This is a genomic window from Lentzea sp., assembly GCF_035525475.1.
In the GTDB taxonomy this organism is placed as follows: Bacteria; Actinomycetota; Actinomycetes; order Mycobacteriales; family Pseudonocardiaceae; genus Lentzea.
Window position 1 is genome coordinate 1 of sequence record NZ_DATLEC010000052.1, and the last position, 54376, is coordinate 54376.

Genomic DNA, 54376 nt, shown 5'->3' on the forward strand with positions numbered 1-54376 from the left:
CCGGCCAGTGGCAGGATGCGCTGGTGCGCGTGCTGATGCCCCTGCCCGACCAAGACTTCGACGTCACCGAGGTGGCGGTGCCGTGGCGCCTGCTGACCGACGCCGGCCACGAGGTCGTCTTCGCGACCGAACGCGGCGGCCACCCGGCCCAGGCGGACCCTCTGCTGCTCACCGGTGTCCTCTTCGGACAGCTCGGCGCGGAGGACGAACCGAAGCGGTTCTACCGGCAGCTCATCGAGTCGGCGGCGTACCGCACGCCGATCGCCTGGGGCGCTGTCGACCCCACCGGCTACGACGGCCTGGTCCTGCCCGGTGGACACGCGCCGGGAATGCGGCAGTACCTGGGATCGGCGACCCTTCAGGGCAAGGTCGCGGCCTTCTGGGCGCTGGACCGCCCGGTGGGCGCCATCTGCCACGGACCGCTCGTCCTCGCGCGTGCGAACGTGCTGGCGGGGCGCCGCACCACGTGCCTGCCGAAGTACATGGAGCGCTCGGCCTTCTACCTCACCGCGTGGCGCCGCGGCCGTTACTACCGCACCTATCCGGACTACGTGCAGGACGAGGTGGTCGCGGCCGGGGCGACGTTCGAACGCGGGCCGGTCGAGCTGTCCCGCCGTGGCACCGCGGACGACGACACACCGGCGTTCGTGGTGATCGACGGCAACTACGTGTCAGGGCGCTGGCCCGGCGACGCGTACCTGTTCGCCAGGACGTTCGCGGGCCTCCTCGGCTGATCAGATCGACATCGTCGCCTCACATCGCACCGCCTGGCCAGGAGCGGCGGCGGCACCCGCCAGCTCCTTGACCCCGTCCAGCAGGATCCGGCACGACAACTGCTGGTCGCCCTTGGGCGTGGCGGTGACGGAGGCCTTCTCGCCGGCGTTGATCACGACCTCGTGAGTCCACGGCAGCGGAGCGGACACCGAGACCGGCCGCGGGGTCTCCTTGCGGTCCCGGTCAGGCGACTCGGTGTAGGTCAGGTCCACGGCCGTCTCGGCGGGCTGGGCGGACACCTCGTACGTGATGGCCCACGCCTTGCCGATCAACGTCGTCCAGCCCCCGAAGTGGTTCACCAGGGCGACGGTTCCGCCTCCCACCACGGCCAGCACGGCGAGGACCACGAGCATCGTCTTCACGGGATCACGCGCCCCGGCCGAGGTACTTCTTGATGCAGTGCACGACGCCCTGCCGGCTCGCGAAGGCGTTGAAGTCCGCGAGCCGGTGGACGGTGAACCCCATGTCCGTCCACAGCCGCTCCATCTCGTCGTCGATCACGGCGAGGTCGGCGTTCTCGCCGTGGCCGAAGGTCGGCAGGTAGACGTTCCTGCCCACCTCCGAGCTGTTCTCCACGAGGCAGTTGTTCCAGGTGATGTGGTGCCACGGTCGCACGTTGACCGTCGAGTCCGGCTGAGCGCCCGCGGACGCCAGTTCACCGACCACCTCGCGCAGCTCGGCGCCGTCCGGCGTTTCGGAGTACGCCCGCAGGTCTGTGAAGGTGAGTTGCCGGGAGAGGTGCGGCCGGTGCGCCAGGGGGTTGCGCACGACGTCGAACCCGCGCGTCTCGAACGAGGCCGCGATCTCGTCGTAGGCGTTCTGGAGGGCGAACGGCGAGGTGGTGCCGAGTGCGGCGTCCGCGAGCCGGGGGCTGCCGACCAGCACGCGGAACCGTCCGCCGACCTGTCCCACGAGCGTCACGAACATGTCGATGTGGAAGATCGGCTGGACGTCGCCGACGCCTCCGCCCGGGATGTCCAGGTAGTACTCGCCGTTCGTCGCGGTCGCGTAGTAGCTCTTGAGGCCCAGCGGCCGTTTCGTGCCCACCAGGACCAGTTCGCGGTCGCTGTCGACGTGCCTGCGGAACAGCTCGCGCACGAAGTCCACGGGGGTCTGGCCGGGCGGAACGGAGACGGGCAGCTCGCCGCTGCCGACGAGTTCGAGGGTGTCGAGGAAGTAGTCGGTGCCGAGGAGCCAGAAGTCGTCGCCGATCAGGCAGTTGCCGCCCTGGAACACCAGCGGCGCCTGGGTCGCCCGCACCGGGCCGAACTCCTCGACGGCGTCCGCGATCAGCGAGTCGCCTGACCGGGGGAACGACCACGGCTCCAGCAGGTACGTCCCCTCCTCGCCCTGGTCCACGAGTGCGAGGTAGCCGTCCTCCGCCCAGTCGGTGAAGTCGACGTAGTCGGGCATCGGCACGAACCGCGCGCTGTGGCCTGCTGCGGTGAACCACCCCTCGACGGTCTCGCGGTCGCTCTCGTGGTGCACCACGACGAACTCGGTGCCCGGCCGCATCGCGCCGATCACCGAGCGGTAGCCGGCCGCGAGCTCCGGGGTGTGCACGCCGTAGGACGGGAAGGCGAGCAGCAGCCGGTCGATCGAGCCCGACCACGACGAGACCAGGCTGGGGCGGGCGATGCCGGGCGTGACGCGCAGCTGGTTCAGCGTGCCGACGCGGGACGGGCCCAGCGCGGGGAACCGGTCTCGGTCGGTGCGCCGGTGGTGCGGCGCGTCGGGGACGAGGAACCGGAAGGCGGCGTCGCCGTGCAGGGCCATGCACCGATCATGGCACCACTCGCGCCGGACCGGTCCTACTTCAGCAACAGCCGGACGGTCAGCTCCAGGCGGTTCGCGACGTCCGTGGCCGTGGCGCGCCGGGTGACCCACGCGACCAGGTTGGACAGCCACACGTCGCCGATCACCCGGGCGATGGCCTTCTGCTCGTCGGTCGGCGGCTCGGAGCTCATCGCCTTGGTGAACATGCTCTCCATCAACAGCGACACGCGGTCGATCTCGGCGCCGGCGGACGCGTCGGCGAAGGTGAACGCGCGCGTCATCGCCTCGGTGAGGTGCGGGTTGCGTTGCAGGCCGCGGGTGATGCGGCCGAGCACGAACAGCACGCGCTCGTAGGGGCTGTCGCCGGGGACCGTGGTGCGGTCCATCTTCTCCTGGGCGCGCTCCAGCTCCACGGCGAGGCTCGACACGAGCAGGTGGACCTTCGACGGGAAGTAGCGGTACAGCGTGCCCAGCGCGACGTCCGCCCTGTCCGCCACGGCGCGCATCTGGACGGCGTCGAACCCGCCCTTGGACGCCAGCGCGATGGTCGCGTCGACGATCCGCTTGCGCCGCTCGCGCTGCGCGGCGGAGCTGAGCTCCTCGCCCGCCATGAGCGCGTCCGTGCGCGACTTCGAAGGTGACACGGAGATGATCCTCCTGGAACGTGTTGCAGCTGCCTTCCCATAGTACTCGATCGGTTTCTCGTGCATGATCTGTTGCTGGAAATAGAACACGTTCTATAAACTTCTTCATGTATCTGGAGGAGGCAGCGTGCCGATCGCCACGACCGGGGAACAGCGAGCGTTGCGGGACAGCGTGGACGCGGCCAGGGGCGGGTGGGCCGATCTCGTCCGGGTCGGGTTCTTCGAGGTGACGCGGGAGGGCGGCACGGTCGCCGATCTCGCGGTGATGCTGGAGAGGGCGGCCGAGAACCTCGTGCCGGGGCCGTTGCTCCCCACGGCGCTGGTCTCGGTGCTGGTCCCCGGTTTCGACGGGGTGGCGGGGTTCGGGTTCTCGCCGCGGCACGTGGTCGGTGCCGCCGAGGCCACGCACGTGCTGGTGGACGCGGACGGCTGGAGGCTCGCGCCGGTCGGTGAAGTCACCGAGCTGGAGTCCGTCGACCTGTCGCGGTCGCTGGGATCGGTGGCCGTCGGCGCGGGGCGGGAGGTGGACGACCCGACCGACCTCGCGATCACTCTGATGGCCGCCGAGGCGAGCGGCGTGGCCACGTGGTGCCTGAACACCGCTGTGGAGTACGCGAAACAGCGGCAGCAGTTCGGGCGCGTCATCGGGTCGTTCCAGGCCGTCAAGCACCTCTGCGTGGAGATGCTGTGCCGCGCGGAACAGGCCGGTTCGGTCGCGTGGGACGCGGCGCGGTCGTTCGGCGAGGACGAACACCCGCTGGCCGCCGCGGTCGCCGCCGCTGTCGGGTTCGACGCGGCGGTCCGCAACGCCGAGGACTGCATCCAGGTGCTCGGCGGCATCGGCTTCACCTGGGAGCACGACGCGCACCGCTACCTGCGCCGGGCGTTGGCGTTGCAGCAGCTCGCGGGCGGGGTGGCGCACTGGCGGCGGAGGGTGGCGGAACTGGCTCTTGCCGGGGCGCGCCGGTCGCTGGACGTCCGGCTGGAGTCCGATCCGGAGGTCAGGGCGTTCGCCGGTGAGATCGCCGGTCTCGACCCCGCCGCCCAACGGGAACGGCTGGCGGACAGCGGTTTCCTGGTGCCGCACTGGCCGGAGCCGTACGGGCGGGGTGTCGATCCGAAGCGGCAGATGGTGATCGACAGCGAGTTCGCGCGCGCCGGCGTGCGCAGGCCGGACCTGGTCATCGGCGGCTGGGCGGGACCGACGATCCTGCGGCACGGGACCGCGGAGCAGCAGGAACGGTTCCTGCGGCCGACGTTGCGCGGCGAGCTGACCTGGTGCCAGCTGTTCAGTGAACCGGAGGCGGGCTCGGACCTGGCGTCGTTGCGCACCAGGGCCGTCAGGGTCGACGGCGGCTGGCGGCTCACCGGGCAGAAGGTGTGGACGTCGCTCGCGCACCAGGCGGACTGGGCGATCTGCCTGGCCCGCACGGACACGAGCGTCCCGAAGCACAAGGGGATCACGTACTTCCTGGTCGACATGCGGTCCGCGGGCGTCGACGTGCGGCCGTTGCGGGAGATCACCGGTGACGCGCGGTTCAACGAGGTCTTCCTCGACGACGTGTTCGTGCCCGACGACTGCGTGGTCGGCGAGGTGAACGACGGCTGGCGGCTCGCGCGCACCACCCTGGCCAACGAACGCGTCGCGATGGGATCCGCGCTGGGTGAGCCGCTGGAACGGGTTCTGGAGTCGTCGGCCGCGGCTGACCACGCGGAACGGCTGGGCGCGCTGGTCGCCCGGGGACTCGCCGTGTCGGTGCTGGACCTGCGGGCGAGCCTGCGGGTGCTCGACGGGCAGGAGCCGGGCGCGGAGTCGAGCGTGCGCAAGCTCGTCGGCGTGCGGCAGCGCCAGGACGTCGCGGAGTTCGCCGTCGAGCTGCTCGGTCCGGACGCCGCCGTGAACAACGACCTGGTCCACGAGTTCCTGCTGACCCGGTGCCTGAGCATCGCGGGCGGGACGACGCAGGTGCTGATGAACCTCGCAGGAGAACGCGTTCTCGGTCTACCGAGGGAGTCCTGATGGATTTCGAGCTCGACGACACCCAGCGGGAGATCGCCGCGCTGGCGGCCGACGTGCTGGGCAGGGAGGGCGACGCCCCCTGGAAGGCGCTGGGGGAGGCGGGGTTGCTGGCCCTGGCCGTCCCCGAACGGCTCGGGGGCGACGGGCTCGGCGTGCTGGAGACGGCCGTCCTGCTCACCGAGGTAGGTCGGCGGGCGGTGGACGTGCCGGCGCTCGCGACTCTCGCGCTGGGCGTGCTGCCGATCGTCCAGTACGGCACGGCGGAGCAGCAGGACGCGGTGCTGCCGCTGGTGACCGAGCAGCACGGGGTGCTGACGGCGGCGTTGAGCGAGCCGTCCGCCCCTCTGCCTGTCTCGCCGGGCACGATCTCGGGACCGGACGGGATCACCGGCGTGAAGATCAACGTGCCGCATGCCGCCGTCGCGCAACGGATCCTCGTCTCGGCGACGACCGCCGACGGGACAGGCGTCTTCGTCGTGGACCCCACGCAACCCGGTGTGTCCATTTCGGACGGATTGGTGCGTTTCGAAGGAGCACACGGCGAACCGTTGAACGACGGCGCGGCCGAGGCGATCCGCCGGTTCGCCCTGGCAGGGGCCTGTGCGGTGGCCGACGGAGTGCTCGCCGGAGCCCTCGAGCTGACGGTGGAGCACGTCGGCACGCGTCACCAGTTCGGCAAACCGCTGGCCACCTTCCAGGCCGCCGCGTTGCTGGTCGCGGACGTCTACATCGCCTCCCGCACGCTGCACCTGGCCGCGCTCACGGCCTGCTGGAGCCTCGACGACGACGACCTGGACACCGCCGCCTACTGGCTCGCCGCCGAAACCCTCCCGGCCGTCCACACGTGCCACCACCTGCACGGTGGGCTCGGCCTCGACATCACCTACCCGATGCACCGGTACTACGGCACGGCCAAGGAGCTGACGCGGTTCGTCGGCGGAGTGGAGCACCGCTTGGGAGCCATCGATGTTCATTGACCTCACCGCGGAGCAGCGCAAGCTGAGGGACGAGCTGCGCGAGTACTTCGCGAACGTGATGACCGCCGGCGAACGCGAGGCGATGCTCACCGAACGGCACGGCGAGACCTACCGCGACCTGGTCCGCAGGCTCGGGCGCGACGGACGGCTCGGCGCAGGCTGGCCGGAGGAGTACGGAGGGCTCGGGTTCGGGCCGGTCGAGCAGCAGATCTTCGTCAACGAGGCCGCGCGGGCGGACGTGCCGCTGCCGTACGTGACGCTGCAGACCGTCGGCCCGACGCTGCAGAGGTTCGGGACGCAGGAGCAGAAGGACTTCTTCCTGCCGAAGATCCTCCAGGGCGACCTCCACTTCGCCATCGGCTACACCGAGCCGGACGCGGGCACCGACCTGGCGGCGTTGCGCACCAAGGCGGTCCGGGAGGACGACCACTACGTCGTCAACGGCCAGAAGACGTTCACGACAGGTGGCCACGACGCGGACTACGTCTGGCTGGCCTGCCGCACGGGAGCGCCGGACTCGCGGCACAGGGGCATCACGATCCTGATCGTCGACACGAAGGACCCCGGCTACTCGTGGACGCCGATCATCACGTGCGACGGCGCGCACCACGTCAACGCCACCTACTACAACGACGTGCGGGTGCCCGAGTCCCGCAGGGTCGGCGAGGAGAACAGGGGCTGGCGGCTCATCACCACCCAGCTCAACCACGAGCGCGTGATGCTCGGCCCGTCCGGGCGGATCGCCGCACTGGTCGAACGCGTCCACGGCTGGGCCTCCGAACGACAGCTCCTCGACGAGCCGGACGTGCGCAGGGCGCTGGCAGAGGCACGGGCGGTGGTCCGGGTGAACGAGCTGCTCAACTGGCAGGTCGCGAGCGGTGAGCTGGAGGTCGCGGACGCCAGTGCCACCAAGGTGTTCGCCGCCGACCGGACCCAGCGCGTCGGCAGGCTGCTGGAGGAGCTCGCCGGACGTCACGGCGCTGACGCGGAACTGGTGCGGTGGCTCGACGTCCAGGCGCGGCGCAACCTCGTGCTGACCTTCGGCGGGGGAGTGCAGGAGATCCAGCGCGAGCTGATCGCGAACATCGGGCTCGGACTGCCGCGGGTGGTGCGATGATCGACATCGAGAAGGAGGCCGCGCGCATCGCCGAGCAGGGCGAGTCGGCGCCGCGGCTGGCACGCGACCCGGTCAACCTGCCGATGATCGGCAACTGGCTGGAGGCCCTCGGCGACGAGCACCCCGGCTACACCGAGGTCGCGCCGCCCGCGATGGTCCAGGTGTGGACGATGGCCGGACTGCGCGGCCAGCGAACCCCGGACGACCCGCTCGGGCAGATGATGGCCATCCTCGACGAGGCCGGGTACACCTCGGTCGTCGCCACCAACAGCGACCAGACCTACCACCGCTACCTCGGGGTCGGCGAGCACCTCTCGGTGACGACGAGCCTGGAGGACGTGACCGGTCCGAAGAGGACCGGACTGGGCGAGGGCTGGTTCGTCACGACCAGGAGCACCTGGTACGTCGGTGACGAACCGGTGGCGGAGATGCGGTTCCGCGTGCTGAAGTTCCGGCCCGCGGCGGAACCGGCTCCCGAAGCTCCGGCCGTGCGGGCGCCTCAGGCCATTCGCCCGGCGGTCAACCGCGACACCGAGTACTTCTGGGAGGGCACCCGGCAGGGCGAGCTGCGCGTCCAGCGCTGCGGCGGGTGCGGTCTGCTCCGCCACCCGCCGGGCCCGATGTGTCCCGAATGCGGTGCCACGAAACCGAAGTACCTCGTCTCGGACGGCAACGGCGTGGTCTACAGCTACGTCGTGCACCACCACCCGCAGGTGCCGGGCAAGCGGACGCCGTTCGTCATCGCCCTGGTCGAGCTGGACGAGGGCGTGCGGATGCTGGGCGAGCTGGACGGCGAACCGAGCATCGGGCTGCCGGTCGAGGTCGTGTTCACCCGGGTCGACGACGAGTTGACCATGCCGAGCTGGAGGCCCCGTGCGGATCGGTGATCCCCTGCCCGAGTGGCACGTCGAGGCCACGCCCACGTTCGTGATCAGCACCGCGCTGGCCACGCGCGACTTCCAGGACGTCCACCACGACCGCGATCTCGCGATCCAGCGCGGTTCGAAGGACATCTTCATCAACATCCTCACCACCACCGGGCTCGTGCAGCGGTACGTGACGGACTGGGCGGGACCGCGGGCGTTGGTGCGGCAGATCAACGTCCGGCTCGGCGCGCCCTGCTTCGCCTACGACACGCTGAAGTTCTTCGGCCAGGTCGTCGGACGCGACGAGCAGGACCTGACCATCGAGGTCGTCGGCAGGACGGCGCACGGCGACCACGTCACCGGAACCGTGAGGATCGAGGTGCCCGCGTGAACGCCGCGATCGCCGGAATCGGCGCCACCGACTTCTCCAAGGACTCCGGGCGCAGCGAGCTCCAGCTCGCCGCCGAGGCGGTGCGGGTGGCGCTCGACGACGCCGGACTCGGCCCGTCCGACGTGGACGGCCTGGTCAGCTTCACCATGGACACCAACGCCGAGATCGCGGTCGCGCGCGAGCTGGGCATCCCGGAGCTGACGTTCTTCAGCCGCGTCCACTACGGCGGCGGGGCGGCGTGCGCGACCGTGCAGCAGGCCGCGATGGCCGTCGAGACCGGCGCGGCGAAGGTGGTGGTCTGCTACCGGGCGTTCAACGAACGCTCCGGCCACCGGTTCGGCCAGGTGCAGACCGCGGCCGCGGCGAACGTCGACAACAGCTGGTCGTACCCGATGGGCCTGGGCACGCCGGCGGCGATGGTCGCGATGTTCGCCCGCCGCTACATGCACGAGTACGGCGCCACGAGTGAGGACTTCGGGCGGATCGCGGTGATCGACCGCAAGCACGCCGCCACGAACCCGCACGCGTGGTTCCACAACCGGCCGATCACCCTGGAGGACCACCAGGCGTCGCGCTGGATCGCCGAACCGCTGCGGTTGCTCGACTGCTGCCAGGAGAGCGACGGCGGGGTGGCGCTGGTGGTCACGTCGGCCGAACGAGCCCGCGACCTGCCCAACGAGCCCGCGCACATCAGGGCGGCCACCCAGGGCAGCGGCGCCGACCAGTTCACGATGACCAGCTACTACCGCGACGACCTGACCGGCCTGCCGGAGATGGGAGTGGTGGCACGGGGGCTGTGGGAGAGGTCGGGCATCGGTCCGTCCGATGTGGACGTCGCCGTGCTCTACGACCACTTCACGCCGTTCGTCCTGGTCCAGCTGGAGGAGCTCGGCTTCTGCGGCAAGGGCGAGGCCAAGGACTTCGTGGCGTCCGGCGCACTGGAGCTCGACGGCGCGCTCCCGCTCAACCCGCACGGCGGCCAGCTCGGCGAGGCCTACCTGCACGGCATGAACGGCATCGCCGAGGGCGTGCGCCAGGTGCGCGGCACCGCGGTGAACCAGGTCGCGGACGTCGAGCACGTCCTGGTCACCGCCGGCACCGGCGTCCCGACCAGCGGGTTAGTCCTCGGTCAGGGCTAGAACCGCGTCAGTGAGCACGGGACGGTCCCCGGCCGAGGTGAGCAGGACGAGCCGGGGACCGTCCCGCCACACCCGTGTGGTCAGGGTTTCGCCGGGGAACACCACACCCGCGAACTTCGCCCCGAACGACGACACCTGCTCCGGCCCGTCCAGCACCGCGTCGATCACGGCCTTGCACACCACCCCGTAGGTGCACAGCCCGTGCAGGATCGGCTGGTCAAAACCCGCGCGTGCGGCAAAAGCAGGATCAGCGTGCAACGGGTTCCGGTCGCCGCAAAGCCGGTACAGGTAGGCCTGCTGCGGCAAGGTCGGCGTGTCGATCACGAAGTCCGGGTCGCGCTCAGGGACCTCGACCTTGCCCGACGGCCCGCGGTCGCCGCCGAACCCGCCCTCACCACGGGCGAAGATGCTGGACCGCGTCGTGAACAGCGCGGTCCCGTCGGGAGTCACGGCCGTGGCCTCCTGGACGATGACCGCCGCCTTGCCCTTGTCCCACACGTCCGGGATCCGCGTCCGCAACACCGCCTCGCCCTCGGCGGGCAGGGGAGCGTGCACGGTGATCTCCTGCGTTCCGTGCAGCACCCGCGCGAGGTCGATGTCGACGCCGGGGAACGACACGGCGGGCGGCGCGGTCTCGTGGAACCGCGGCGCGACGACGCCGAACGTCGGCAGCACCCGCAGACCCCGTTCGTAGACATAACGGAGCTCCGTCGCGCCCAGCGCCAGGTGGTAGAGCAGCACGTCGGACTCGGTCCAGGAGAACTCGACCTCGGGAAGCTCCGCCCCGACGGCGACGGAAGGATCGATCGGCATCCAGCACCCCTCACTCGTAGGTGATCTTCACCGTGTCGGTGACCGGGACCGACTGGCACGCCAGCACGATGCCCTCCGCGATGTCCTCGGGGTCGAGCACGTCGTTGTCGAGCATCTTGACCTCGCCCTCGACCAGCCGGCACGCGCACGCGCTGCACGCACCCTCGCGGCACGAGTACGGCGCGTCGAGCCCCTTGTCCAGCAACAGGTCGAGCAGCTTCGTCCGCGCGGGCCACGGGAACCGGTGCCGCTCACCGTCCAGCTCGACCTCGACCACCGCGTCCGGCCTGTCGTCGGCCACCGGAACGACCTCGGCGAACGGATCACCGGACAGTGAGATGAACTTCTCTACATGCACCAACGGGACGTCGTGCAACGCCTTGCGCGCGGCCTCCATGAACGGCGCCGGCCCGCACACGAACGCCTCGTCGCATGAGCGGACGAACGCCCGCAGTCCGCCGAGGTGCGGCAACCCCTGCACCGACTCCAGCCAGTGCACGACGGTGAGCCGTTCCGGATGCCCGCGCACCAGCTCGTCCAGCTCGCGCGCGAAGATCACCGAGGCCTCGTCCCGGTTGGCGTAGAACAGGAACACCCGCCCGGAGCCACCGAGAAGCACGGCCCGGATGATCGACATGACCGGCGTGATCCCGCTGCCGGCCGCGAAGGCGAGCAGCGACCCGTCCAGCGACGAGGGCGTGAACACCCCGGCCGGCGCCAGCACGTCCAGTTCCATGCCGGCTCGCACCTCGGTGCACATCCACAGCGACCCGTAGCCGTCCGGCGTGCGCTTGACGGTGATCTTCAACGGCTCGCCCGGCGCGCTGGACAGCGAGTAGCAGCGCGCCACCTCGCCCGCCCGCACGGTCAGGAACTGACCCGGTCTCGGCGAGAAGTCCGCTCCCGACAGCACGAACGAGCGCGCGTCCGCGGTCTCCTCGATCACGGCGTCGACCCGCAGCCGGTGGACCTCAGCCATCGGCGACCTCCAGCGTCCCGTCGCGCACGGCCTTCTCGATGCTGTCGCGCAACCTCAGGCAGGTCGCCACGGTCGCCGACCGCGGCCCGCGGATCTCCGGGCAGTCGCGGGTGTCGGAGAGCCACTGCACGCTCGTGTGCTGCGGGCTGTTCTTCTTGACCAGCACCCGGTTCCCGCAGTCGCACCCGACCGGCACCATGCCGCCGCGCAGGAACTCGTCGCGCTCGCTCACGTGGCCGACTCCTGAGCTGCCGGTTCCCGCCTGGCGAGGTTCTCAGCGACCTCCTTCTCCCACACCTCGATCGCGCGGCTCGTGTCGACCTCGAACTCGAAGCGCCGCACCATGTCGTCGCTGACGTCCTCGACGTCGACGTAGAACTGCTCGTACCAGCGCCGCAGCTGGTAGACCGGCCCGTCCTCCTCGCACAGCAACGGGTTGTCGATGCGCGTCTTGTTCTGCCAGATCTCCACGTCCTGGAGGAACCCGACGCCGATGCCGCGCGCGAACTTGGCCGCGATCTTGTCGGCGTGCACGTCGTCGACACCGGGCAGCTTCTTCACGATCGCGCCCCACTGGAGCTTGAACGAGTTCGGCGAGATCGGGTAGTGGCAGTTGATCAGCACCGTCTCGATCTCGAGGCCCTTGTAGTCGTTCCACAGGTAGTCGATCATGTACGACGGCCCGTAGTACGCCGCCTCCGACCGCACTTCGACGTCACCGGTGTAGTTCGAGCCCATCTCGACGTCCGGCCGTCCGCGCGTCGTGAGGTACTGCGAGGCGACGTGGCCCTCCATCACGTTCTTGAAGTAGGTCGGGAACGCGAAGTGGATGTAGAAGAAGTGGGCCATGTCGACGACGTTGTCGATGATCTCGCGGCAGTTCGCGCCCTCGATGACCACCGAGTCCCACGTCCAGTTGCTCCACTCGTCGGAGAACGCGGCGTCGACGCGCGGGATCGTCACGTGCTCGGGCGGCGGGTTGCCCTGCGGGTCGTTCCACACGAAGAGCTGCTTGTTCTCCTCCAGCGTGATCCACGACCGGGTGCGCGCCCGCAGCGGGACCCGCTTGGCGTAGGGGATGTCGACGCACCTGCCGTTGCCCGCCCAGCGCCAGTCGTGGAACGGGCAGGCGATGGTGTTGCCCTTGACGGTGCCCTGGGTGAGGTCGCCGCCCATGTGCCGGCAGTACCCGTCGAGCACGTTGATCCTGCCGTCCTCCGAGGCGAAGACGACGAGCTTGGTGCCGAACGCCTCGATGGCGTGGGGCTTGCCGTCGCGGAAGCTGGAGGCGAGACCGAGGCAGTGCCAGCCGCGCGCGAACCGCGCTGGAGGTGCGCCGGTGTCGATCGTGCGTACGGCGTCCTGCGTCATGACGTTCCTCCAGAGATGTCGAGTCCGGCGAGGTACCCGAACGTCATCGCCGGTCCGAGGGTGGCGCCCGCGCCCGCGTAGGTGTGGCCCATGACGGACGCGCTGGTGTTGCCCGCCGCGTAGAGGCCCTCGATGACCGAGCCGTCCTCGCGCAGCACCCGCGCGCGGGTGTCGGTGCGCAGGCCGCCCTTGGTGCCGAGGTCACCGGGCACGATCCTGACCGCGTAGAACGGGCCGGTGGTCAGCGGTGCGAGGTTGGGGTTCGGGTGGTTGCGCGGGTCGCCGTAGTAGCGGTCGTACGCGCTGTCGCCGCGGTGGAAGTCGACGTCCTTCCCGTCCACGGTGAGGGTGTTGAACCGCCTGATGGTCTCCGTCAGCTCCGGCAGGTCGGCGTCCTGGGCGAGCTCCGCGAGGCTGGGGGCCGACAGCACGGCGTCCTTCCAGCGGCGGGGGAGCGGGCGGCGCGGCGGGATGCCGCAGAACGGGTAGCGGTCGCGGTAGGTGCTGTCGAACACGAGCCAGGTCGTGCCGGTCATCGCGTTGACCACGTCGATGTAGGGCGCGGCCTCGTTGACGAACCGGCGGCCGATCTCGTCCACGAGCACGCAACCGGGCAGGGACCGTTCCGCCAGCAGGAAGAACGGGCCGCGCGGCAGCGGGACGGACGGGCCCCACCAGGCCTCGTCCATCAGGCCGACGGCCGCGCCCGCCCTGACGCCGGCCTCGATGCCGTCACCGGTGTTGGCCTTCGCGCCGACCGTCCACTCCGTACCGATGTCCTGGTGCTGCTTGCGCATCCGCTCGTTGTTCTCGAACCCGCCGGACGCCAGGACGACGTGGTTCGCGAGGATCAGCTTGTCGCCGACGAGGACGCCCGCCACCCGGCCGTTCTCGTAGTGCAGGTCGGTCATCGCGGTGTTGAGCCTGATCTCGACGTTCAGGGCCTTGAGCCCGGCGCGCATGCCCGCCACCAGGGCCTGGCCCATGGTGAGGCGTCTGCCCGGCAGGAACCGGCGGGCGAAGACCCTGGCGGCGGTGAGCAGGCCGCGCGGGTGGCGGCTGATCAGCGTCAGCCAGCGGTAGTCGGTCTGGGTGATCACGATGCCCGCCGGGGTCGGCACGTACGGCGGTTCGAGGTCCTCGACCTCCTGGCCCAGCAGCTTCGCCTTGAACGGCAGCGGTTCGACCGAGCGGCCGCGCGGCTGGCCGCCGGGCGCCTCCGGGTAGTAGTCGGAGTAGTCGGGCACCCAGCGGAACCTCAGCGGCGTGTGGGCGCAGACGAACGCGAGCATCGCGGGTCCGGCGTCCAGGAACGCCTCGCGCAGGTCCTCCGGCACGTCGGCGGCGATGTGCGCCAGGTAGGCGCTGGCCTGCTCCGGCGAGTCGGGCACGCCGTTCGCGGCGACCACCGCGTTGTTCGGCACCCAGATGCCTCCGCCGGACCGCGCTGTCGACCCGCCGTAGTGCGCGGCCTTCTCGACGACGAGGGTCCGCAGGCCGTTCTGAGCGGTGCAGAGAGCGGCTGTCATGCCTGCCGCGCCACTGCCGACGACGATCACGTCGTACATCGCACCTCCCCGTGCTCGGACTAGAACAGGTTATAGTTCTGAGCCGGTGTGGCGCTATGGTGTAGGAGTTCCAGGCAAGTCGACTCACCAAGAACCTGTTTCTGGCCGAGGACGTGTTCCAGGAGGGTTGCGTGGAGGTCACCGCTGACGTGGTCGTCATCGGCTTCGGTGCCGCCGGCGCGTGCGCCGCCATCGAGGCCGCGACGGCCGGTGCGGCCGTGGTGGTCCTGGACCGCTTCGGCGGTGGCGGCGCGACCGCGTTGTCCGGCGGCGTCGTGTACGCGGGTGGCGGGACGCGGCAGCAGGTCGAGGCCGGGGTCACCGACTCGGTCGACGCGATGGAGGCCTACCTGCGGACCGAGGTCCGTGACGCGGTGTCCGAGGCGACGCTGCGCCGGTTCTGCGAGGACAGCGCGACGATGCTGGTCTGGCTGGAGGACCAGGGCGTGCCCTTCTCCTCTGCCGTCAGCCCGTTCAAGACCTCGTACCCGACCGACGACTACTACCTGTACCAGTCCGGCAGCGAGGACGCGTGGCCCGACCCGGCCCCGCGCGGGCACCGGACCAGGGCGAAAGGCACCTCGGGCAAGGTCTTCCACGCCCGGCTGGCGGAAGCGACCCGGCGTGCGGGCGCGCGGGTCATGCCGCAGACGCGGGCGGTCGAGCTCGTCCTGGAGGACGACCGGGTGGCGGGTGTGCGGTGCCGCACCCTGACCGGACTGCCGAAGGCGTTGCACGGGTTGCTGTCGAAGGCGGGCGCCAAGCCGTGGCTCTACTACCCGCCGCTCGGCAGGAGGCTCTTCGCTCTGGCCGCGAGGCTGGAACGCTTCAGCCGTCCGGTGACGGTGACCGCGCGGAAGGGCGTGATCATCGCCGCCGGTGGCTTCATCGCGGACCGCGCCCTGGTGCACGAGAACGCCCCGCTCCACCGCGGAGGGCTCGCACTGGGCACGCCCGGCGACGACGGGAGCGGGATCCGGCTCGGCGTCGCCGCCGGCGGGAAGACCGCGCGGATGGACAAGATCTCGGTGTGGCGGTTCGTCACGCCGCCCAGCGAGCTGCGACGCGGGGTTCTGGTCGACGCCGACGGGCAGCGGTTCGGTGACGCGACGCGCTACGGCGCGGCCATCGGGGACGAGATCGTCCGGCGCGGCGGCAAGGCCTGGCTGCTGGTCGGCGACGACGTCCTGCGCGTCGCACGAGCGCAGGTGAGGACGCAGACGGCGCCGTTCCAGCGGTGGCAGGTCCGCTACCTGCTGAACCGCGGCCTGGTCACGGCGCCGACGATCGAGGAGGTCGCGGCCAAGGCCGGGATCGGGACGCCCGAACCCGTGGGCGTGCCGCCCTATTCGTTGATCAACGTGTCGGTGCGCGCCGGTTTCGGCTACCCGTGCCCGATGCTCACGCTCGGCGGGCTCGTCGTCGACGAGGGCACCGGCCAGGTGCAGGGCGTTCCCGGCCTGTACGCGGCGGGCCGGTCGGCGGTCGGGGTGTGCTCGGAGTCCTACGTCAGCGGGCTCGCGCTCGCCGACTGCGTCTTCTCGGGCCGCCGGGCGGGCCACCACGTCGCCGCAGGGGAGGTCAGGTGCTGACGATCCAGTCCAGAGAAGCGGCCGCGGAGCTGTTGCGCGTGGCGGAACGCGACCGCGTGCCGATCAGACCGCTCGTCGAGCTGTACCCCGGAATCGACGTCGTCGACGCGTACGAGATCCAGCTGCTCAACGTCCGTCACCGCAACCGCGACGTGATCGGCCACAAGGTCGGCCTGTCGTCGTTGGCGATGCAGAAGATGATGGGCGTCGACGAACCCGACTACGGCCACCTGCTCGACGACATGCAGCTCCACGGAACCGCGGACGCGTCGGCGTACCTGTACCCGCGGGTCGAGGTGGAGATCGCGTTCCTGCTGGCACGCGACCTGCCCGGAGAGGGCTGCGCGGTCGAGGACGTGCTGGCCGCCACGGAGTTCGTCGCGCCGGCCATCGAGCTGATCGACAGCCGCATCGAGAACTGGCGGATCGGGCTGCAGGACACCATCGCGGACAACGCGTCGTCGGCCGGGTTCGTGCTGGGCCACGAGCGCGTCCGGCCGTCCGAACTGGACGTCGGCGCGGTGGCGGCGACGTTGCGGCGCAACGGCGAGGTGGTCGCTGAAGGACGTGGTGACGCGGTGCTGGGCGATCCGGCGATCGCCGTGGCGTGGCTCGCGGAGAAGGTCGCGGGCTTCGGCGTCCGGCTGCTGGCCGGCGACATCGTGCTGCCGGGGTCGTGCACGCGCGCCATCGACGCCCGGCCCGGGGACGAGTTCCACGCCGAGTTCGCCGGACTCGGTGTCGTCGACCTGAAATTCGAATGAGGTGACTGGGTGAAGGCGGCCATCGTCGGCTCCGGCAACATCGGCACCGACCTCCTCTACAAGCTCCGGCGCTCGTCCGTGCTGGAACCGCGCTGGATGGTGGGCATCGACCCGGCCAGCGAGGGGCTGCGGCGCGCGGCCTCGCTGGATCTCGAGGTCTCGGTCGAGGGCGTGGAGTGGTTGCTGCGCCAGGACGAGCTGCCGGACGTCGTGTTCGAGGCGACGTCCGCGGCGGTGCACAGGGCCAACGCCCCGCGCTACGCCGAGGCCGGCATCCGGGCGATCGACCTGACGCCGGCGGCGGTCGGCCCGTACGTCGTCCCGCCGGTGAACCTCGGCGAGCACGCGGACGCGCCCAACATCAACCTGATCACGTGCGGCGGCCAGGCCACGATCCCCATGGTCCACGCGGTGTCCCGGGTCGTCCCCGTGTCGTACGCGGAGATCGTCGCGAGCGTCGCGTCGGTATCGGCGGGACCGGGCACGCGCGCCAACATCGACGAGTTCACCCGCACGACCAGCCGCGGCATCGAGGCGATCGGCGGAGCGGAGCGCGGCAAGGCGATCATCGTCCTCAACCCCGCCGACCCGCCGATGATCATGCGCGACACCATCTTCTGCGCGATCCCCGAGGACGTCGACCCCGACCCGATCACCGACTCGATCGCCAGGATGGAGACGGAGATCCAGTCGTACGTGCCGGGGTTCCGGCTGCTGAGGGAACCGCAGTTCGACGCGGGCCGGGTGGCGATCTTCGTGGAGGTGGCCGGTGCCGGCGACTTCCTGCCCGAGTACGCGGGGAACCTCGACATCATGACGGCCGCCGCGACCAAGGTGGGGGAGGAGATCGCCCGTGCAGCAGCGCCTGAGGCTGACCGACACGTCTCTGCGTGACGGCTCGCACCACAAGCGGCACCAGTTCACGACCGAGGACGTGCGCTCGATCGTCGCGGCGCTCGACGGCGCCGGGGTACCGGTGATCGAGGTGACGCACGGGGACGGACTGGGCGGGTCGTCGTTCAACTACGGCTTCAGCCACACGCCCGAACAAGAGCTGATCAAGGTCGCGGTCGAGACGGCTCGGCAGGCCAGGATCGCGGTGCTGATGCTGCCCGGCGTCGGCGTGAAGGACGACATCCTGGTATCGCAGGACAACGGCGCCTCGATCGTCCGGATCGCCACGCACTGCACCGAAGCCGACGTGTCCGTTCAGCACTTCGCGTTGGCTCGCGAACGTGGTCTCGAAACCGTCGGCTTCCTGATGATGGCGCACTCGCAGCCACCGGAGGCGCTGGCGAAGCAGGCCCGCATCATGGCCGACGCCGGGTGCCAGTGCGTCTACGTCGTCGACTCGGCCGGAGCCCTTGTCCTGGAACAGGTTTCGGAACGGGTCGCGGCACTGGTCGCCGAGTTGGGAGACGACGCCCAGGTCGGCTTCCACGGGCACGAGAACCTCGGGCTGAGCGTCGCGAACTCCGTCGCCGCCGCACGCGCCGGGGCGAAGCAGATCGACGGCAGCGTGCGCGGGTTCGGTGCGGGCGCGGGCAACACGCCCCTGGAGGCGTTCGTCGGCGTGTGCGACAAGCTCGGGTTCTCCACCGGCGTCGACTTCTTCAAGATCGTGGACGCGGCCGAGGACGTCGTCAGGCCCGTCATGCCCGAGGAGTGCCTGCTCGACCGGATGGCGCTGATGATGGGGTACGCGGGCGTCTACTCCAGCTTCCTCAAACACGCCTACACGCAGGCCAAGCGCTACGGCGTGTCCGGCGCGCAGATCCTCGTCCGCGCGGGCGAGCGCAAGCTCGTCGGCGGCCAGGAGGACCAGCTGATCGACATCGCACTGGAGCTGAGCAGGGAGAAAGTCCGATGAGCGAGGAAATCCTCGGCAGGGTGCGGGAGCTGCTGCCCGTTCTGGCCGAACGCGCGGCCGAGGCGGAGGAGCTGCGCAAGGTGCCGCCGGAGTCGGTGAAGGCGTTGCAGGAGACCGGGTTCTTCCGGATGCTGCAACCGGTGCGGTACGGCGGCTTCGAGTCGCACCCGCTCGACTTCTACACCGCGGTCCGGCTGGTCGCGAGCGCGTGCGGGTCGACGGGCTGGGTCGCGTCGGTGCTGGGCGTGCACCCGTGGCACGTCGGGCTGTTCGACGTGAAGGCGCAGGACGAGGTCTTCGGTGAGGACCAGGACACCCGGATCTCGTCCTCCTACGCACCGACAGGCCGCGCGACCCCGGTCGAGGGCGGCTTCCGGTTCACCGGCAGGTGGAGCTTCTCGTCCGGCTGCGACCACGCCACGTGGGTGCTGCTCGGCGGCCTGGTGATGAACGACGAAGGCAAGCCCGTCGACTTCCGCACGTTCCTGCTGCCGATCGCCGACTACACGATCAACGACGTCTGGGACACGGTCGGCCTGCGCGGCACGGGCAGCAACGACATCGTGGTCGACGACGTGTTCGTGCCGGAGCACCGGACGCTGAGCATGGCGCACACGGCGCGGTGCAAGTGCCCCGGCCAGGAGGTCAACCCCGGCCCGTTGTTCCGCATGCCGTACGGGACGGTCCACCCGTACGCGATCACCGCGCCGATGATCGGCATGGCGACCGGCGCGTACGACCTGCACGTCGGCGCGACCCGTGAGCGCGTCCGTGCGGCCTACCTGGGCGAGAAGTCGGTCGACGACCCGTTCGCCCAGGTCCGGATCGCCTCGGCGGCCAACGACATCGACACGGCGTGGTGGCAGCTGGAGAAGGACATCAACGACGAGTGGGAACACGCCGTCGCCGGCACGAAGATCCCGATCGACCTGCGCCTGCGGGCGCGTCGCGACCAGGTGCTCGGCAGCGCGCGGGCGATCTCCGCGATCGACCGGCTGTTCGAGAGCGCGGGCGGCAAGGCCATCAACCAGGGTCTGCCGCTGCCCCGGTTCTGGCGCGACGCGCACGCCGCACGGGTGCACGCCGCCAACGACCCGGAGCGCGTGCTCGTGCTGTACGGCAAGAACGAGCTCGGCATCCAGGTCCGCGACGGGCTGTTCTGAGGGGAGTGCTGTGAAGGTTCGGTTGCACTACCACGAAGCGGGCACGGACAACGCCGAGACGCTCGTCCTGCTGCACGGCGGCGGGCCCGGCGCGTCGGCGCTCAGCAACTTCCGCGCCAACATCCCGGTGTTCGCCAAGTCGTTCCGCGTGCTCGCCGTCGACCTGCCCGGCTACGGCCAGTCCGACAAGCCCGCCGAGCACGACCAGTACTTCACGTTCGCCTCGCGCGCGTTGAAGGACCTGCTCGACGACCTGGGCGTGGAACAGGCGCACATCCTCGGCAACTCGCTCGGCGGCGGCACCGCGGTCCGGTTCGCGCTGGACCACGGCAAACGCGCCGGACGGCTCGTGCTGATGGGACCGGGCGGGTTGTCGCTCAACGTCTTCTCGCCCGACCCGACCGAAGGCGTGCGCAAGCTCAGCGCGTTCGCCAGGACGCCGACGCGGGAGAAGATCGAGGAGTTCCTGCGGATCATGGTCTTCGACCAGTCGCTGATCACCGACGAGCTGGTCGAAGAACGGTTCCAGGCCGCGTCGAAGCCGGAGTCGTTGCGCGCCATGGCGGCTTTGGGCAAGTCGTTCTCCGGCCCGGACTTCGAGCAGGGCATGCTCTGGCGCGAGGCCTACAAGCTGCGCCAGCGGGTGCTGCTCGTGTGGGGCCGCGAGGACCGGGTCAATCCGCTGGACGGCGCCCTGCTGGCGTTGAAGCTGATCCCGCGCGCCCAGCTGCACGTGTTCGGCGGATGCGGGCACTGGGCGCAGCTGGAGAAGTTCGACGAGTTCAACAGGCTGGCACTCGACTTCCTCGGGGAGGCGTGATGGGAATCCGGTCACTGGGCTACCTCAGGATCGAGGCCACCGACATGGCCCGGTGGCGCGAGTTCGGGCTGAAGGTCCTGGGCATGGTCGAGGGCAAGGGCTCGACCGAGGGCGCTCTGTACCTGCGGATGGACGACTTCCCGGCACGGCTGGTGATCGTGCCCGGCTCGCAGGACCGGCTGCGGGCATCCGGGTGGGAGGCCGCCACCGAGGCCGAGCTGGACGAGGTGGCCAAACGCCTGGCGTCGGCGGGCGTCGCGTACGTCGAGGGCACGGCCGAGGACCTGGCGGAACGGCGGGTGACCGGGCTGATCCGGTTCGACGACCCGTCCGGCAACACCCTGGAGGTCTTCCACGGCGCCGCCCTGGAGCACCGGCGGGTGGTGTCGCCGTACGGGCACCGGTTCGTGACGGAGGAGCAGGGCCTCGGGCACGTCGTGCTGTCCACTTCGGACGACGAGGCGGCGCTGCGCTTCTACCGCGATGTGCTGGGCTTCCGGCTGCGCGACTCGATGCGCCTGCCACCGCAGATGCTCGGCAGGCCGGCCGACGGACCGCCCGCGTGGCTGCGGTTCTTCGGCTGCAACCCGCGCCACCACAGCCTGGCGTTCCTGCCGATGCCGACGCCGAGCGGGATCGTGCACCTGATGGTCGAGGTCGAGAACACCGACGACGTCGGTCTGACGCTGGACAGGGCGCTGCGCAGGAAGGTGCCGATGTCGGCGACCCTGGGACGGCACGTGAACGACCTGATGCTGTCGTTCTACATGAAGACACCCGGCGGGTTCGACGTCGAGTTCGGTTGCGAGGGACGGCAGGTGTCCGATGAGGACTGGATCGCACGCGAGAGCACGGCGGTGAGCCTGTGGGGACACGACTTCAGCGTGGGCTTCCAGAAGTAGCGGCCCGCTACCGTTCCGTTCTCGGTCACTTCTGCACAGGTGTGACCGTGGTGACCGGCATGTCGTCCGACGGCCCCGCCGGGTTCGCCTGCCAGGCGTTCGCGGCGCTGTCGCTCGACCCGCCGCTGGTGCTGTTCTGCCCACAACGGACCTCGCGCAGCTGGGCGGCGATGGCGTCGTCGGGGTCGTTCTGCGTGAACGTGCTGGCGGAGGACCAGCGCGAGGTGTCGACGGTGTTCGGCAGAGCCGGTGCCGACAAGTTCGCCGGGGTGTCGTGGACGCCGTCGGCCACCGGTGCCCCGGTGCTCGACGGCGCCCTCACGTGGGTCGACTGCCAGGTCGCGGCCGTCCACGACGCCGGCGACCACCACATGGTCATCGGCTCGGTCGTCGAGCTCGGACCCGTGCGCGACGCGCAGCCGCTGCTGTTCTACCGCGGCCGCTACGCCGTGCACGCCGAACTGGATCCGCGCGGCTGGTCGGGCGAGGTCCTGGACAACCTGCTGACCTGGCAACGGCAGTCAGAGTGGAGCTGATGCCGTGACTCGCCAGACGCCGCCAGGGATCCGCACCTCCCCGTTGTGCACGAACGCGTCGAACTCACCCCGGACGGACTCGATGAGCCTCGGCCGTTCGGACTCCGGGGACTCCCGCAGCGCACGGGCGACCGGGCCCATGTTGCTCAGGTACGGCACCAGCAGCTCCTCGGGCATCGAGCAGACGCGGTCCTCCGGCCGGATCTCCACCTCCGACCACCCGCCGCCTTCGAGGACCTGCCGGGTCCTGTCCGCGTCCACGAGGGAGAAGGGCCCAGGTCCGTCCGGGTCCGGCGCGGGCACGTCGGGCAGCAACGACGCCGCGACCCGGGACGCGGTCGTCATGAACGGGTTCTCCTCCGCGGTCCGCCAGGTGACGAAGCACAGCTCACCGCCCGGTGTGGTGGCGCGCAGCAGGTTGCGGAACGCGGCGACCGGGTCGTCGAAGAACATCACCCCGAACCGCGACACGACCAGGTCGAAGCGCTCCTCGAACGCGTGCACCTGCGCGTCGGCCCTGACGAACTGGGCTCCGCCGTGCTCACGGGCGGCGGCCAGCATCGACTCCGAGATGTCGACCCCGACGCAGTCCGCGCCGGTGGCCTCGGCGATCGCCCTCGTCGTTCCGCCGGTACCGCACCCGACGTCGAGAACCCTCCGGCGCGGGCGTTGCGAAGCTGTCCGGACGAGCAGGTCCCGGTACGGCCGCAGCACCATCTCCACGATGTCCTGGACCTCTGCCCAGCCGCGGCCCGCGGTGTTCCAGAAAGCCGACTGCTCGGTGTTGACCTCTGATGTCATGCTCCCACCGTCCTACTTCAAGTCGGCTTGAGGTCAAGTGTCGTGGATGAGATCGGTATCGGCGAGGTGGTCCGCCGCTCGGGCGTGCCCGCCTCCACCCTGCGCTACTACGAGGAACGCGGCCTGATCGCCCCGGTGCGCAGACAGGGCCTGACCCGCGTGTTCGTCCCGGCCGTGCTGGAACAGCTCGCGTTGATCGCCGTCTGCCGCACGGCCGGGTTCTCCCTGGACGAGATCGCGTTGATGTTCGACCCGGACGGCCGCCCGAGTCCCGACCGCGCGATGCTCGCGGCCAAGGCGGACGAGCTGGACGCGACGATCACCAAGCTGGCGTCGATGCGCGACGACCTGCGGCACGCGGCGGCCTGCCCGGCGCCGTCGCACCTGGAGTGCCCGACGTTCCGGCGGATCCTGGGACAGGCTCGGTGATCGGTTCACAGGCTCCAGACCTGCGGCGCCACGGTGACGGCGGCGGCCTGGTAGGGCGGCAGCAACCTGCCCTCCACGACGACCTCCAGCGGCCACTTCTCGTGCAGCACCACCCACAACCGGCCGGAGAGCCCGGCGAACGCGCCCAGCAGGTTCGCGTTCTCGTGCGCCTGCAGCACGTACACCCACTTCGCGGTGTCGGGCGCGCCGTCGAGCGGTTCACGCCAGGCCCGGCGCAACCGCCGTCCACCGTGGCGGGCGGCGTCGGCGGACAGGACGACGTCGGCCTTGCCGGGGTCCGGCGCCGACGGGGGTGGCTGGGCGCTGAACCGGTACGGCACCGGCGGCACCTCGTCGACGGCGGGCACCGCGGCGAGGTCCGGGCTCTCCGGGTCGTCCAGCGTGGACGCGATCAGCTCGCGCTCCTCGGCCGTGATGCCGATGTTCTCGTACGCCATGGACAGCAGCAGCGTCGCCTCGGCCTGTGCGGGCTCGCCACCGAAGTAGTCCTCGCGCACCGAACGCAGCGTGTCGTCCGCCAACCGGCCCGCCAGCCGCGCGCACACCTCGGTGACCGTCGCGTAGGTCTTCACATCCATGGTCTTCACTTCTTCTTGTACGGGCCGAGATCGGTTTTGGTGACGTTACCCTGATCGTCCTGGACGATCCTGATGACGCGGTCGCCCTTCGGTCCCTCCCAGGTCCAGCTGCCGTCACCGCCCGCGGCAGGGTTGCTGTAGCGGGGCGGGTTGCCCTGAGGGATGCCCTGGGGAGCCGGGGTGGGCGCGGGCGGGTTGAGGATCACGCCGGGGTTGGTGGCGTCCGGCGGGAACGCCGTGCGGATCTCGCCATTGGACAGCACCGTCGTGCGGACGAGCACGCCGTCGACGACGCCCTCGTAGTTGTACGCCCACGCCGGGTCGCCGTTGGCGTCCTTGGTGGGCATCGGGCCCGCCACCGGTTGACCCGACTGGGTGACCTGGTGCGCCGCGTCGAGGATCTTGGCCTCGTCCCACGACTTCGGGAACTCCGTCTTGTTCGAGAAACCGGTGCCCGCGAGGTGACCGCCCTGCTTGCCCCCGTCGCCGTGGATGATGTGCTCTTTGGACTTGTCGCTGTGGTGGACGTCGTCGGCCTTGGGCGGTGCGGTCGGTTTCGCCGGAAGCGGCTTCTTGGCAGGCGGGGTGTTCTGGCTGCCCGGTTTGCCCGCCGGGGTGCCGGTGCTGCCCGAACCGCCACCGGGCGTGCCGGCCTGCGCGGTCGCGGCGGCGGCCTTCGTCGCGCTGGACAGGCCGGCGCCCGCGTTGATGGTGCCGTGCTGCTGCGACGGTTTCTTCTTCGGTGTGCCCGGGGTGTTTCCGCCACCGCCAGGAGTCCTGGGTTTCCCGGTCATCGAGCCCTACCCGTTCAGCAGCTTCGTGAGGTTGGTCAGGCTGGAGACCAGGGCCGTGGTGTAGGTGAGGATGCGGCCCGCCCACTTGACCACCGCCGCGACGATCTGCGACGCGATCACCGGGATCGTGACCACGAAGATCGCCTCCACCGCCCACACGATCACCCTGGCGACCAGGTCGGCGATCAGGTCGCGGACGATCTCGCGGGTCATCTCGACCAGCCCGCCCGCGCCCTCCGTCGCGGCCGCCATCGCCGCCGAGATCGCGGACAGGCCGCCGATGGCGTCGACGTTGTTGACCATCAGGCGCTGGTAGGCCTCCGACGCCTCGCCCTCCCAGCCGAGCAGGTCGCTCTCCAGGTCCGCGCGCAGGTCGGTGGCCATGTCAGCCAGTTCGGTCGCCATGTTGTTCCACGTCGCGGCGTGCGACCTGACCACGTCCTGCTTGCCGGTCAGCTCGTCGAGCATCTCGCGCAACGGGTCGAAGTACTCGATCGCCCAGCCGAGCCCGTTGGCGAGCAACGCGCTGATCGGGTCCATCACGCTCGCCACGACCTCGACACCGAGCGACGCGCCGGCGATCGCGTCGTCGACCCAGCCCTCGCTCTTGATCGCGTCGACGAGCCCTTCGACGCTGTCGGCGAGGCTCGACCCCGTCCAGGCCTCCCGCGACGACTGGACCGGCGCGACCAGGGATCCCTCGGTCACCGTTCACCTCCGGCGGCGCGGACCCGGTCGACGGTGTCCTGGTCCGTCGTCTCGTAGGCGTCCGCGCTGGCGCGCAGTTCCTTCGCGACGAGCTCGAGGTTGCCCTCGACGGTCGCGATCACGGCGTCGATGTCGGTGTGCCTGCCCTCCAGCACGCCGGAGATCCACCCGCACAACAGGCCGTAGGCCTGGTCGTCGGCCGTGATGTGCGAGCTCGCCGCCTTGACCTTCGCTAACCGCTGCTTGATCTTGTCGATGTTGCCCGCGTGCGACCGCAGCTGCTCCGCCTCGACGTGGAACCCGGTCACCAGCGCTCCTCGGTGTAGACCTGCGCGGTGTTGTCGTCGTCGTCTCCCGCGGGCCTGCGGACCGGCTTCGGCTCGTCGGCGCCCAGCTGCCGGCCGACGCTCTCCACGATCGCGCGCCCGGCCGCCGTCTCGGTGCCGATGGTGTCCGCGACGATCTCCCTGGACCGCTCCGCCAGCTGCTTGCGCGCGTCGGCGAGCGTGCTCATGATCGTGGCCGCCACGGTGTCCGGGACCTGGCCGCTCATCCGGTCGGTGAGCCTCAGGTTCACCATCGTGCCGGTCGAGTCGATGGTGACCCGGGCGATGCCCTTCGGGTCCTCGGCGACGATCCGCAACCCCTGCAGCTGCCGGCTCATCGACATGGTGTCGTCGGCCAGCTTGTCGATCCGGCCCTTCCACGCGGCCAGCCGCTCGCGTGCCCCGTCCGGGTCCAGGATGCGTTCGTCCACGAGCCCGGAGTCTAGGTAGCGGGCTGATCAGCCGCGGGTGGTTTCCGCGAGACGGGCCAGGTGGACGCGCGGACTGCCGAACAACTGGCCGCTTCCGTGCGCCCGCTTGAAGTAGAGGTGCGCGTCGTGCTCCCACGTGATGGCGATGCCGCCGTGCAGCTGGATCATCTCCGCCGCCACCGTGAAGAACGCCTCGGAGCAGTACACCTTCGCCACCGCCGCGGACACCTCGTCGCGCACGGCCCCGGCGGCGGACCGCGCGGTCTCCACGAGCACGTGCAGGTCGGCCATGCGGTGCTTCAACGCCTGGAACGACCCGATGGGCCTGCCGAACTGGACCCTCGTCTTCGTGTACTCGACCGTCAGCTCAAGCGCCCGGGCGGCCGCGCCGACCTGTTCCGCGCACAGGGCGGCGATGGCGATGTCACGGACCTGGGGCGACCACGGTCCGAGGCGGGTCCTGGCGGCGCCGGCCAGGTGAACGGTCGCCAGCCGGCGGGTCGCGTCCATCGTGGGGGTGTGCTCGCGCGTCACGCCCGCCAGGTCGGCCTCGTACAGGTCGGTGCCGTCGGTGACGAGGAGGATCTCGGCCAGGTCGCCGTCCACGACGTAGCGGGCCGGGTCGTTCCCGGCGCCGTCCCACGGCCACACGACTGCGGCCACGGTGCCTTCCGCGATCTGCGGCAGCAACCTGGCGCACGCCTCGTCGTTGCCGGTGGCCAGCAGTGCCCGCGCCGCGATGGCCGAGGAGAGGAGGGGCGCGGGAGTGAGCGTCCGGCCGAGCTCCTCCAGCGCCACACGGGTTTCCTCTTGCGACGCTCCCGATCCCCCGTACCGCTCGGGAACGGGCAGCACGCCGATCTCGCACAGCCGCGCCCACACGTTCTTGTCGTAGCCGTGCGGGGTCTCGATGGCCGCGCGGACGTCGGAGTGCTTCTCGAGCATGCTGCGGACGGCGTCCCTGAGCGCGAGCTGTTCCGGTGTCACAACGCCTCCAACACGCGTGCGCGGTGCGTCGACGGGCTTCCCCACGCGGTGCGCAGGGCTCGGGCCTGCAGCAGGAACCGGCCGAGCGCGTGTTCGGCCGTGTAGCCGATCGCGCCGTGGACCTGCAGCGCGGTGCGGGCGGCGTTCCAGGCGGCGTCGGAGGTGGCGACCTTGGCGGCCGAGACGTCCCTGGTGTTCAAGGTGACCGCGGCGCCGTAAACGAGCGGACGCGCCATCTCCAGGCCGATCAGGACGTTCGCCAGGTGGTGCTTCAGCGCCTGGAACTGGCCGATGGGCTTGCCGAACTGCGTGCGCGCCCTGGCGTGTTCGGTGGTCATCTCGAGCATCGCGCGGCCCAGGCCCAGGAGTTGGGCCGAGCAGGTCAGGACGCCGAGGTCGAAAGCGCGCTGCGCGGGCACGCCGGTGGCGATGACCGGACCCGCGGCAAGCTCGACGAGGCTCCGAGTCGGATCCACAGAGGACAGTTCAGCGACGGGGGAGGCTTCGCGGAGGGTGTCACCCTCGACGAGGAAGTAGCGGTCGGCCTCGACCGCGTGCGGCACCTCCGGCGGAAAGGCGACGGAGCCCGCTCCGGCTCCGAGTGCCGGCAACACCGCCAGCGACTCGATCAGCGGCCCGTCCACCGCGTGGTGGCCGATCTCCTCGAACACCACCACGAGGTCGACCGGATCGGTCACCTCGTCCACCCCGAGCGCGGCGAGGTCCCGCCTGCCCGACCTCAGGAAGTCGTGCAGCACCTTGCCCAGGTCGGTGTGCTCCGCGGACAGCGTGAACATCATCGCGGCAGCCCCAGGAGTCGTTCGGCGATCACGTTGCGCTGGATCTCGTTGGTTCCGGCGTAGATGGGCCCGGACAGCGAGAACAACCACCCGTCCCGCCAGCCGGGAGCGACCTCGCCCAGCAGGTCGAGCGCCGTCTCGTGGATCGACACGTCCAGCTCCGACCAGAACACCTTGGTCACGCTGGCCGCGGGCCCGGACGGCGGCTGGGCCAGTGCCCCGAACGTGTGCAGCCGGTAGGCCTGCGCCCCGATCCACGCGTCCACGACCCGGTCGCGCGACGCCGGGTCCGGGTTCTTCCGGTACAGCTCCACCAACCGTTCCGCGGCGGCCACGAACCGGCCTGGGCTGCGCAACGTGAGGCCGCGCTCGTTGCCGGCGGTGCTCATCGCGACCCGCCACCCGTCACCGACCTCGCCGACGACGTCCTGGTCCGGCACGAACACGTCGTCCAGGAAGATCTCGGCGAACCCCGGCTCGCCGTCGAGCTGGTCGATCGGCCGCACGGTCACACCGTCCGCACGCAGGTCGAACAGCAGGTACGTCAGACCCCGATGGCGCTCGCCCGGCCCGGTGCGGAACAGCCCGAACGCCCGGTCCGCGAACGCCGCCCGCGAGCTCCACGTCTTCTGACCCCGCAGCAGCCAGCCGCCATCGCACCGGACCGCGGTGCTGCGCAACGACGCGAGGTCCGACCCGGCCTCCGGCTCCGACCAGGCCTGCGCCCACACCACGTCACCGCGCGCCATCGACGGCAGGATCCGCTCGCGTTGCTCGTCGGTGCCGTGCGCGAACAGCGTCGGCGCGAGCAGGAAGATGCCGTTCTGCGACACACGCCCAGGCGCGCCCGCGGCGTGGTACTCCTCCTCGAACACCAGCCACTGCAACAGCGAAGCGTCCCGGCCACCGAACGCGGACGGCCAAGACACCACCGACAGCCGCGCCGAAGCGAGCAACCGTTCCCACTCCCGGTGCTCCTCGAACCCGGCGGCGGTGTCCAATGAGGACAGCTTTCGGACGTGCGCGGCAAGCCACGACCGCACCTCCGCCTGGAAGGCCAGGGTCTCGGCGTCGAGTGAGAGGTCCATCAGCCGGAGGCCTTCTTCATCGACCGGGCGTCCATCCCGGCCAACGCGTCGGTGCTCACCTCGGCGTTGTGCGCGTGGGCGAAGTGGTGCAGTCCGAACACCGAGTCCATGCCCGCGCGCATGCCCATCAGGTCCTCGGACTGGTTGACCGCCTTCTTCGCCAGTGCCAGCCCGAACCGCGGCATGGTCGAGATCCGCGAAGCGAGCTCGAACGTCGTGGTCTCCAGCGACGACCGCGGCACGACCCGCGACACCATGCCCCACTCGTAGGCGCGTTGAGCCGAGAACCGGTCGCCGGTGAACAGCACCTCCTTCGCGGCGCGCGGTCCGAGCACCCACGGGTGCGCGAAGTACTCGACGCCCGGAATCCCCATCCGCACCACGGGATCGGCGAAGAACGCGTCCTCGGCGGCCACGACCAGGTCGCACACCCACGCCAGCATCAGACCGCCCGCGACGCACGCGCCCTGCACCATCGCGATCGTCGGCTTCGGGATCTCCCGCCACCGCCGGCACATGCCGAGGTAGACCTCCATCTCGCGCGCGAAGCGGAGGTCACCGCCCTCGCGCCCGACGTGGTCCCACCACATCACGGCCTTGCGCTCGAAGGAGGTGTCGACGTCCCTGCCCGGCGAGCCGATGTCGTGGCCCGCGGAGAAGTGGTCGCCCGCGCCCGCCAGCACGATCACCTTGACCTCGTCGTCGTCGACCGCGCGCGTGAAGGCCTCGTCCAACGCGTAGGTCATCGCCGAGTTCTGCGCGTTGCGGTACTCCGGGCGGTTCATGGTCACGACGGCGACCGCGTCACGCCGCTCATACGAGACAGTCACGCGTTCTCCTTGCGCAGTTGGGTTTTGAGGACCTTGCCCATCGCGTTGCGGGGGAGTGCCGGGTGGAACTCGACCACGCGCGGCACCTTGTAGTTCGCGAGCCGTTCCCGGCAGAACGCGATCACCTCGCCGGAGGTGAGGGACGACCCGGGCGACGTCACGACGTGCGCCACGCCGACCTCGCCCAGCCGGGCGTCGGCCCTCCCGACGACAGCCGACTCGGCGACTCCCGGCAGCCGTGCCAGGGCTTGTTCGACCTCGGCCGGGTAGACGTTGAACCCGCCGCAGATGTACATGTCCTTGAGCCGGTCGGTGATCGTGAGGTACCCGCGCTCGTCCACCTGCCCGACATCGCCGGTGTGCAGCCAGCCGCCGGCATCGACCGCCGCGGCGGTGGCCTCGGGATCGTCGAGGTAGCCGAGCATCACGTTCGGGCCGCGCAGCAGCACCTCGTCCTTGTCGCCCAGCCGGAGCTCGAACCCCGCCATGGGCACGCCGCACGTGTGCGCGATGGTCGACGGCGAGTCCGAAGGCCTGCACATCGTGGCGACCACCGCCTCGGTCAGCCCGTAGGCGGTGAGGACCGCGGGGACGAGCTCCGCCTGCATCCGTTCGATCAGCGCCACCGGCACCACGGCCGCCCCGGTCACCGCGATCCGCAGGCTCGAGAGGTCGAACGACCCGCGGTCCGGGTGGTCCAGCAGGGCCTGGTAGATCGTCGGGGGACCGGGCAGCACGGTGATCCGCTCCCGTTCGACCAGCCTCATGGTCTCCACGACGTCGAACACCGCCTGCGGCACGATCGTCGCGCCCGTCAGCAGGCACGCCAGGATCCCGGCCTTGTAGCCGAAGGTGTGGAAGAACGGGTTGACGATCAGGTAGCGGTCCGCCGAGGTCAACTCAGCACAGGACGCCCACGCCTCGGCCACCCCGAGCGACTGCCGGTGCGCACTCATCGCTCCCTTGCTGCGCCCGGTCGTGCCGGACGTGTACATCACGTCGCAGAGCTGGTCCGGTGTGACGACGGGGAGCTCCACGTCGGCGGCGACCCACTCGGCCGGTAGCCGGACGACAGGTGGCAGGTCGGAGGACAACGCCTGCAGCTCCGCGAGACGATCACGTCCGAGGAACGACCCCTCGACGATCAACGCGCGCGCCGCGCTGCGTTGCACGATGTCCAGAGTTTCGGTGGCCGTGTACCGGGTGTTGATCGGCACCAGCACCGCGCCCGCGTCCAGCACCCCGAGCGCCGCGACCACCCAGTGCACGGAGTTGGGCGCGCACAATGCCACCCGATCGCCCTGCCGCACACCCATTCCGGCGAGAGCACGGGCGGCGTCGCGCACCGCGGACCGCAGCTCGGTGTAGGTGAGGCGGACCTGCCCGTCCACCAACGCTTCCGCGTCGATGTACGAAGCAGCGGCGCGGTCGAGCACGCCGGAAACCGTGTGCCTGCTTGGATCTCCGGCTGCCGAAGCCTTCACGGGCCCTCCAAAGCAAGTGCTTGGTAGGTTAGAGTATGGCCCATGGAGTCCTTCCGGCGCGAGGTGCGGGAATGGTTGTCCGCCAACCTCGTCGGTGAGTTCGCTGAGCTGCGCGGCCTGGGTGGTCCCGGCCGCGAGCACGAGGCGTTCGAGGGCAGGCTGCGCTGGCACCGGCACCTGGCGGCACACGGGTGGACGTGCCTCGGCTGGCCCGGCGAGCGCAGCGTGGAGGAGCAGGTGGTCTTCCACGAGGAGTACGCGGAGGCCGACGCGCCCGCGAAGGTCGACATCGTGGGGGAGGGCCTGCTCGGCCCGACGCTCATCGCGTTCGGCACTCCCGAGCAGAAGGCGCGGTTCCTGCCGAGGATCCGCGGCCTCGACGACCTGTGGTGCCAGGGCTACTCGGAACCGGGCGCGGGGTCGGACCTCGCGTCCGTCCAGACGAAGGCCTCGCTCGACGGTGACCGGTGGGTGATCAACGGCCAGAAGATCTGGACGTCGAACGCGCACTACTCCGACTGGATCTTCGTCCTGTGCCGCACTGAACCGGGATCGCAGCGGCACAAGGGGCTTTCGTACCTGCTCGTGCCGATGGACCAGCCGGGCGTCGAGGTCCGGCCGATCCGCCAGCTCACCGGCACGTCCGAGTTCAACGAGGTCTTCTTCGACGGCGCCGTGACGGCGAAGGAGAACGTCGTCGGGCAGCCCGGCGACGGCTGGAAGATCGCGATGGCCACCCTCGGGTTCGAGCGCGGCACCGCGATGCTCGGCCACCAGGTCGGCTTCCGGAGACAGCTCGACGCGATCATGGCCGGCGCGCCGGAGGACGAACGGCTCACCAGGGCGTGGCTCGAGCTGCACGTCATGCGCTCGCACACCCTCAGGACCCTGAACGACGAACCGGGCCCGGAGGCGTCCGTGCTGAAGCTGTTCTGGGCGGGCTGGCACCGCAGGCTCGGCGAGCTCGCGATGGACTCGCTCGGCCCGGAGTCGATGATCGACGACAACGAGTGGCAGCGCCTGTTCCTGTTCAGCCGTGCCGAGACGATCTACGGCGGCTCGGACGAGGTCCAGCGCGAGATCATCGCCCACCGGATCCTGGGGCTGCCGCGATGACCGGCCACGACCTGCTCAGGGACAAGGTCGTCGTCGTGACGGCCGCGGCGGGCACCGGCATCGGGTCCGCGACCGCGAGGCGGTGCCTGGAGGAAGGCGCGACGGTGGTCGTCAGCGACTGGCACGAGCGCCGCCTCGAGGAGACGCACGCGGCTCTCGGCACCCATCACGCCATCCCGTGCGACGTCACGAACGAGCAGCAGGTGCAGGCTCTGGTCGACGGCGCGGTCGAGCGGTACGGCCGCATCGACGTGATGGTCAACAACGCGGGTCTCGGCGGTGAGAAGCCGGTGGTCGACATGACCGACGACGAGTGGTCGCGCGTGCTGGACGTGACGCTGAACGGCACCTTCCGCTGCACGAGGGCGGCGTTGCGCCACATGGTCGCCCGCCGAAGCGGTGTCGTCGTCAACAACTCCAGTGTGATCGGCTGGCGCGCCCAGAAGGGTCAAGCCCACTACGCCGCGGCGAAAGCGGGCGTCATGGCGCTCACCCGGTGCGCCGCGATGGACGTGGCCGGGCACGGCATCCGGGTGAACGCGGTCGCTCCGAGCTTGGCGGCGCACCCGTTCCTGACCAAGGTCACCAGTGAGGAGTTGCTGACGGAGCTGGCGTCCCGGGAGGCTTTCGGGCGCGCCGCCGAGCCCTGGGAGGTCGCGAATGTGATCGTGTTCCTCGCCAGTGACTACTCGTCCTACATGACGGGCGAGGTGGTCTCGGTGAGCAGCCAGCACCCATGAGGAAGGTACGACCGATGAGTGGCCGTAGGCAGGAACTGCTCGCGTTGGCGGCGAAGATGTTCGCCGAACGCGGGTACGGGCAGACGACTGTGCGCGACATCGCGGACGCGGCGGGCATCCTGTCCGGCAGTCTCTACCACCACTTCGACTCGAAGGAGTCGATGGTGGACGAGATCCTGCGGACGTTCCTGGACGAGCTGTTCACGCGGTACCGGGAGATCGTCGACGCAGGCCTCGGCCCGAAGCAGGCGTTGAAGGCCCTGGTCGTCGCCTCGTTCGAGGCGATCGACACCCGGCACGCGGCGGTCGCGATCTACCAGAACGAGGCCGAGCACCTGGCGCCGCTGGCGCGGTTCGCCTACATCGAGGACCGCAGCGTGGAGTTCCGCAAGCTGTGGACGGTGCTGCTGGAGGAGGGCATGAGCACGGGCGTGTTCCGCGCCGACCTCGACGTGGACGTCGCCTACCGGTTCATCCGCGACACGGTGTGGGTGGCCGTGCGCTGGTACCGGCCGGACGGCGACCTGTCGGCGGACGCGGTCGCCGACCAGTACCTCGCAATCCTGCTCGACGGCATCGCCACGGGGCGCCAGCCGAGGAGGAAGACAGCACAGCCCAAGACTTCGAAGTAGAGGGAGGGCCCTCGTGGCCGAGGCGTACATCATCGAGGCTGTGCGAACTCCGGCGGGCAGGCGTGGCGGCGAGCTCAGCCGCGTGCACCCCGCCGATCTCGGCGCGCACGTGATCACGGCGCTGCTCAACCGGGTCGACGTCGACCCGACCGACGTGGACGACGTGATCTTCGGGTGCGTGGACACCGTCGGCCCGCAGGCCGGCGACATCGCGCGGACCTCCTGGCTCGCCGCGGGGTTCCCGGAGCAGGTGCCGGGCGTGACGGTCGACCGGCAGTGCGGGTCGAGCCAGCAGGCGTTGCACTTCGCGGCGCAGGCGGTGATGAGCGGCACGGCCGACGTGGTCGTCGCCGGTGGCGTGCAGAACATGTCGCAGGTGCCGATCGGCTCGGCCATGACGGCCGGTTCCCAGACGGCGAGCCCGTTCGAGGGCTGTGAGGGCTGGCAGCACCGCTACGGCGACGAGGAGGTCTCGCAGTTCCGCGCGGCCGACCTGATCGCCGTGCGGTGGGACCTGTCGCGGCGCGAGATGGAGGAGTTCGCGCTGCAGAGCCACCTCCGTGCGATCACCGCGATCAAGGAGGGCCGGTTCGACCGCGAGATCGCGCCGGTCAACGGCGTCGCGGCCGACGAGTGCCCTCGTCCGGACACCAGTGCCGAGAAGATGGCCAAGCTGCCGCCGTTGCGGCCGGGAGGACGTACGACGGCCGCGTTGTCGTCGCAGATCTCGGACGGCGCCTCGGCGGTGCTGGTGGTGTCGGAACGGGCCGTGCGCGAGCACAGGCTGACGCCTCGCGCTCGGGTGCACCACATGTCGGCCCGCGGGTCCGACCCGATCTACATGCTGACCGCGCCGATCCGTGCGACGAAGTACGCGTTGGACCGCGCGGGGATGGCCCTCTCGGACATCGACCTGTTCGAGATCAACGAGGCGTTCGCGTCCGTGGCGCTGGCCTGGGCGAAGGAGCTCAAGATCGACCTGGGGCGGGTGAACGTCAACGGGGGAGCGCTCGCGCTGGGCCACCCCATCGGCGCGACCGGCACGAAGCTGTTCACGACGTTGCTGCACGAGCTGGAGCGGTCGGGTGGCCGGTACGGGTTGCAGACGATGTGCGAGGGCGGCGGTCAGGCGAACGTGACGATCATCGAACGTCTCTGAGCCTGTCGATGGCGGTCTCGGCGTCCTTGACGATGGTGTCGATGAGCTGTGCGCACGTGGGCAGGTCGTCGAGGAGTCCGGCGACCTGACCGGAGGCGAGCACGCCCGCGTCGGTCCTGCCCTCGACGAGGCCCGCCCTGAGCAGCATCGGCGTGTTCGCGGCCATGACCACCTGCGACCAGGTGAGGTCCCTGCCGTGCCTCATGGCCAGCCCTTCGCGGATCATCGCGCGCCACGACAGCCCGGTGTGCTGCCGGAACCGGGCCGCGTTCGCGACCGCTCTCGCCAGACTGCCGAGCCGGCCTGATCTTTCGAGGTGCTCGACGAGCTCGCTGCGCAGGACCCGGTGCGGCAGGCCGTCGACGCGGGTGGTCACGACCGTGCCGTTCAGGTCCCGTTGCAGGTACGCGTGCTTCACCGCGTCCGGGACCGTGCTCTCCCGCGTGAGCAGGAACCTCGTGCCCATCGCGATGCCCGCCGCGCCGTACGCGAGCGCCGCCGCCAGGCCTCGGCCGTCGAAGAAGCCACCGGCCGCGATCACCGGGATGTCGACGGCGTCGAGCACGCTCGGGAGCAGCAGGGTCGTCGCCACGCCACCGGTGTGGCCGCCGCCTTCGCCACCTTGGACGATCACCGCGTGGGCGCCCCACTTCGCGACCTTCTCCGCGTGCCTCGCGGCACCGATCGACGGGATGACCACGACCCCGGCGTCGTTCAGCTTCGCGATCATGTCCGCTTTCGGGGCCAGCGCGAAGGACGCGACCTTCACCTTCTCGCGGATCAGCAGGTCGATCCGCTCGGGCGCGTCGTGGGCGTCGGCTCGGAGGTTCACCCCGAACGGCGCTGTCGTGCGGGAACGGGTCTCCCTGATGGCGGCTTCGAGCTCCGGGTAGGTCATGGTCGCCGAGGCGAGGATGCCGAGCCCGCCCGCTTCCGCGGTCGCGGACACCAGCCGTGGCCCGGCGACCCAGCCCATGCCGGTCTGCACGACCGGGTGCCGCACCCCGGCCAGGTCGGTCAGTGCGGTCCTCACGACGGGACTTCCCCGTCCCGCTTGCCATCGGGGTCGAGCTTGGTCCTGATCAGCTCCAGCTCCTCCTCCGTCGGGAGCCGGGTCTCGCCGACGTCATTCGCCGCCAGGGGAAATGACGTCTGCCTCTGGACCTCGTCGACCGAGACCCCGGGATGCACGGAGACGATGCGCATGGAGTGGTCCGGCGTGCCGAAGTCGAGGACGGCGAGGTTCGTGACGACGCGGTGGATGTCGTGGAACGGCCCCACGGCGCGGTCGTAGCCGACGCCGGAGACCACGTCGACCGCTTCGACGAGCACGCGCGGGCTGTGGCGCGGCACCCAGTAGCTGGTGCGGTGGTTGACCGTGTTGCCGGGAGCGCCGCGGAACCCGAGCAGCTGGCGCGTGGGCCGGGCGTGGTCGCCGATGGCGGAGATGTTCTGGTTGCCGAACCTGTCGACCTGGTTCGCGCCCATCACGACGTGCCGGCGGCCGTGCGCGACGACGTCGAACACCTTCCGGTACGGCAGCCAGCCCTCCACAGTGGACTCGGGCGTGAGCAGGAACGCCTCGCCGTCGCTCAGCAGCAGGTCAGGCTCGGTGGTGAGGCGGGCGAGCTTCGCGCCGAGCGACGGGACGAGGCCCATCGGGCTGGCCAGCGTCTCCCCGGCGCCGGCGAACAGGTCGGCGCAGGCGGTGACGCAGACCTCGGCCCTCGTGACGTCGCTCATCCCAGCAGCCTCTCGTAGAAGTCCGGCCACTTCTCCAGGTCGGCGGCCGCGGTGGCGTACTCGCGCTGGAGCGCCTCGTCGCGGCCGTAGTCGGGGACGCAGCTCGTGAAGCCCGCGCCACCCGGCGCCTCCACCACGCCGTCGACCATCATGCGGTTGAGGAGCAGCGACTGCGGCGGACCCTCGAACGTCTCCACGATCCGCTCGCACGAGACGTAACGCCGGTCGGCCGCCAGGCAGAACAGGTCGTCGAAGTACGGGTCGGGGCCGAGGTACTGGGCGTTGCCGTGCCTGTCCGCGCGGTTGAGGTGGACCAGCGCCACGTCGAGCTTCAGCGCGGGCATGGCGACGAGCTCTTCGCCGTCGTCGTAAGGAGAGCGGACGGTCCTGAGCTCCGGCGCGTACTTCAGCACGTCCGAACCGAGACCTGCCCTGATCGGGAGGAACGGCAGCCGGTGCCCCGCGGCTCTGAGGCCGGTCTGGAACATGCCCTCGTCCAGCTCCAGCACCTCGATCGCGCCGGTTTCGCGCGCCCGTCTGAACCACGGGTCGTACGGGATCGAGTCGAGCGACACGAAACCGTAGACCAGCCTGCGCACCTTGCCCGCCGCGCACAGCAACCCGGCGTCCGGGCCGCCGTACGTGACGACGGTGAGGTCTTTCGCCTCGGTTTTGAGGAGTGCCTCGACCAGGGCCATCGGCTTGCGCCGCGAGCCCCAGCCGCCGATGCCGACGGTCATGCCGTCCTTGATCCCGCTGACGGCCTCGTCAGCTGTCATTCGCTTGTCGCGCATGGTTTCCGTCCAGGAAGGCCTGCCGGGCGTGGTCCGACGCGCCGGTGAGGTTCAGCTCGAAGGTGAAGCCCTGCTCGAAGCGGTAGCTCCGGTGCACGCGCTGAGGGTCGATGCCGTTGATGGCCTCCTTGGCCGCGCGGATCACCCTGGTGTCCTTGCGGGCGATCTCCCCGGCGATCGTCCTGGCCGCGTCGTCGAGCCTGTCCTGCGGCACGACCTCGATGACGCTGCCGTGGTGGTGCAAGGTCTGCGCGCTGACGTTGCGTGCCGTGTAGTACAGCGTCCGCATGAGGTGCTGCGGCACGAGCCTGGCGAGGTGCGTCGCCGCTCCGAGCGCCCCGCGGTCGACCTCGGGCAGCCCGAACGTGGCGTCGTCGGACGCGACGACGACGTCCGCGTTGCCGACCAGCCCGACCCCGCCGCCGAGGCAGAACCCGTGGACCGCGACGATCACCGGGACCTCGCAGTCGTACACGGCCGTGAAAGCCCTCGCGCAGCCCCGGTTCGCGGCGACGAGCGCGTCGTAGCCGGTCGAGCGCTGGATCTCCTTGAGGTCGACGCCCGCGCAGAACCCGCGGTTCTCGGCTCGGAGGATCACCACCCGCGTCTCCGGGTCCTCACCCGCGCACGCGACGGTCCTGGCCAGCTCGAACCAGCCGCGTGAGGGGATGGCGTTGACCGGGGGGTAGTCGATGGTGACCTCGACGATGCCGTTTTCGGTGTGGCTGCTGGAGATTCCCATCGCGCCGCCTTCCGAACCAAGCGATTGCTTGGTAACTTAGCAGTGCCGGAGCGACCGGGGTAGGTGCTGGTGGAACTGGACCTCGACGGAGCAGTGGTCCTGGTGACGGGCGGCGTGCGGGGTGTCGGTCTCGGCATCACCAGGGCGTTCCTCGCGGCCGGGGCCGTGGTGGTGACCTGCGCTCGGCGGCCTGCGGAGGTGGCCGGCGCGTCGTTCGTGCGGTGCGACGTCCGGGACGCGGACCAGGTCTCCGAGCTGGTGGCCGGGATCGTGGCTCGGTTCGGGCGGCTGGACGTCGTGGTGAACAACGCCGGCGGCGCTCCCTTCGCGTTGGCCGACAAGGCTTCGCCGCGGTTCCACTCGAAGGTCGTGGAGCTGAACCTGTTGGCGCCGTTGCTGGTGTCGCAGGCTGCGTACGAGGTCATGCGGACGTCCGGTGGCTCGATCGTGAACGTGAGCAGCGTTTCCGGCCGTCGGCCGTCACCGGGGACCGCCGCTTACGGTGCTGCCAAGGCCGGGCTGGACAGCCTGACGTCGTCGCTGGCCGTGGAGTGGGCGCCGAAGGTGCGGGTGAACGCGCTGGCCGTGGGCATGGTGCGGACCGAGCAGTCGCATCTGCACTACGGGTCCGAGGCCGGGATCGAGGCTGTCGCGCGGACCGTGCCGTTGGGGCGGCTCGCTTCGCCGGACGAGATCGGCGCTTGTGCCGTGTTCTTGGCTTCACCGCTGGCGTCTTACGTGACTGGCGCGACTCTGGTTGTTCATGGCGGGGGAGAAGTGCCCGCGTTCCTTGCCGCTGCGGATGGGGGTTCGTCATGACGTTGTGCGAGGACCGGGTGGTGATCGTCACCGGTGCCGGGCGGGGGATCGGGCGTGCCCACGCTGTGGCGTTCGCTGCCGCGGGGGCGAAGGTGGTGGTCAACGACCTGTCTGCCGCGGTGGCGGGTGAGGTGGCCTCGCTGATCGGGCCGCGCGCCGTCGTGAACACCGATGACGTTGGTACGTGGTCCGGCGCTGAGCGGGTGGTTCGTGCTGCGGTGGAGGCGTTCGGCGGGCTGGATGTGCTTGTCAACAACGCCGGCATCGTGCGTGATCGGATGGTTGTCAGCTGCGGTGAGGACGAGTGGGACGAGGTTGTCCGGGTTCACCTCAAGGGGCATTTCGCGCCGCTGCACCACGCCGCGGCCTACTGGCGCGGGGTGGTCAAGGCTGGTGGTGCGGTCAGTGGGCGGGTGATCAACACTTCGTCCGGTGCGGGGCTGTTCGGCAGCGTCGGGCAGGTCAACTACTCGGCGGCCAAGGCTGGGATCGCTTCTATGACGTTGGTCGCGGCTGCCGAACTCGGCCGGTACGGCGTCACGGTCAACGCCATCGCCCCTGCCGCTCGTACTCGGATGACCGAGGCTGCCTTCGCGGAGACCATGGCGGTGCCGGAGGGCGGGTTCGACGCCATGGCGCCTGAGAACGTCTCGCCGCTGGTCGTGTGGCTCGGCAGCGAGGAGGCCGGGGACGTCACCGGGCGGATGTTCGAGGTCGACGGCGGGCGCGTCTGCGTCGTTCACGGGTGGCAACGCGGTCCGGAAGTCGACAAGGGGGCGCGGTGGGAGCCGTCGGAGTTGGGCGGGGTGGTCCGCGGGTTGGTCGCCGGTGATCGTCCGGTGCCTGTCTACGGGGCTTGAAACTCCTCGGAGGAGACTGTCGATCACGCTTCCTGCTGTGCTCCGCCCGGTTCCTCGCGGTCGGCCACCTGCCTGCTCCACGTGCGGAGGGCGGCGGCCTGCGCCGGCGCGAGCCCGTCGAGGAAGTGGCGGCGGATGTTGGCGCCGTGGTGGAGGACGGCACGCTCCGCGGTACTCCTGCCGGCCGCGGTGAGGCCGACCCCGGTGCGACGGCCGCTGGCCCCGGACTCGGTCCTGTGCACGAAACCGCGGTTCTCCATGCGCGTCAACATGTGTGCGACGCGGCTCTTCTCCCAGCCCAGCGACTCGGCGAGTTCTCCGACGCGCCTTTCGCGGTCCGGGGACCGCCACAGCGTCATCAGGACGCTGAACTCCGCCTTCGAGATGCCGCAGTCCTCCTGCAGACCGCGATCGAGCTCGTCGGCGAGCCGGCGTTGCGCGCGCGTCCAGAGGTCCCAGAACTCCCATTCCTCGGTGGTCAGCGCACGGGGTTCGTCCATGCGCCGAATGATAGGAGAACAGAGTTGACGCATCAACTCCGCGGTGCAAGAGTTGATGCGTCAACTCTTGGAGGTTCGCATGACAGTCCACACCGGCCGGACGTTGCTGCGCGGGGGACGCGTGGTGACGATGGACCCGGCCGTCGGAGACCTCGCGCGGGGTGACGTGCTGATCGAGGGCGGCCGGATAGCCGCGGTCGCCGCCGCTCTCGACGTTCCCGGCGCCGAGGTCGTCGACGCGACGGGCAAGATCGTGCTGCCCGGTTTCGTCGACACCCACCGGCACACCTGGCAGACCGCCTTCCGGGGCGTCGGCGCGGACTGGACGTTCGCCCAGTACGGCCGTGCCGTGCACGGCACGCTGCGGCGGCACTACCGGCCGGAGGACGTGTACCTCGGCAACCTGCTCGGGCGGATCGAGGCGCTCGGCTCGGGTGTCACGACGATGCTCGACTGGTTCCACTGCTCCGACCACCCGGACAACGCCGACGCCGCGATCCAGGCCCTGCGGGAGGCGCCCGGCCGTTCCCTGTTCTGCTACGGCGCTGGCGTCGGGGACGCGCCGATCGCACCTGAGGTCACCCGCGTCCGCGAGCTGCTCCCCGGCGACGACATGGTGCTGGGCCTGCGAGGACCGCAAATGACCACGATGGACACCACCGCCGCCGACGTCGCGCTGGCCCGCGAGCTCGGGCTGCGCGTCAGCGTGCACGTCCACGGCGCCACCGGCTGGCCCAGCGGGCGCCGTCCGATCGCCGGCATGCGTGATCGCGGACTGCTCGACGACCGCACGACCGTCGTGCACGGCAACGGCCTCTCCGACGACCAGATCGCGATGATGGCCGACCACGGCTGTTCGGTGTCGATCAGTCCCGACGTCGAGCTGAAGATGGGCCACGGCTGGCCCGAGACCGGACGCATGCTCGCGGCCGGGATCCGCCCGTCGCTGTCGGTCGACGACTGCCCGTCCGCGGGCGGCGACATGTTCGCCGCCATGCGCACCGCCTTCGCGGTGCAGCGCGGCTTCGACGGTGGCCTGACCGCGCGGGACGTCCTGGAGTTCGCCACGCTCAACGGTGCCAGGGCCTGCGGGCTCGACGGCCGGACCGGCAGCATCACGCCGGGCAAGGACGCCGACCTGGTCCTGCTCGACGGCGAGGACCCGTCTGTGTTCCCGATCGGCAACGTCGTCGGCACGGTCGTCACCGCCGGCCATCCGGGCCTTGTGGACACGGTCTTCGTCGGTGGCCGGGTTGTCAAACGCGACGGGCGCCTGATCGGCGTGGACCTGCCCTCGTTGCGTGCGCGGGTTTTGGAGTCGCGCGACCGGATCGCTGCGGCCGCCGGGATCGCCGTCGACGGGTCGTGGGTGCCTTAGGTCCTGGCCACGGCCTCGCAGGCTCGCCGATCGGGTCGTTCGCCCGGAGGGATCACCTGGCCGTGCGAGTCCTGATCCAGCGTGGTCGTGCAGACCTGGACGACGCCGGGTTGGTCATCGCCGCTTCGCGTCGATGCGATTGGGGCTTGACTTCGGGGCCCTTGCGAGGCGCTTCATCGGGCGGAAAAGGCCGGACGCTCCGCGCCCGCCCGATCCCGGCGAGGTAGCACCTCGCACCCAAAGTCAAGCCCCAATCGCAAAACCAAGGGCTGCACCGCTCACCGGCGGTTCACAAGCCTGTCCGGCTCGCTTCGCATCGCGGCTTCGGGTGTGCCTTGGCTTCGCCGTTGGCCCGCGTTGCCGGGCGGGTGGTTGCCTTGCGCTGGGCCGTGCGAGTGTTGCCGCGCGGGTGCGTGCAGTTGGCTGAGCTGGGGTTACGGGGTGGGTGCCGGCTTGCCCTTGGCGTCTGGCGCGTTCGGGTCCAGGAGGAAGTTGTTCTGCCAGACTGCCCACTTGTAGCCGACGCCGTTCTCGGTCACGTAGGCCGCGCCCCAGCCGCTGCCGGTGAAGCGGTTGTTCGTGGAGCGCATGTTGCGGCCGTACTGGTGGCCGTGGCTCGACTCCAGGCCCAGTTGGTAGCCGCCGCCTTCCAGGAGGTTGCCCTCCACCGTGACGTTGTCGATGTCGCCGCCGTAGGTCTGGATGAAGAGCGCGCCCGTGTCCTGGCCGGTGGAGCAGTCGATTCTGTTGTTGCGGAAGGCCAGGGTTCTGTTCGGGTTGCGGTTCAGGGGGAAGTCCCTGATGGTGGCGCCGTCGTTGTGGGCGTCGCCCGCTGTGCGGAGGCCGGTGATGTAGTTGCCCTCTGCCAGGGCGTTCAGGGTGCTGCCCGTGTTGTAGAAGCAGATGCCGGAGCCCATGCCGGTGATGTAGTTGCGTTGCAGGGTGCCGACGCCCAGGAAGGCGCAGGACTTCGCGATCGTCGCGGCGGAGAGTTTCGAGCCGTCGATGTTCGAGTCGCGGATGGTCACCGGGGCGCCTGTCACCTGGCAGGAGTTGCTGCCGCAGGGGCCGTTCGTGGTGACCAGGGGTGCGGCCTCGTTCAGCTTCGTCGGGCGGATGCAGGACTTTTCGACGGTGATGTTGCCCGCGAAGAGGACGAGGGCCTGGTCGATGCGCTTGCCCGAGATCACCGTGCCAGAGGCGGGGGCTGCCGGGCCGGTGTAGGCGGGCAGGGAGTCGCAGTTCAGGCCTGCCGCGGCCAGGCCCGTGTTGTTCTGGGTCAGCTGCCAGCCGGGGGCGCCGGACGGGGCGGGGTTCGGGGGTGGCTTCACCGGGCCGTTGGTGGCGGACTTCGTCGTGGAGCCGGTGGGGGCCGCCGAGCTGCTGCTCGGAGGTGCGGAGCTCTCGGCGGTGCTGGTCGGGGTGGCGCTCGTGCTGTCCGCCACCGGTGTCGGCTGGGCCACCTTGGCCGGGGAGCAGGCGGCCACCACGATGACACCACCGGTCAGCAGGACGGCCAATCTCAGGTTCACGGCTGGTTCTACCTCCACGAGCGTTCACGACGGGGGATCGTGAACTCGCTGATTGTGTCGTCGGCCGTTGCGGAATGTGTACAGAACTCGTGCGACCGAGTTTTGTGCCAGGGGCCGTTGAACGGTCAGCACACTGCACGTGACGAGGTGTGGAGTCAAGCAGAAGTCGTTGTGCCGCAACATCATCTTCCTGCCCGGGAGGAATGTCCGGCCCATGTGGGGCAGGTAGATCACGGTTTTATCACCTGGTCATTTGATTCCTTGATGTGTGAGATCAGCGACCTGTGAATGTCGCCCGGCCGGGACCGTCCGTGAGGAAGCTGTGCACAGCGCCTGGCAGATCTTCGGTCTCGAACAAAGCGGAGGCGATCGTCGTGACGTGGGCGTCCGCCTCGGGGACGCCGCCGTTCTCGAAATGGGCGAGCACCTGTTTGGTCGCGTGATGCGCCCTGGTGGGGCCGACGGCGAGAGACGACGCGAAGTGTTCGGCCGCCGCCGCGAAGCCCTCGTCCGGGAACACGCGGTTGACGACGTTCCAGCGTTCCAGGGTCGCGGCGTCGTAGAGGTCGCCCGTCATCACGAACTCCTTCGCGCGGCCCACGCCCGCTCGGGCGGCCAGGCGTTGCGTGCCGCCCATCGTCGGGGTCAGGCCCACGACCTTCTCCACGAGGCCGAAGCGGGCGCTCTGCGCCGCCACGATCAGGTCGCACGCCACCGCCAGCTCGAACGCCCAGGTCAGGCACAGCGCGTGGGCGGCGAAGACGGTCGGGATCGGCAGTGTGGCGAGGCGCTGGGGGAGCAGCAGCATGCGGTCGAACAGCGCCTGCGCGTCCTGGCGGTACTCCTGCGCCGCGAACAGCGACACGTCGACGCCGCCGGACACGACGCGGCCCGAGGCGTTGACCAGCAACGCCCGCGCGTCGCCCAGTTCGTCCAGGGCGTCGTGGAACTCGGCGTCGAGGTCCAGTGCGTAGAGGTTGAGCGGGGGCGCGTCGATCGTGATGATCGCGAGCTCGGCACGGCGGGTCAGGTGGATCTTCACTTCTACAACCAATCACGGCGCTTGAACATGACGTACAGGAGGTAGGAGAGGCCCAGGATGCCCAGCGTGGCCACCCAGAAGCCCCACCTCTGCTCGAAGCCGGGGTACGGCACGTTCATGCCGTAGTAGCCCGAGATCGCGGTCGGCACCGCGATGATGGCGGCCCAGCTGGTGACCTTCTTCATGATCGAGTTCAGCCGGTTGCCCTGCACCGCCACCTCGGCCTCGCGCAGGGTCGTGACCATCTCGCGCGTCGACTCGGTCAGCTCGGCGGTGAACAGCGCGTGGTCCTTGACGTCGAGGTAGTACGGCGTCATCGCGTCGTCCACGAGGTCGTGCTCGCGGTGCAGCAGCGACCCCAGCACCTCGCGCATCGGCAACGCGACCCGCCGCAGCTGCACCAGGGCGCGCCGCAGCTGGAGCGCCTTGCGGCCGACGTGCGGCTTCTCGTCGTAGATGCGGTCCTCGAGGGCCTCGATCTCGTCGTCGAGCTGCTGGGCGGCGGTGTAGTGGCCGTCCACGACGTCGTCGAGCAGGCCGTGCAGCAGGAACCCGACACCGCTCGACGCCAGCGCCGGCGCGCTGTCCCACCGGCGCTCCACGCCCGCCAGGTCGTAGTCCTCGCTCTCGCGCACCGTCACCAGGGCGTTCCGCGTCACGAAGACGTCGACCTCGCACGTCTTGATCTCGTGCTGGTCGTACCGGACCGCGTAGACGGAGAGGAACAGGTGGGTGGGGTAGCGGTCGACCTTCGGGCGCTGGCGCTCGGAGAACGCGTCCTCGATCGCGAGCTCGTGCAGGCCCAGCTCGTCGCGCAGCAGACCTGCCTCGGCCGCCGAGGGCGCGCAGAGGTCGAACCACACCACCGTGGACTGATCTTGGAGGTGCTGTGCGACGTCGGCGACCGGGAAGTCCTGGTCGACGAGTTCGCCGTTGCGGTACAAGCGGGTCCGACCCATGGGTGAAAGCGTACGTAGATCTACTCAGATGTGAGGTTTGAGCCCGAGTTCCCGCTACCCTCGAACTGGTGAAGGTGGACCAACCACAACGCATAGGCGACTACCTGCTCCTGGGCAGGCTTGGTCGTGGTGCCATGGGAACGGTCTACCTGGGACAAGGCAGCGACGGACGGCAGGTCGCCGTCAAGGTCGCCCGTGCCGAGCTGGCCGACGACCCGCGCTTCCGCGAGCGGTTCCGCCGCGAGGTGCAGATGGCCCGTGCGGTCGGCAGCGCCGGCACCGCGGCGGTCGTGGACGCCGACACGCGCGCCGCACGCCCGTGGATGGCGACGGAGTACGTGCCCGGCCCGACGCTGCAGGAGGCCATCGAGCGGCACGGCCCGCTGCCGGAGCACCACGTGAGACGACTCGCCGAGGGCCTGGCCGAGGCGCTCACCGCGATCCACCGGGCGGGCCTCGTCCACCGCGACCTCAAGCCGTCCAACGTGCTGCTGGGCGCCGACGGCCCGCGCGTCATCGACTTCGGCATCTCCCGCGCGATGGAGCACACCGCGCTGACCGAGACCGGCATGGTCTTCGGCACGCCCGGCTTCCTCTCGCCGGAGCAGATCACCGGCCAGGAGGTCGCGGCGCCGTCCGACGTCTTCGCGCTCGGCGCCGTGCTGGTCTACGCGGCGACCGGGAAGGGCCCGTTCGGCGAGGGCCCGACCGCCACGCTGCTGTACAAGGCCGCCCACGGCGAACCGGACATCGAGGGCGTGCCCAAGTCGCTGCGGCCGCTCGTGCAGAAGTGCATGCACCGCGACCCGGCCAAGCGCCCGGAGCCTGCCGAGGTGACGCGCCTGCTCTCCCAGGTCGTCACGCCGAAGCAGCCGACCACGAAGCTGCCGGCGCCGATGACGCCCGCCGCGGCGACGTTCTCGACGTCGCGGTTCGTGCCGATGGTGTGGGGCCTGGTGAACCTCGCGGCCGCCCTGCTGGCCGCCGCGATCGCCGACCCCGCCGCGAAGGCGAACGGCGCGACGCAGCTGCTCGCGCTGGCCGCGTTCTGCGTGCTGGTCGTGCGCGCGGCCCGGCTCTTCGCCGCGGCGGCCCGCAGCAAGGTCGTCATCGAGATCAGCCGCGAGGGCATTGCCACGACCCGCAACGGCAAGTTCCACCAGTACTGGTGGTACGAGCTGGCACGGGTCCGCGTCGTGCCGCACAAGAAACGGCCGTGGGTCGTCGTCTGGTTGAAGGACCCGGCGCCGCGCCGCTTCTTCGGCGCGCACCACGGCGGTGTGCGGGTCTTCCCGGTCGCCCACGAACGGACCAGGCGGCGGCGTGAGCGCGACGTCGCCGAGCTGCGCGCCGCCCTGGCCTGGTACCTGCCGCGGTCCTACGACGGGCGCTGATCGGTCCACTCGTAGGTGATGGTGACCGAGGTCGTCACGGTGTCCGCGGGGATCCGCGCGTCGATCGCCTTGCGCTGCTCCGAGCCGGAGACCTGGCCCGTCGCCGGGTCGATGGTGAACACGGTCTTCCCGCCGTCGGCCGACACCTTCCCGCCGTCCCAGCGGATCTGCGGCGACTCGGCGAGCCTGCGGTACAGCGCGGCCTTCTCCTCGTTCGTGGTGAACGGCGAGAGCATCGCCGGCGACGCGGTCTCCAGCATCTGCAGGGGGTCGGTGCCCATCGACTGGTTGGCGGTCTCCTCCTCGCACGGCGTGCTCGCGCAGAAGGAGCTCCACAGCACGGGACCCCGGTAGTCCTCGGGCACGACGTCGCGGGCCGGTCGGTCCGCGCCCGCGACCAGCCGGTGCCCACCGGTGAACCTGCGGTAGATCACGACCATCTCGCCCGGCGCGGTGGGCAGCCACACGTCGAACTCGAACTCGACCGCCGACGCGGTGAACGGGTCCCCGGCCCCCCTCACCTCCCAGATGCGGTACTTGACGCGCTTGTACCGCGCGGACGGCTTCCCGGCCACCTCCAGCAGCGTCGCTGCCTCCTGCAGCGACGTCGCGGGCGCGGTCGGCATCGTCGCCGGCGCGTCCCTGGAGGCAGGCCGCAGCAGCACCACGAGCCCGGTGATCATCACCACCGCCACCGCCGCGGCGGCGATGCCCACCCAGCGGTACGAGCGGGGCCGCGGCTTCTCCGCGAAGAGCTGCTCGCGCAGACGGGCCAGGCGCACGTCGTCGCTGCCCCGCACGGGGTAGAGCTCCGCGAGGTCGTCGTCCAGCACGTCACGCATGTTCCACTTCCTTCAGCTTGGCGCGCAGGCGGTGCAGGCGGGACCGCGCGGTGCCGGGGTTCATGGCGAGCGCCTCGGCCGCGTCCTGCACGCTCAGCCCCGCGAGCGAGACGAGCAGCAGCAGGTCGCGGTCGGCGCCGGACATCGTGGCCAGCGCGCCGGCGATGCGGCGCAGGTGCGACCGGGCGTCGATGCGGGTCACCACCGAGTGCTCCAGCGACTCCGCGACGCCGAGGTCGACGCCGTAGCGTTCGGCGGTGCGCAGCAGGCGGGTCTCACGCTTGGCGTGACCGCGCAGCAGGTTCGTCGCGATGCCGTAGAGCCAGCCGACGACGCTGCCCTTCGCGGGGTCGTAGTTCTCCTCACCGCGCATGGCGGCCAGGAAGGTCTCGCTGACGAGGTCGTCGGCGACGTCGGCGCCGACCCGCCGCGCCAGGTACCGGTGCAGGGGGTGGGCGTGCTCGTCGAACAGCTCCGCGAACATCACGTCCTCACTTGGCCCGCCACGGCACCGGTGTTGCAGTGACCTGAATCACAGTCGACGCGCTCCCGATGATGATGACATGACCAAGTGGATCGTCACGGCCGCCGACGCCGCGCGTTCGCCGCTCACCCGCGAGTACAACGCGGAGATGATCAGCCGCTACTGGGGACGGCCGACGAACGACGCGGAGATCGACGCGTACGAGCGCGACGAGCAGGACGACGACGTGCCGGTGTTCCTCGTCGTCTCGCGTGACGGCGAGGACGTGGGGTGCCTCGGCATGCGGTTCGTCGGCGACGGCGTCGGAGAGCTGACCCGGATGTTCGTGCGGGTGCCGTTCCGCGGGCAGGGCGCGGCGTCGGCGTTGCTCGCCGCGATGGAGGCCGAGGCCCTGGAACGCGGCATCGCGGTGCTGCGGCTCGACACGCGCGCCGACCTCGTCGAGGCGCGAAAGCTCTACGCCAAGCACGGTTTCGCGGAGATCGACCCCTACAACGACGCCGGGTACGCCGACCACTGGTTCGAGAAGCCGCTGTTGAGGCTAACGCCCGCTGGTCCGGTCGCGATGTCCTGAGAAGGTCGGGATGTAGGCGCCCAGGAGGCATTTGACATGCGGTTACGTCCATTGGTGATGGCTGCTGCCGTCGCCGCGGCACTGGTGGTGTCCCCGGCCTCGGCCGCGCCCGCCGGCCGGGTGCTCGGGTACGTCGCCAACAACGGCGGAGGGGTGTCGGTCATCGACACGGCCACGAACGCGGTGTCCGAGACGATCTCCGACAGCGGCGGCAACTCGCCGTACATGGCGGCGGTCGCCTTCGACGGAACCCGCGGGTACGTGACGAACTCCGTGCAGAACACGCTCACGGTCATCGACACGCCGACCAACGCGGTCGACAGGTCCGTTCCCGTCGGAAGCCACCCGGCAGGTGTCGCGGTCGCCCCCGGTGGCGGTTTCGTCTACGTCACCAACTACGGCGACGGCACCGTGTCCGTGGTCGACACGGCCACGCTGACGGTCACCGCGACCATCACCGTCGGCCAGAACCCGGACGGCGTGGTCGTCACCCGCGACGGCAGGGCCGTCTACGTCACGCACGACGTCGTCGGCCCGAGCAAGGTCTCGGTCATCGACACCACGGCCAACGCGGTCGTCACCACGATCCCGGTGGGCAGCACCTCCACCGCGATCGCGGCCTCCGCGGACGGCACCCGGATGTACGTGGTGAACAAGGGGTCCGACACCGTCTCCGCCATCGACGTCGCCTCGCGCACCGTCGTCGGCACCGCCGCCGTCGGCTTCACGCCGCACGGCATCGCGTTGTCGCCCGACGGGACCCGCGCGTACGTGACGAACAGCGAGTTCGACTCGGTGTCCGTCGTGGACCTGACGACCATGACGGAACTGCGGAAGATCGTGGTCGGCGACCGCCCGATCGGCGTGGCCCTCACGCCCGACGGCGCCAGCGCCTACGTCACGAACTTCGGCAGCAACACGGTGTCGGTCATCGACACGGCGACGGACGCGGTCACCGGCACCCTCGCGGTCGGCCAGCGCCCGGTGGGCATCGCGGTCAGCTTCGTGCCGCCCGCCCCGTCGAAGCTCGCCGGCGGTCACGCCCAGCTGCAGCTGCGGCTCCTCGGGTTCACGGTCCGCGGGCTCGACGCCACGCTGACCGAGAAGCACACCGGGGCGCCGGTCGCCGGTCAGAAGGTCATCTTCCAGACGGTGAAGGGCACGCCCCTCTGCACGGCGACGACCAACTCCTCCGGCACGGCGACCTGCGACTCGCAGGTGCCGCTGCTGGTCGGGCTGTCCACACTGCTGCAGGGCTTCACGGCCTCGTACGCGGGCGACAACGAGCACGGTGGCGCGTCGTCGCACGGGTACATCACTCTGCTGTAGGTGTCAGGCCGCGGCCGGCAGGTCGGCATGGAACGCCGCGATGTAGTCGAGACAGGACTGCTTGCAGGCGACTCCGTGGACGACCTGCCAGCCGGCGGGCACCTGCAGCACCGCCGGCCAGATCGAGTACTGGCCCGTCGGGCTGACCAGCACCAGGAACATGGTGTGCGCCTGTGCGAACGGGGATGTCATGACCCCAGGGTGACCTGCGACACCTAGGGCGCGGCTATCCGCGCGCTGGAGCTCTCACCCGGACGTCAGTTCCCGATCTTCCGCCGCGTGTGGTTACGTGTGGGCGTGACTGTGGAACAGGTGGTCCTCCTGGCCGAGGACGGTTCGGCCATCGGCGTCGAGGACAAGGCCGTGGTGCACCACGCGGACACACCGCTGCACCTCGCGTTTTCCAGCTACGTCTTCGACTCGGCGGGCAACACGGTGCTGACACGCCGCGCGTTGCACAAGAAGACGTTCCCCGGCCTGTGGACGAACACCTGCTGCGGCCACCCGGCGCCGGGGGAGGACATCGCCCGGGCCGTGCTGCGGCGGTTGCGCGACGAGCTCGGCATGGAGGTCTCCGAGCCCGAGCTGCTGCTTCCGGCGTTCCGCTACCGCGCCGAGATGGACGGCGTCGTCGAGAACGAGATGTGCCCGGTGTTCCGGGTGCTCACCGACGACGAGCCCACGCCGAACCCGGACGAGGTCGATTCCACCGAACGGGTGGCGTGGACGAAGTTCGCCGCCGACGTGCTCGACGGCACGCGCGAGATCTCGCCGTGGTCCCGTTTGCAGGTCGCCGAACTGGTGAAGCTGGGGCCCGACCCGCTGGCGTGGCCCGTCGCGGACCAGGCAGGGCTCCCCGCGGCGGTCAGGCTGGGCTCACCACTGCGGTGAGCCACTCGCCGACGCGGGTCACGACCCGGCGATCAGGGCCACCCCGAGGCCGATCATCACGGCGGCGACCAGACCGTCCAGCACCCGCCACGCCCGCGGCTTGGCGAACACCGGGCTGAGCAGCCGGGCGCCGAACCCGAGCGCGACGAACCACGTGACGCTCGCCGCGACCGCGCCGACGCCGAAGAGCCACCGCCCGGCCGCGATCGAGCCGAGCAGCACCAGCGTGTCGAGGTAGACGTGCGGGTTGAGCCACGTCAGCGCGAGCGCCGTGAGCACGGGCCGCCCGGAGCCGCCGTCCGGGGAGACGGTCATCGCGGACGGCCGGAACACCCGGCGAGCCGCCAGGAACCCGTACCCCAGCAGGAAGATCCCGCCCGCGATCGCGGCGACCGTGATCACCGAAGGCCACCTCCGCACGACGGCCCCGAACCCGGCGACGCCCACGGCGACCAGGACGGCGTCCGAGACGGCGCAGACGGCGACGACCTTGGCCACTTCCTGACGCAGAAGCCCTTGGCGCAGCACGAAGGCGTTCTGCGCGCCGATGGCGACGATCAGGGTCATCATGGTGCCGAAGCCGAGGATCAGATCAGTCACAGCTCGAACGGTATTGACGCGTTCTTGATGAGACCAACTAAAGATTCTTACGTAGCATTAGCGCTCGTGATGGACCTCGACCTGGTGCGCACGCTGCTCGCGGTCGTCGACGCGGGCACGTTCGACGCGGCCGCCACCGTGCTGCACGTCACGCCTTCCGCTGTGTCGCAACGGATCAAGGCCCTCGAACAGCGCACCGGCCGCGTCCTGCTGGTGCGGGCCCGCCCGGTGCGGCTCACACCGTCGGGCGAGGTGCTGGTCCGGTACGGTCGGCAACTGCTCGCCCTCGACCAGGACCTGGACGCGGCCCTCGGCGAGGCCGCCGTCGTGCGCGTGCCGATCGCGGTGAACGCCGACTCGCTCGCGACGTGGTTCCTCCCCGCGCTGCAACGGGTCCCGGCGGAGCTGAGGATCTCCTTCGACCTCCACCGCGAGGACCAGGACCACACGACGGCGTTGCTGCGCCAGGGCCTGGTGATGGCGGCCGTGACGTCGTCCAGGGAACCCGTCGCGGGCTGCGAGGTGAGGCGGCTCGGCGACATCCGCTACGCCGCGATGGCAACGCGGTCCTTTGTGGACCGGCACGCCGAGGGCCCGCTGAAGTCGTGGCTGCCCGGCGCGCCGGTCGTCGTGTTCGACCGCAACGACGACCTGCAGGACCGGTTCGTGCGCACGCTGACCCGCGGCCGCGGCGCCTCCGACCACCGCCACTACGTGCCGTCGTCCGAGGTGTACGTGCGGGCGATCGTCGCGGGCCTGGGCTGGGGGATGGTGCCACCGCAGCAGCTGCAGGACGGCCTGGTCGACCTGGCGCCGGGCCGTTCGGTGTCCGTGCCGCTGTACTGGCAGCAGTGGAAGCTCGACTCGCCGGCGCTGACCGCGGTGGCCGGCGCGGTCGCGGCGGAAGCGGCCGTGGCGCTCGAGTAGGAACCGCACGGCGTCCGCGTGGTGACGTCGCGGACCGCAGGTGTGCCGAGTCGGTCCTCGAGGACTTCGGACAGGCCGGGGGCGTGAACCTGTCGGCTTGCTGAACCCAGGAACCCCGCGGGTTCACGCGAGCGTTGTCCGTTGTGTGCTGATTCCTCGACTCGCCGCCGCCGGCGGCTCACTCGCCGTCGTCGCCACGGTGGCCATGGTCGGGTTGCTCGACCTGACCGTCGGATCGTTGCGCCGCACGATCAGCGAGTACGCGCTGGGCGACCACCGGCCGGTCTTCGACACCGCCGTGCTGCTGCTCGCGTTCGGCTCGCTCGCGATCCTGGCGGCGCTCGTCCACAGGGGGCTGGCGAGGTGGCGGTCGACCGGCTCCGTCGCGCTGGTCCTGTGGTCCGTCGGCCTGGTGCTCGTGGTGGCGTTCCCGAAGACGAACTGGGCGATGGGAACCAACGAGATGAGCGGCGGCATCCACCGGTTCGGGAGCATGCTCGCGTTCGTCAGCCTGCCGATCGCCGTCATCGCGCTCGCACGGCCGTGGATGAGGCATCACGTGTGGGGGCGACACGCCAGATGGACGATGCTGTCCGGTTTGCTGAGCGTTGTCGCATTCATGCCGATCTTGTACGCCATTGCGATGGGAATGGTCTCCGACGTTCGGTGGTGGCGCGTGTTCCCGTTGGGCTACATCGAGAGGATCTTGCTCATCGCCGAGGTCGGCGCCGTGCTCGTCGTCGGGCTCTGGGCCGTCGCGGCCAGTAGGGTTGCGCCATGGCGAGTTGGGGAGATCTCGCGGATTACGTCCGCGCCGAGTACGACGTCATCCACGACGACGGCGAAGAGCTGAGGGTCCTCTTCACCTTCGGCGACGTGGAGGAGGACGAGGACGACCGCACGCAGGTCGTGATCATCGTCAGGGAAGTGCTCGACAAGCAGCACGAGTGGGTGCAGATCGCCTCCCCGTGCGGGCTGGCCTCGCAGGTGGACCTCCGCGCGGTGCTGGAGGAGGTCGGCAACTCCACCGTCGCGTGTGGTCTCGCGATCATGGGGGAGCACGTGATCGTGCGGCACTCGTTGCCGTTGGCCGACCTCGACATCCACGAGTTCACCGACCCGCTCCAGCTGCTCGCCGGCACGGCGGACACGCTCGAGGAACAGTTCTGGGGAGGGGACGGCTACTGATGTTCGACCTGACTCCCGCGGCCGATCGGCTCGCGGGAGTGGTGCGCGCGGTGAAGGACGGCGACCTGAAGGCGCCGACGCCCTGTCCCGAGTACATGGTCGGCGACCTGCTCGACCACGTGAACGGCCTGTCGCACGCGTTCACGATGGCGGCCCGCAAGACTCCGCTGGACGGCGGCGGCACGGGCGACGCGGCGCGGTTGCCGCTCGACTTCCGCGAGTCGATCCCGCGGCGCCTGGGCGAGCTGGCCCTGGCGTGGCGCTCGCCCGAGGCCTGGGAGGGCATGACCGCGGCGGGCGGCGTCGACCTGCCGGGCCAGGTGGCGGCGGCCGTGGCGCTGGACGAGATCGTCCTGCACGGCTGGGACCTCGCTCGCGCGACCGGGCAGGACTTCGAGGTCGAGGAGGACCTGCTCCAGGTCGTCCACGGCTTCGTGTCGTCGATCGGTCCCGGCGACCGCGACGGCTCGCTCTTCGGGGCCGCGGTGGAGGTCGGCTCGAACGCGCCTCTGCTCGACCGTGTCCTGGGACTCAGTGGGCGCGACCCGCGGTGGCAGCTAGGTTAGGCTCTCCTAATGTGAGAGCGATGACGGTGCAGGTTCGGGCAGGGCTGGGCGTGGGACGCCTGGCCGCGGCCATGGAGTCCCTGGTGGAGCTGCACCCCGAGCTGTGCCGTTCCGGATTCGCGCACCACGAGGTCACCGACCCCGCCGCCGCCACCCCCGCCGCCCTCGCGGAGGCGGAGGCGGGGCTCGACCTGCAGACCGGCGTG

The 54376-nt window shown here is 70.4% G+C and carries 63 protein-coding genes (1 of these 63 cut by a window edge); 32 read left to right on the forward strand and 31 right to left on the reverse strand.

The window, feature by feature from the left end; genetic code table 11:
- The coding region (locus VM306_RS09170; protein ID WP_325513005.1) for a type 1 glutamine amidotransferase domain-containing protein at window positions 1-734 on the forward strand (734 nt) is incomplete at its 5' end.
- On the opposite strand, the gene VM306_RS09175 is transcribed toward VM306_RS09170, so the two are convergent.
- From VM306_RS09175 to kstR, 3 genes are read right to left on the reverse strand one after another with little or no spacing between them, the layout of a single operon-like run.
- Window positions 735-1136: a hypothetical protein gene (locus VM306_RS09175; RefSeq protein ID WP_325513007.1), complete on the reverse strand. Its 402-nt coding sequence runs from the start codon at window positions 1134-1136 to the stop codon at window positions 735-737. It lies immediately after the preceding gene.
- 4 nt (window positions 1137-1140) lie between these two features.
- A complete protein-coding gene (locus VM306_RS09180) occupies window positions 1141-2550 on the reverse strand; it encodes a hypothetical protein (protein ID WP_325513009.1) in 1410 nt (469 codons plus the stop codon).
- Window positions 2551-2585: 35 nt separating this feature from the next.
- Window positions 2586-3161: a cholesterol catabolism transcriptional regulator KstR gene (gene kstR, locus VM306_RS09185; RefSeq protein WP_325513152.1), complete on the reverse strand. Its 576-nt coding sequence runs from the start codon at window positions 3159-3161 to the stop codon at window positions 2586-2588.
- Window positions 3162-3321: 160 nt separating this feature from the next.
- Here kstR and VM306_RS09190 point away from each other — a divergent pair, with 160 nt between their 5' ends.
- Genes VM306_RS09190 through VM306_RS09215 form a run of 6 tightly spaced genes read left to right on the forward strand, consistent with a single transcriptional unit; the run spans window position 3322 to window position 9704 of the window.
- On the forward strand, window positions 3322-5214 hold the full coding sequence (locus VM306_RS09190) for an acyl-CoA dehydrogenase family protein (RefSeq protein ID WP_325513010.1): 1893 nt from the start codon (window positions 3322-3324) through the stop codon (window positions 5212-5214).
- Entirely contained in the window at window positions 5214-6191 is a 978-nt protein-coding gene (locus VM306_RS09195; protein WP_325513012.1) for an acyl-CoA dehydrogenase family protein, read from the forward strand. The genes VM306_RS09190 and VM306_RS09195 overlap by 1 nt, the downstream gene beginning before the upstream one ends.
- On the forward strand, window positions 6181-7308 hold the full coding sequence (locus VM306_RS09200; protein WP_325513014.1) for an acyl-CoA dehydrogenase family protein: 1128 nt from the start codon (window positions 6181-6183) through the stop codon (window positions 7306-7308). Before VM306_RS09195 ends, VM306_RS09200 begins: the two co-directional genes overlap by 11 nt.
- Window positions 7308-8195: a bifunctional MaoC family dehydratase N-terminal/OB-fold nucleic acid binding domain-containing protein gene (locus VM306_RS09205; protein ID WP_325513154.1), complete on the forward strand. Its 888-nt coding sequence runs from the start codon at window positions 7308-7310 to the stop codon at window positions 8193-8195. The genes VM306_RS09200 and VM306_RS09205 overlap by 1 nt, the downstream gene beginning before the upstream one ends.
- Entirely contained in the window at window positions 8182-8565 is a 384-nt protein-coding gene (locus tag VM306_RS09210; RefSeq protein WP_325513016.1) for a MaoC family dehydratase, read from the forward strand. The genes VM306_RS09205 and VM306_RS09210 overlap by 14 nt, the downstream gene beginning before the upstream one ends.
- The gene (locus tag VM306_RS09215) at window positions 8562-9704 is read left to right on the forward strand and encodes a lipid-transfer protein (RefSeq protein WP_325513018.1); all 1143 of its coding nucleotides are present in this window, start codon (window positions 8562-8564) and stop codon (window positions 9702-9704) included. Before VM306_RS09210 ends, VM306_RS09215 begins: the two co-directional genes overlap by 4 nt.
- On the opposite strand, the gene VM306_RS09220 is transcribed toward VM306_RS09215, so the two are convergent.
- From VM306_RS09220 to VM306_RS09240, 5 genes are read right to left on the reverse strand one after another with little or no spacing between them, the layout of a single operon-like run.
- On the reverse strand, window positions 9684-10517 hold the full coding sequence (locus VM306_RS09220) for a MaoC/PaaZ C-terminal domain-containing protein (RefSeq protein ID WP_325513020.1): 834 nt from the start codon (window positions 10515-10517) through the stop codon (window positions 9684-9686). The two genes, VM306_RS09215 and VM306_RS09220, sit on opposite strands and share 21 nt — an antisense overlap.
- 10 nt (window positions 10518-10527) lie before the next feature.
- The gene (locus VM306_RS09225; protein ID WP_325513034.1) at window positions 10528-11496 is read right to left on the reverse strand and encodes a ferredoxin--NADP reductase; all 969 of its coding nucleotides are present in this window, start codon (window positions 11494-11496) and stop codon (window positions 10528-10530) included.
- Window positions 11489-11728: a hypothetical protein gene (locus VM306_RS09230; RefSeq protein WP_325513035.1), complete on the reverse strand. Its 240-nt coding sequence runs from the start codon at window positions 11726-11728 to the stop codon at window positions 11489-11491. Before VM306_RS09230 ends, VM306_RS09225 begins: the two co-directional genes overlap by 8 nt.
- Window positions 11725-12867 (reverse strand): Rieske 2Fe-2S domain-containing protein, encoded by a 1143-nt coding sequence (locus tag VM306_RS09235; protein WP_325513036.1) that lies wholly within the window; start codon window positions 12865-12867, stop codon window positions 11725-11727. Before VM306_RS09235 ends, VM306_RS09230 begins: the two co-directional genes overlap by 4 nt.
- Window positions 12864-14435: an FAD-dependent oxidoreductase gene (locus VM306_RS09240; RefSeq protein ID WP_325513037.1), complete on the reverse strand. Its 1572-nt coding sequence runs from the start codon at window positions 14433-14435 to the stop codon at window positions 12864-12866. The genes VM306_RS09235 and VM306_RS09240 overlap by 4 nt, the downstream gene beginning before the upstream one ends.
- Window positions 14436-14566: 131 nt before the next feature.
- Between VM306_RS09240 and VM306_RS09245 the strand changes: the two genes are divergently transcribed.
- Genes VM306_RS09245 through hsaB form a run of 8 tightly spaced genes read left to right on the forward strand, consistent with a single transcriptional unit; the run spans window position 14567 to window position 22082 of the window.
- On the forward strand, window positions 14567-16027 hold the full coding sequence (locus VM306_RS09245) for an FAD-binding protein (RefSeq protein ID WP_325513038.1): 1461 nt from the start codon (window positions 14567-14569) through the stop codon (window positions 16025-16027).
- Entirely contained in the window at window positions 16021-16791 is a 771-nt protein-coding gene (locus tag VM306_RS09250) for a 2-keto-4-pentenoate hydratase (RefSeq protein WP_325513039.1), read from the forward strand. The genes VM306_RS09245 and VM306_RS09250 overlap by 7 nt, the downstream gene beginning before the upstream one ends.
- A 9-nt stretch (window positions 16792-16800) precedes the next feature.
- Window positions 16801-17685 carry an acetaldehyde dehydrogenase (acetylating) gene (locus tag VM306_RS09255; RefSeq protein ID WP_325513040.1) on the forward strand — a complete coding sequence of 295 codons (885 nt, stop codon included), beginning with the start codon at window positions 16801-16803 and terminating at the stop codon, window positions 17683-17685.
- Complete coding sequence (gene dmpG / locus VM306_RS09260; RefSeq protein WP_325513041.1) at window positions 17645-18661, forward strand: 4-hydroxy-2-oxovalerate aldolase; 1017 nt, start codon at window positions 17645-17647, stop codon at window positions 18659-18661. Before VM306_RS09255 ends, dmpG begins: the two co-directional genes overlap by 41 nt.
- The gene (hsaA, locus tag VM306_RS09265) at window positions 18658-19824 is read left to right on the forward strand and encodes a 3-hydroxy-9,10-secoandrosta-1,3,5(10)-triene-9,17-dione monooxygenase oxygenase subunit (protein ID WP_325513042.1); all 1167 of its coding nucleotides are present in this window, start codon (window positions 18658-18660) and stop codon (window positions 19822-19824) included. Before dmpG ends, hsaA begins: the two co-directional genes overlap by 4 nt.
- Window positions 19825-19834: 10 nt before the next feature.
- Entirely contained in the window at window positions 19835-20644 is an 810-nt protein-coding gene (gene hsaD / locus VM306_RS09270) for a 4,5:9,10-diseco-3-hydroxy-5,9,17-trioxoandrosta-1(10),2-diene-4-oate hydrolase (RefSeq protein ID WP_325513043.1), read from the forward strand.
- Window positions 20644-21546: an iron-dependent extradiol dioxygenase HsaC gene (hsaC, locus tag VM306_RS09275; RefSeq protein ID WP_325513044.1), complete on the forward strand. Its 903-nt coding sequence runs from the start codon at window positions 20644-20646 to the stop codon at window positions 21544-21546. The genes hsaD and hsaC overlap by 1 nt, the downstream gene beginning before the upstream one ends.
- Window positions 21510-22082: a 3-hydroxy-9,10-secoandrosta-1,3,5(10)-triene-9,17-dione monooxygenase reductase subunit gene (gene hsaB, locus VM306_RS09280; RefSeq protein ID WP_325513045.1), complete on the forward strand. Its 573-nt coding sequence runs from the start codon at window positions 21510-21512 to the stop codon at window positions 22080-22082. Before hsaC ends, hsaB begins: the two co-directional genes overlap by 37 nt.
- Here the strand turns inward: hsaB and VM306_RS09285 are convergent.
- Entirely contained in the window at window positions 22068-22883 is an 816-nt protein-coding gene (locus VM306_RS09285) for a class I SAM-dependent methyltransferase (protein ID WP_325513047.1), read from the reverse strand. The two genes, hsaB and VM306_RS09285, sit on opposite strands and share 15 nt — an antisense overlap.
- A 42-nt stretch (window positions 22884-22925) precedes the next feature.
- Between VM306_RS09285 and VM306_RS09290 the strand changes: the two genes are divergently transcribed.
- Window positions 22926-23312, forward strand: a complete 387-nt coding sequence (locus VM306_RS09290) for a helix-turn-helix domain-containing protein (RefSeq protein ID WP_325513049.1) — start codon at window positions 22926-22928, stop codon at window positions 23310-23312.
- 5 nt (window positions 23313-23317) lie between these two features.
- Here VM306_RS09290 and VM306_RS09295 read toward each other — a convergent pair whose 3' ends face one another.
- Genes VM306_RS09295 through VM306_RS09340 form a run of 10 tightly spaced genes read right to left on the reverse strand, consistent with a single transcriptional unit; the run spans window position 23318 to window position 31311 of the window.
- A complete protein-coding gene (locus tag VM306_RS09295; RefSeq protein WP_325513156.1) occupies window positions 23318-23911 on the reverse strand; it encodes a hypothetical protein in 594 nt (197 codons plus the stop codon).
- Window positions 23912-23916: 5 nt separating this feature from the next.
- On the reverse strand, window positions 23917-24705 hold the full coding sequence (locus tag VM306_RS09300; RefSeq protein ID WP_325513051.1) for an EndoU domain-containing protein: 789 nt from the start codon (window positions 24703-24705) through the stop codon (window positions 23917-23919).
- A gap of 6 nt (window positions 24706-24711) precedes the next feature.
- Complete coding sequence (locus VM306_RS09305; RefSeq protein WP_325513053.1) at window positions 24712-25413, reverse strand: hypothetical protein; 702 nt, start codon at window positions 25411-25413, stop codon at window positions 24712-24714.
- Window positions 25410-25721, reverse strand: coding sequence for a type VII secretion target (locus VM306_RS09310; RefSeq protein ID WP_325513055.1), 312 nt, complete (start codon window positions 25719-25721; stop codon window positions 25410-25412). Before VM306_RS09310 ends, VM306_RS09305 begins: the two co-directional genes overlap by 4 nt.
- Window positions 25718-26170 carry a YbaB/EbfC family nucleoid-associated protein gene (locus VM306_RS09315; protein ID WP_325513057.1) on the reverse strand — a complete coding sequence of 151 codons (453 nt, stop codon included), beginning with the start codon at window positions 26168-26170 and terminating at the stop codon, window positions 25718-25720. Before VM306_RS09315 ends, VM306_RS09310 begins: the two co-directional genes overlap by 4 nt.
- Window positions 26171-26197: 27 nt before the next feature.
- On the reverse strand, window positions 26198-27157 hold the full coding sequence (locus VM306_RS09320; RefSeq protein WP_325513059.1) for an acyl-CoA dehydrogenase family protein: 960 nt from the start codon (window positions 27155-27157) through the stop codon (window positions 26198-26200).
- Window positions 27154-27957: an acyl-CoA dehydrogenase family protein gene (locus VM306_RS09325; RefSeq protein WP_325513061.1), complete on the reverse strand. Its 804-nt coding sequence runs from the start codon at window positions 27955-27957 to the stop codon at window positions 27154-27156. The genes VM306_RS09320 and VM306_RS09325 overlap by 4 nt, the downstream gene beginning before the upstream one ends.
- Complete coding sequence (locus VM306_RS09330; RefSeq protein ID WP_325513063.1) at window positions 27954-29045, reverse strand: acyl-CoA dehydrogenase family protein; 1092 nt, start codon at window positions 29043-29045, stop codon at window positions 27954-27956. Before VM306_RS09330 ends, VM306_RS09325 begins: the two co-directional genes overlap by 4 nt.
- On the reverse strand, window positions 29045-29875 hold the full coding sequence (locus VM306_RS09335; RefSeq protein ID WP_325513065.1) for an enoyl-CoA hydratase: 831 nt from the start codon (window positions 29873-29875) through the stop codon (window positions 29045-29047). The genes VM306_RS09330 and VM306_RS09335 overlap by 1 nt, the downstream gene beginning before the upstream one ends.
- Complete coding sequence (locus VM306_RS09340; protein ID WP_325513067.1) at window positions 29872-31311, reverse strand: FadD3 family acyl-CoA ligase; 1440 nt, start codon at window positions 31309-31311, stop codon at window positions 29872-29874. The genes VM306_RS09335 and VM306_RS09340 overlap by 4 nt, the downstream gene beginning before the upstream one ends.
- Window positions 31312-31401: 90 nt before the next feature.
- On the opposite strand from VM306_RS09340, the gene VM306_RS09345 reads away from it, so the two are divergent.
- From VM306_RS09345 to VM306_RS09360, 4 genes are read left to right on the forward strand one after another with little or no spacing between them, the layout of a single operon-like run.
- Complete coding sequence (locus VM306_RS09345) at window positions 31402-32475, forward strand: acyl-CoA dehydrogenase family protein (protein WP_325513069.1); 1074 nt, start codon at window positions 31402-31404, stop codon at window positions 32473-32475.
- Window positions 32472-33215, forward strand: coding sequence for an SDR family oxidoreductase (locus VM306_RS09350; RefSeq protein WP_325513071.1), 744 nt, complete (start codon window positions 32472-32474; stop codon window positions 33213-33215). Before VM306_RS09345 ends, VM306_RS09350 begins: the two co-directional genes overlap by 4 nt.
- A gap of 14 nt (window positions 33216-33229) precedes the next feature.
- Window positions 33230-33847, forward strand: coding sequence for a TetR/AcrR family transcriptional regulator (locus VM306_RS09355; protein ID WP_325513073.1), 618 nt, complete (start codon window positions 33230-33232; stop codon window positions 33845-33847).
- Between the two features lie 13 nt (window positions 33848-33860).
- The gene (locus VM306_RS09360; RefSeq protein ID WP_325513075.1) at window positions 33861-35006 is read left to right on the forward strand and encodes an acetyl-CoA C-acetyltransferase; all 1146 of its coding nucleotides are present in this window, start codon (window positions 33861-33863) and stop codon (window positions 35004-35006) included.
- On the opposite strand, the gene VM306_RS09365 is transcribed toward VM306_RS09360, so the two are convergent.
- Genes VM306_RS09365 through VM306_RS09380 form a run of 4 tightly spaced genes read right to left on the reverse strand, consistent with a single transcriptional unit; the run spans window position 34990 to window position 38285 of the window.
- Entirely contained in the window at window positions 34990-36039 is a 1050-nt protein-coding gene (locus tag VM306_RS09365) for an NAD(P)H-dependent flavin oxidoreductase (RefSeq protein WP_325513077.1), read from the reverse strand. The two genes, VM306_RS09360 and VM306_RS09365, sit on opposite strands and share 17 nt — an antisense overlap.
- Window positions 36036-36749 carry a CoA-transferase gene (locus tag VM306_RS09370; RefSeq protein WP_325513079.1) on the reverse strand — a complete coding sequence of 238 codons (714 nt, stop codon included), beginning with the start codon at window positions 36747-36749 and terminating at the stop codon, window positions 36036-36038. The genes VM306_RS09365 and VM306_RS09370 overlap by 4 nt, the downstream gene beginning before the upstream one ends.
- Window positions 36746-37543, reverse strand: a complete 798-nt coding sequence (locus VM306_RS09375) for a CoA transferase subunit A (protein ID WP_325513081.1) — start codon at window positions 37541-37543, stop codon at window positions 36746-36748. The genes VM306_RS09370 and VM306_RS09375 overlap by 4 nt, the downstream gene beginning before the upstream one ends.
- Window positions 37518-38285: an enoyl-CoA hydratase family protein gene (locus VM306_RS09380; protein WP_325513083.1), complete on the reverse strand. Its 768-nt coding sequence runs from the start codon at window positions 38283-38285 to the stop codon at window positions 37518-37520. The genes VM306_RS09375 and VM306_RS09380 overlap by 26 nt, the downstream gene beginning before the upstream one ends.
- A 63-nt stretch (window positions 38286-38348) precedes the next feature.
- On the opposite strand from VM306_RS09380, the gene VM306_RS09385 reads away from it, so the two are divergent.
- Both VM306_RS09385 and VM306_RS09390 read left to right on the forward strand, forming a co-directional pair.
- The gene (locus VM306_RS09385; RefSeq protein WP_325513085.1) at window positions 38349-39104 is read left to right on the forward strand and encodes an SDR family oxidoreductase; all 756 of its coding nucleotides are present in this window, start codon (window positions 38349-38351) and stop codon (window positions 39102-39104) included.
- A complete protein-coding gene (locus tag VM306_RS09390) occupies window positions 39101-39964 on the forward strand; it encodes an SDR family oxidoreductase (protein WP_325513087.1) in 864 nt (287 codons plus the stop codon). Before VM306_RS09385 ends, VM306_RS09390 begins: the two co-directional genes overlap by 4 nt.
- A 23-nt stretch (window positions 39965-39987) precedes the next feature.
- On the opposite strand, the gene VM306_RS09395 is transcribed toward VM306_RS09390, so the two are convergent.
- Window positions 39988-40464, reverse strand: a complete 477-nt coding sequence (locus VM306_RS09395; RefSeq protein WP_325513089.1) for a MarR family winged helix-turn-helix transcriptional regulator — start codon at window positions 40462-40464, stop codon at window positions 39988-39990.
- Window positions 40465-40543: 79 nt separating this feature from the next.
- Here VM306_RS09395 and VM306_RS09400 point away from each other — a divergent pair, with 79 nt between their 5' ends.
- Window positions 40544-41842: an amidohydrolase family protein gene (locus VM306_RS09400; RefSeq protein WP_325513091.1), complete on the forward strand. Its 1299-nt coding sequence runs from the start codon at window positions 40544-40546 to the stop codon at window positions 41840-41842.
- 434 nt (window positions 41843-42276) lie between these two features.
- Here VM306_RS09400 and VM306_RS09405 read toward each other — a convergent pair whose 3' ends face one another.
- The 3 genes from VM306_RS09405 to VM306_RS09415 all read right to left on the reverse strand — a co-directional run bounded on the left by VM306_RS09405 (window position 42277) and on the right by VM306_RS09415 (window position 45375).
- Entirely contained in the window at window positions 42277-43374 is a 1098-nt protein-coding gene (locus VM306_RS09405; protein ID WP_325513093.1) for a hypothetical protein, read from the reverse strand.
- Between the two features lie 274 nt (window positions 43375-43648).
- Window positions 43649-44428: an enoyl-CoA hydratase/isomerase family protein gene (locus VM306_RS09410; protein WP_414672352.1), complete on the reverse strand. Its 780-nt coding sequence runs from the start codon at window positions 44426-44428 to the stop codon at window positions 43649-43651.
- Window positions 44419-45375 (reverse strand): magnesium transporter CorA family protein, encoded by a 957-nt coding sequence (locus VM306_RS09415; protein WP_325513097.1) that lies wholly within the window; start codon window positions 45373-45375, stop codon window positions 44419-44421. Before VM306_RS09415 ends, VM306_RS09410 begins: the two co-directional genes overlap by 10 nt.
- A 68-nt stretch (window positions 45376-45443) precedes the next feature.
- On the opposite strand from VM306_RS09415, the gene VM306_RS09420 reads away from it, so the two are divergent.
- On the forward strand, window positions 45444-46769 hold the full coding sequence (locus tag VM306_RS09420; RefSeq protein ID WP_325513099.1) for a serine/threonine-protein kinase: 1326 nt from the start codon (window positions 45444-45446) through the stop codon (window positions 46767-46769).
- Here the strand turns inward: VM306_RS09420 and VM306_RS09425 are convergent.
- On the reverse strand, window positions 46754-47611 hold the full coding sequence (locus VM306_RS09425) for a hypothetical protein (RefSeq protein WP_325513103.1): 858 nt from the start codon (window positions 47609-47611) through the stop codon (window positions 46754-46756). The two genes, VM306_RS09420 and VM306_RS09425, sit on opposite strands and share 16 nt — an antisense overlap.
- Window positions 47604-48095, reverse strand: coding sequence for a sigma-70 family RNA polymerase sigma factor (locus VM306_RS09430; protein ID WP_325513105.1), 492 nt, complete (start codon window positions 48093-48095; stop codon window positions 47604-47606). Before VM306_RS09430 ends, VM306_RS09425 begins: the two co-directional genes overlap by 8 nt.
- A gap of 79 nt (window positions 48096-48174) precedes the next feature.
- On the opposite strand from VM306_RS09430, the gene VM306_RS09435 reads away from it, so the two are divergent.
- Window positions 48175-48669, forward strand: a complete 495-nt coding sequence (locus VM306_RS09435) for a GNAT family N-acetyltransferase (protein WP_325513107.1) — start codon at window positions 48175-48177, stop codon at window positions 48667-48669.
- 57 nt (window positions 48670-48726) lie between these two features.
- Window positions 48727-49998 (forward strand): beta-propeller fold lactonase family protein, encoded by a 1272-nt coding sequence (locus VM306_RS09440; protein WP_325513109.1) that lies wholly within the window; start codon window positions 48727-48729, stop codon window positions 49996-49998.
- Between the two features lie 3 nt (window positions 49999-50001).
- Here VM306_RS09440 and VM306_RS09445 read toward each other — a convergent pair whose 3' ends face one another.
- A complete protein-coding gene (locus VM306_RS09445; RefSeq protein ID WP_325513111.1) occupies window positions 50002-50190 on the reverse strand; it encodes an MbtH family protein in 189 nt (62 codons plus the stop codon).
- A 111-nt stretch (window positions 50191-50301) separates the two neighbouring features.
- Between VM306_RS09445 and idi the strand changes: the two genes are divergently transcribed.
- A complete protein-coding gene (gene idi / locus VM306_RS09450; RefSeq protein WP_325513158.1) occupies window positions 50302-50889 on the forward strand; it encodes an isopentenyl-diphosphate Delta-isomerase in 588 nt (195 codons plus the stop codon).
- Between the two features lie 18 nt (window positions 50890-50907).
- Here idi and VM306_RS09455 read toward each other — a convergent pair whose 3' ends face one another.
- Window positions 50908-51459 carry a LysE/ArgO family amino acid transporter gene (locus tag VM306_RS09455; protein ID WP_414672353.1) on the reverse strand — a complete coding sequence of 184 codons (552 nt, stop codon included), beginning with the start codon at window positions 51457-51459 and terminating at the stop codon, window positions 50908-50910.
- 99 nt (window positions 51460-51558) lie between these two features.
- Between VM306_RS09455 and VM306_RS09460 the strand changes: the two genes are divergently transcribed.
- The 5 genes from VM306_RS09460 to VM306_RS09480 form a co-directional block, all read left to right on the forward strand.
- Window positions 51559-52416: a LysR family transcriptional regulator ArgP gene (locus tag VM306_RS09460; RefSeq protein ID WP_325513160.1), complete on the forward strand. Its 858-nt coding sequence runs from the start codon at window positions 51559-51561 to the stop codon at window positions 52414-52416.
- A gap of 145 nt (window positions 52417-52561) precedes the next feature.
- Window positions 52562-53269: a DUF998 domain-containing protein gene (locus VM306_RS09465; protein WP_325513115.1), complete on the forward strand. Its 708-nt coding sequence runs from the start codon at window positions 52562-52564 to the stop codon at window positions 53267-53269.
- Window positions 53194-53604, forward strand: coding sequence for a hypothetical protein (locus VM306_RS09470; protein WP_325513117.1), 411 nt, complete (start codon window positions 53194-53196; stop codon window positions 53602-53604). The genes VM306_RS09465 and VM306_RS09470 overlap by 76 nt, the downstream gene beginning before the upstream one ends.
- The gene (locus VM306_RS09475; RefSeq protein WP_325513119.1) at window positions 53604-54170 is read left to right on the forward strand and encodes a TIGR03086 family metal-binding protein; all 567 of its coding nucleotides are present in this window, start codon (window positions 53604-53606) and stop codon (window positions 54168-54170) included. The genes VM306_RS09470 and VM306_RS09475 overlap by 1 nt, the downstream gene beginning before the upstream one ends.
- Before the next feature lie 20 nt (window positions 54171-54190).
- A protein-coding gene (locus tag VM306_RS09480) for a hypothetical protein (RefSeq protein ID WP_325513121.1) crosses the window boundary here: on the forward strand, window positions 54191-54376 show its 5' portion. Its footprint extends 144 nt past the window's final position; 186 of the gene's 330 nt are visible here — the first part of the coding sequence; its start codon is at window positions 54191-54193; its stop codon lies beyond the right edge, outside the window.

Excerpts from the sequence above, each read along its gene's own strand:
- VM306_RS09180 (WP_325513009.1), bottom strand. The coding sequence starts at position 2,550 with ATGGCCCTGCACGGCGACGCCGCCTTCCGGTTCCTCGTCCCCGACGCG.
- kstR (WP_325513152.1), bottom strand. The coding sequence starts at position 3,161 with ATGGCGGGCGAGGAGCTCAGCTCCGCCGCGCAGCGCGAGCGGCGCAAG.
- VM306_RS09195 (WP_325513012.1), top strand. The coding sequence starts at position 5,214 with ATGGATTTCGAGCTCGACGACACCCAGCGGGAGATCGCCGCGCTGGCG.
- VM306_RS09200 (WP_325513014.1), top strand. The coding sequence starts at position 6,181 with ATGTTCATTGACCTCACCGCGGAGCAGCGCAAGCTGAGGGACGAGCTG.
- VM306_RS09220 (WP_325513020.1), bottom strand. The coding sequence starts at position 10,517 with ATGCCGATCGATCCTTCCGTCGCCGTCGGGGCGGAGCTTCCCGAGGTC.
- VM306_RS09225 (WP_325513034.1), bottom strand. The coding sequence starts at position 11,496 with ATGGCTGAGGTCCACCGGCTGCGGGTCGACGCCGTGATCGAGGAGACC.
- VM306_RS09235 (WP_325513036.1), bottom strand. The coding sequence starts at position 12,867 with ATGACGCAGGACGCCGTACGCACGATCGACACCGGCGCACCTCCAGCG.
- VM306_RS09240 (WP_325513037.1), bottom strand. The coding sequence starts at position 14,435 with ATGTACGACGTGATCGTCGTCGGCAGTGGCGCGGCAGGCATGACAGCC.
- hsaA (WP_325513042.1), top strand. The coding sequence starts at position 18,658 with ATGAGCGAGGAAATCCTCGGCAGGGTGCGGGAGCTGCTGCCCGTTCTG.
- hsaC (WP_325513044.1), top strand. The coding sequence starts at position 20,644 with ATGGGAATCCGGTCACTGGGCTACCTCAGGATCGAGGCCACCGACATG.
- VM306_RS09285 (WP_325513047.1), bottom strand. The coding sequence starts at position 22,883 with ATGACATCAGAGGTCAACACCGAGCAGTCGGCTTTCTGGAACACCGCG.
- VM306_RS09295 (WP_325513156.1), bottom strand. The coding sequence starts at position 23,911 with ATGGATGTGAAGACCTACGCGACGGTCACCGAGGTGTGCGCGCGGCTG.
- VM306_RS09300 (WP_325513051.1), bottom strand. The coding sequence starts at position 24,705 with ATGACCGGGAAACCCAGGACTCCTGGCGGTGGCGGAAACACCCCGGGC.
- VM306_RS09325 (WP_325513061.1), bottom strand. The coding sequence starts at position 27,957 with ATGATGTTCACGCTGTCCGCGGAGCACACCGACCTGGGCAAGGTGCTG.
- VM306_RS09330 (WP_325513063.1), bottom strand. The coding sequence starts at position 29,045 with ATGGACCTCTCACTCGACGCCGAGACCCTGGCCTTCCAGGCGGAGGTG.
- VM306_RS09345 (WP_325513069.1), top strand. The coding sequence starts at position 31,402 with ATGGAGTCCTTCCGGCGCGAGGTGCGGGAATGGTTGTCCGCCAACCTC.
- VM306_RS09350 (WP_325513071.1), top strand. The coding sequence starts at position 32,472 with ATGACCGGCCACGACCTGCTCAGGGACAAGGTCGTCGTCGTGACGGCC.
- VM306_RS09355 (WP_325513073.1), top strand. The coding sequence starts at position 33,230 with ATGAGTGGCCGTAGGCAGGAACTGCTCGCGTTGGCGGCGAAGATGTTC.
- VM306_RS09370 (WP_325513079.1), bottom strand. The coding sequence starts at position 36,749 with ATGAGCGACGTCACGAGGGCCGAGGTCTGCGTCACCGCCTGCGCCGAC.
- VM306_RS09375 (WP_325513081.1), bottom strand. The coding sequence starts at position 37,543 with ATGCGCGACAAGCGAATGACAGCTGACGAGGCCGTCAGCGGGATCAAG.
- VM306_RS09380 (WP_325513083.1), bottom strand. The coding sequence starts at position 38,285 with ATGGGAATCTCCAGCAGCCACACCGAAAACGGCATCGTCGAGGTCACC.
- VM306_RS09390 (WP_325513087.1), top strand. The coding sequence starts at position 39,101 with ATGACGTTGTGCGAGGACCGGGTGGTGATCGTCACCGGTGCCGGGCGG.
- VM306_RS09395 (WP_325513089.1), bottom strand. The coding sequence starts at position 40,464 with ATGGACGAACCCCGTGCGCTGACCACCGAGGAATGGGAGTTCTGGGAC.
- VM306_RS09400 (WP_325513091.1), top strand. The coding sequence starts at position 40,544 with ATGACAGTCCACACCGGCCGGACGTTGCTGCGCGGGGGACGCGTGGTG.
- VM306_RS09415 (WP_325513097.1), bottom strand. The coding sequence starts at position 45,375 with ATGGGTCGGACCCGCTTGTACCGCAACGGCGAACTCGTCGACCAGGAC.
- VM306_RS09425 (WP_325513103.1), bottom strand. The coding sequence starts at position 47,611 with ATGCGTGACGTGCTGGACGACGACCTCGCGGAGCTCTACCCCGTGCGG.
- VM306_RS09430 (WP_325513105.1), bottom strand. The coding sequence starts at position 48,095 with ATGTTCGCGGAGCTGTTCGACGAGCACGCCCACCCCCTGCACCGGTAC.
- VM306_RS09435 (WP_325513107.1), top strand. The coding sequence starts at position 48,175 with ATGACCAAGTGGATCGTCACGGCCGCCGACGCCGCGCGTTCGCCGCTC.
- VM306_RS09440 (WP_325513109.1), top strand. The coding sequence starts at position 48,727 with ATGGCTGCTGCCGTCGCCGCGGCACTGGTGGTGTCCCCGGCCTCGGCC.
- VM306_RS09445 (WP_325513111.1), bottom strand. The coding sequence starts at position 50,190 with ATGACATCCCCGTTCGCACAGGCGCACACCATGTTCCTGGTGCTGGTC.
- VM306_RS09455 (WP_414672353.1), bottom strand. The coding sequence starts at position 51,459 with ATGATGACCCTGATCGTCGCCATCGGCGCGCAGAACGCCTTCGTGCTG.
- VM306_RS09460 (WP_325513160.1), top strand. The coding sequence starts at position 51,559 with ATGGACCTCGACCTGGTGCGCACGCTGCTCGCGGTCGTCGACGCGGGC.
- VM306_RS09470 (WP_325513117.1), top strand. The coding sequence starts at position 53,194 with ATGGCGAGTTGGGGAGATCTCGCGGATTACGTCCGCGCCGAGTACGAC.
- VM306_RS09475 (WP_325513119.1), top strand. The coding sequence starts at position 53,604 with ATGTTCGACCTGACTCCCGCGGCCGATCGGCTCGCGGGAGTGGTGCGC.